General features: G+C 41.5%; 34 protein-coding genes (1 of these 34 running past the window's edge). All 34 read right to left on the minus strand.

Translation table 11 applies throughout. From position 1 onward, the window contains the following. Complete coding sequence (gene kduI, locus GJ691_RS14050; RefSeq protein ID WP_154367977.1) at nt 1-840, minus strand: 5-dehydro-4-deoxy-D-glucuronate isomerase; 840 nt, start codon at nt 838-840, stop codon at nt 1-3. Nucleotides 841-864: 24 nt separating this feature from the next. Continuing rightward, complete coding sequence (locus tag GJ691_RS14055) at nt 865-1,623, minus strand: DUF6250 domain-containing protein (RefSeq protein ID WP_154367979.1); 759 nt, start codon at nt 1,621-1,623, stop codon at nt 865-867. Nucleotides 1,624-1,829: 206 nt separating this feature from the next. After that, the gene (locus tag GJ691_RS14060) at nt 1,830-2,651 is read right to left on the minus strand and encodes a 3-keto-disaccharide hydrolase (RefSeq protein WP_154367981.1); all 822 of its coding nucleotides are present in this window, start codon (nt 2,649-2,651) and stop codon (nt 1,830-1,832) included. An 11-nt stretch (nt 2,652-2,662) separates the two neighbouring features. Beyond that, nucleotides 2,663-5,071: a glycoside hydrolase family 3 N-terminal domain-containing protein gene (locus GJ691_RS14065; RefSeq protein WP_154367983.1), complete on the minus strand. Its 2,409-nt coding sequence runs from the start codon at nt 5,069-5,071 to the stop codon at nt 2,663-2,665. Between the two features lie 81 nt (nt 5,072-5,152). Further along, nucleotides 5,153-6,796 carry a GH39 family glycosyl hydrolase gene (locus GJ691_RS14070; RefSeq protein ID WP_218944449.1) on the minus strand — a complete coding sequence of 548 codons (1,644 nt, stop codon included), beginning with the start codon at nt 6,794-6,796 and terminating at the stop codon, nt 5,153-5,155. An 11-nt stretch (nt 6,797-6,807) separates the two neighbouring features. Further along, nucleotides 6,808-8,238: a glycoside hydrolase family 30 protein gene (locus GJ691_RS14075; RefSeq protein ID WP_218944450.1), complete on the minus strand. Its 1,431-nt coding sequence runs from the start codon at nt 8,236-8,238 to the stop codon at nt 6,808-6,810. Between the two features lie 50 nt (nt 8,239-8,288). Next, nucleotides 8,289-9,881, minus strand: coding sequence for a sialate O-acetylesterase (locus GJ691_RS14080; protein ID WP_154367984.1), 1,593 nt, complete (start codon nt 9,879-9,881; stop codon nt 8,289-8,291). Between the two features lie 265 nt (nt 9,882-10,146). Then, complete coding sequence (locus GJ691_RS14085) at nt 10,147-11,295, minus strand: right-handed parallel beta-helix repeat-containing protein (RefSeq protein WP_154367987.1); 1,149 nt, start codon at nt 11,293-11,295, stop codon at nt 10,147-10,149. A gap of 13 nt (nt 11,296-11,308) precedes the next feature. Next, a complete protein-coding gene (locus GJ691_RS14090; protein WP_179955127.1) occupies nt 11,309-12,889 on the minus strand; it encodes a sulfatase family protein in 1,581 nt (526 codons plus the stop codon). Nucleotides 12,890-12,941: 52 nt separating this feature from the next. Next, the gene (locus tag GJ691_RS14095; RefSeq protein WP_154367991.1) at nt 12,942-13,742 is read right to left on the minus strand and encodes an SGNH/GDSL hydrolase family protein; all 801 of its coding nucleotides are present in this window, start codon (nt 13,740-13,742) and stop codon (nt 12,942-12,944) included. Between the two features lie 94 nt (nt 13,743-13,836). Continuing rightward, complete coding sequence (locus GJ691_RS14100) at nt 13,837-15,192, minus strand: glycoside hydrolase family protein (protein ID WP_154367992.1); 1,356 nt, start codon at nt 15,190-15,192, stop codon at nt 13,837-13,839. 80 nt (nt 15,193-15,272) lie between these two features. Further along, the gene (locus GJ691_RS14105; RefSeq protein ID WP_154367995.1) at nt 15,273-16,268 is read right to left on the minus strand and encodes a hypothetical protein; all 996 of its coding nucleotides are present in this window, start codon (nt 16,266-16,268) and stop codon (nt 15,273-15,275) included. 39 nt (nt 16,269-16,307) lie between these two features. Beyond that, the gene (locus GJ691_RS14110) at nt 16,308-17,666 is read right to left on the minus strand and encodes a right-handed parallel beta-helix repeat-containing protein (RefSeq protein WP_154367997.1); all 1,359 of its coding nucleotides are present in this window, start codon (nt 17,664-17,666) and stop codon (nt 16,308-16,310) included. A 60-nt stretch (nt 17,667-17,726) separates the two neighbouring features. Then, nucleotides 17,727-20,447, minus strand: a complete 2,721-nt coding sequence (locus GJ691_RS14115) for an alpha/beta hydrolase (protein WP_154367999.1) — start codon at nt 20,445-20,447, stop codon at nt 17,727-17,729. A gap of 73 nt (nt 20,448-20,520) precedes the next feature. Continuing rightward, a complete protein-coding gene (locus GJ691_RS14120; protein ID WP_154368001.1) occupies nt 20,521-21,993 on the minus strand; it encodes a sulfatase family protein in 1,473 nt (490 codons plus the stop codon). 94 nt (nt 21,994-22,087) lie between these two features. Continuing rightward, on the minus strand, nt 22,088-24,052 hold the full coding sequence (locus GJ691_RS14125; protein ID WP_154368003.1) for a NosD domain-containing protein: 1,965 nt from the start codon (nt 24,050-24,052) through the stop codon (nt 22,088-22,090). A gap of 72 nt (nt 24,053-24,124) precedes the next feature. Further along, nucleotides 24,125-26,260 carry a right-handed parallel beta-helix repeat-containing protein gene (locus GJ691_RS14130; protein WP_154368005.1) on the minus strand — a complete coding sequence of 712 codons (2,136 nt, stop codon included), beginning with the start codon at nt 26,258-26,260 and terminating at the stop codon, nt 24,125-24,127. 88 nt (nt 26,261-26,348) lie between these two features. Beyond that, a complete protein-coding gene (locus tag GJ691_RS14135; protein ID WP_179955128.1) occupies nt 26,349-28,184 on the minus strand; it encodes an arylsulfatase in 1,836 nt (611 codons plus the stop codon). A 164-nt stretch (nt 28,185-28,348) separates the two neighbouring features. After that, nucleotides 28,349-30,142 (minus strand): sulfatase-like hydrolase/transferase, encoded by a 1,794-nt coding sequence (locus tag GJ691_RS14140; RefSeq protein ID WP_154368009.1) that lies wholly within the window; start codon nt 30,140-30,142, stop codon nt 28,349-28,351. A 12-nt stretch (nt 30,143-30,154) separates the two neighbouring features. Next, complete coding sequence (locus tag GJ691_RS14145) at nt 30,155-31,528, minus strand: sulfatase (protein ID WP_218944451.1); 1,374 nt, start codon at nt 31,526-31,528, stop codon at nt 30,155-30,157. 315 nt (nt 31,529-31,843) lie between these two features. Beyond that, complete coding sequence (locus GJ691_RS14150; RefSeq protein WP_154368013.1) at nt 31,844-33,478, minus strand: GH39 family glycosyl hydrolase; 1,635 nt, start codon at nt 33,476-33,478, stop codon at nt 31,844-31,846. A 110-nt stretch (nt 33,479-33,588) separates the two neighbouring features. Then, nucleotides 33,589-34,995: a right-handed parallel beta-helix repeat-containing protein gene (locus GJ691_RS14155; protein WP_179955129.1), complete on the minus strand. Its 1,407-nt coding sequence runs from the start codon at nt 34,993-34,995 to the stop codon at nt 33,589-33,591. 175 nt (nt 34,996-35,170) lie between these two features. Further along, on the minus strand, nt 35,171-36,745 hold the full coding sequence (locus tag GJ691_RS14160; protein ID WP_218944452.1) for a glycoside hydrolase family 43 protein: 1,575 nt from the start codon (nt 36,743-36,745) through the stop codon (nt 35,171-35,173). A 113-nt stretch (nt 36,746-36,858) separates the two neighbouring features. Then, nucleotides 36,859-38,409 carry a glycosyl hydrolase family 28 protein gene (locus GJ691_RS14165; RefSeq protein ID WP_154368020.1) on the minus strand — a complete coding sequence of 517 codons (1,551 nt, stop codon included), beginning with the start codon at nt 38,407-38,409 and terminating at the stop codon, nt 36,859-36,861. A gap of 93 nt (nt 38,410-38,502) precedes the next feature. Further along, the gene (locus GJ691_RS14170) at nt 38,503-41,172 is read right to left on the minus strand and encodes a glycoside hydrolase family 31 protein (protein WP_154368022.1); all 2,670 of its coding nucleotides are present in this window, start codon (nt 41,170-41,172) and stop codon (nt 38,503-38,505) included. A 39-nt stretch (nt 41,173-41,211) separates the two neighbouring features. Then, nucleotides 41,212-43,179 carry an SGNH/GDSL hydrolase family protein gene (locus GJ691_RS14175; protein ID WP_154368024.1) on the minus strand — a complete coding sequence of 656 codons (1,968 nt, stop codon included), beginning with the start codon at nt 43,177-43,179 and terminating at the stop codon, nt 41,212-41,214. Between the two features lie 77 nt (nt 43,180-43,256). Continuing rightward, nucleotides 43,257-44,822, minus strand: a complete 1,566-nt coding sequence (locus tag GJ691_RS14180; protein ID WP_218944453.1) for a sulfatase-like hydrolase/transferase — start codon at nt 44,820-44,822, stop codon at nt 43,257-43,259. 211 nt (nt 44,823-45,033) lie between these two features. Beyond that, nucleotides 45,034-46,401 (minus strand): family 43 glycosylhydrolase, encoded by a 1,368-nt coding sequence (locus GJ691_RS14185; protein WP_179955130.1) that lies wholly within the window; start codon nt 46,399-46,401, stop codon nt 45,034-45,036. 12 nt (nt 46,402-46,413) lie between these two features. Next, a complete protein-coding gene (locus tag GJ691_RS14190; protein ID WP_246200190.1) occupies nt 46,414-48,963 on the minus strand; it encodes a glycoside hydrolase family 95 protein in 2,550 nt (849 codons plus the stop codon). Continuing rightward, complete coding sequence (locus GJ691_RS14195; protein ID WP_154368029.1) at nt 48,960-51,446, minus strand: heparinase II/III domain-containing protein; 2,487 nt, start codon at nt 51,444-51,446, stop codon at nt 48,960-48,962. Before GJ691_RS14195 ends, GJ691_RS14190 begins: the two co-directional genes overlap by 4 nt. Before the next feature lie 32 nt (nt 51,447-51,478). Beyond that, nucleotides 51,479-52,204 (minus strand): SGNH/GDSL hydrolase family protein, encoded by a 726-nt coding sequence (locus tag GJ691_RS14200; RefSeq protein WP_154368031.1) that lies wholly within the window; start codon nt 52,202-52,204, stop codon nt 51,479-51,481. Next, nucleotides 52,201-53,904: an FAD-dependent oxidoreductase gene (locus GJ691_RS14205; protein ID WP_218944454.1), complete on the minus strand. Its 1,704-nt coding sequence runs from the start codon at nt 53,902-53,904 to the stop codon at nt 52,201-52,203. Before GJ691_RS14205 ends, GJ691_RS14200 begins: the two co-directional genes overlap by 4 nt. A 16-nt stretch (nt 53,905-53,920) precedes the next feature. After that, nucleotides 53,921-55,873: a heparinase II/III family protein gene (locus GJ691_RS14210; protein WP_154368033.1), complete on the minus strand. Its 1,953-nt coding sequence runs from the start codon at nt 55,871-55,873 to the stop codon at nt 53,921-53,923. 345 nt (nt 55,874-56,218) lie between these two features. Continuing rightward, nucleotides 56,219-57,671, minus strand: the 3' portion of a protein-coding gene (locus tag GJ691_RS14215; protein ID WP_154368035.1) for an endo-acting ulvan lysase-like protein. Its footprint extends 1,301 nt past the window's final position; the window shows 1,453 of its 2,754 coding nt (coding positions 1,302-2,754); its start codon lies beyond the right edge, outside the window — the gene reads right to left on this strand; its stop codon occupies nt 56,219-56,221.

Genomic DNA, 57,671 nt, shown 5'->3' on the forward strand with positions numbered 1-57,671 from the left:
TTATCTTAATTCCGTTATTTTTGCGACATCCATATCCCCATAATCCAAGTTTTCACCGGCCATACCCCAAATAAAGGTATAGTTGGATGTTCCCGAACCACAGTGAATGGACCATGGTGGGGAAATGACCGCTTGGTTGTTTTGCATCCAAATATGACGTGTTTCCTGGGGTTGCCCCATAAAATGGCATACGGATTGCCCTTCAGGTACATCCATATAAAAATAAACTTCCATCCTACGGTCATGAACATGTGCCGGCATGGTGTTCCATACACTTCCTGTCTTAAGTTCCGTCATTCCCATTTGTAGTTGGCATGTTGTTACAATACCGCCTATGATCATCTGGTTCACCGTTCTATGGTTCGCCGTTTCCAGTGAACCCAATTCTAGTTTATTCGCCTCTTCCAAGCTAACTTTTTTCGTTGGATACGTTGTGTGGGCCGGTGCAGAGTTTATATAGAACATCGCAGGCTTTTTAGGGTCATCGCTTTTAAAGACAACATCTTTGGCTCCCATTCCTATATACAAGGCATCTTTGTGCCCTAATTGATAAGAAACACCATCTATGTCAACACTTCCATTATCCCCTACATTAATGATTCCCATTTCACGTCTTTCCAAGAAAAAATCAGCCTTCAATGGGTCAATGGACTCTAATCTTAAAGGAGCTTCCGGAACTGCCGAACCGGCGATATACCGATCATAATGGGTATAGGTCAATGTTATGGCTCCTTTGGCCATAAGATCATCGATTAGAAACTCATCCCTTAAGGCTTTGGTATCGTATTTTTTTACTGCTTCTGGACTAGAAGCATAGCGTGTTTGATATGTCGTGGACATAATATTTGGATTATTATATTAATACTAATTTTTCGTAATCAACTTATGTACTTTAAAATTGTCGATGGTCATATGGTTCTTTACTGTCCTAAAACCGAAATAACCAGACAAATAGGGATTTGCATCGTAAAGATCAACCATTAGAACATCGTCCCTATAATATTGAATGATATTGTTATGGGCTATTATTTTGATATGGTATACCTTATTGGGCGTTAATAAAAAGTCAGGTTTTGTATAATCATATTCGGGTAACAGAGGTCTTTCCCCATTACCTACATAACGCCTAAAACGGGTTTTCGAATTATCGTGCCCACCTACTCCCATATAATAAAGTCTTAGGCTATCGTAATGTGAAAATTTCCCACCTCGTTTTCCTGAATTCTCAAACAGGTTATCAGGATGCTCCATGTCCTTTGCCATCCAAAAACAGTTCATATCGGAAACACGGTCGTATGGCCCTCCATTACTGATTATATAGGTGTCGTATTCAATAAGAATGGAACCTTCCAATTCTTTTTTAAACCAAATGGTGCACCCCGCGGCATCGGTAATTTCCAATTTGCCATTCTTGATTTCGGTTTTACCACCTTCCATCTGCTCTACTACCCAATTGTCTATGTCGTTTGAATCAAAATCCTCTTCATGAATCAATTTGGGAATGACCTTAACGGAATCATTTAAAACGATAACCTTACCCTGTGCACAGGAAATAGTACTAAGGGTAATAGTAAATAGAAGTAAAAAAGTAAATGCTCGGGTGATTGACATATATTTTTTCATTAAGATCGATATGTTTTCGTAATCCTTACTCGTTTGAAGAACTAAGGCATACGCAAGTTGGCAAAAAGTATGGTTGGCCACTATAAATCATAGTTCCAAAATTATAAACGATGATTCATTTGAAGTGTAAGGGTTCATATGCAAGTATAAAACCTTGAACCCAGTGAAAAACCAAAATAGAAATAAAAGGTGGACATTAAAACTTCTCAATCTTTTAAAAACTTCCTCATGGGAACGATCCTTTTAAACTCTTTGATCTTGATGTTACGGTAATAAATCTCAGCCGTTTCAGATTGAAATCCTATTACCCCTTCACTTACTGAGAGATCGGTCGCCATGTTTACGATTTCACCATTTAGTTTATGGATCACATATTTATTGCCCATAACAATGATCTCGCATTCATTCCATTCATCGTTGAGTGCATAGTATTTGGCTTTGCCCGACCCATGAAGTTCATTTTTCTTTTGTTCAAATTTCTTACCTCCTTTACTGGGCAAAAGAAAGGTTTTTCCATCTCCCGAATACCAATCCAAAGTGGTCCCAGCAGCCCAAAAATCCCCTGTATGGTTTTTATTGGCAATGTGGTTATAGCGAATTTGGTATTCATTACCTTTTGGCCATATCTTATCGTCATAAACATGATAATAACATCCTGCATCATATTGCCATTGATCGAAGTTGTTCGCTATTTTTTTACCCCATTTGTACTCGAATCGAAGTATGTATTTACCGTATTTCTTTTTAGTAAAAAACAGCCCGTGTGTCCCATTTTCACCCGTATTCAAATTTAAACTATCAGGAAAATCCTTGAACACATGAACAATACCATCTTCAATGACATACACTTTTTTTGCCATTTCCGAATCACCATTCCTTAGCTTAAGATTCCACCCATCCCAGTTTTCACCATTGAATAAATACAAAAAATCATCATCCTTTGACGTTGTGTCCTGTGCTAGTGCAATGTTTGAAGAAAGACCGAAAAAGATAATTATTAAACCGGTAATCCAGAGTTGATTTTTCATTTTTTTGTTTATCAATCGATTATTTCAAATTTTCCTTTTAAATGTATATTTTCCGAAGAACTGCCCACCAAAACTTGGAAAAAACCAGGTTCAACGGTCCAGTTCATATGCTTGTCGAGTAACTCCAAATCATCGGGATGCAAAGTAAAATGGATGGTTTTAGTTTCATTGGGTAGCAGATGCACCCTTTCGAATCCGCGTAATTGACTTTCATATGTCGTAACACTACTCACCTCATCCTTTACATAAAGCTGCACTACTTCATCCCCCTCCCGCTTTCCGGTATTCTTGATTTTGAACGACACCTGGATGTCACTTTCGGAATGCTTGGTTTTTTGATCTATTGTCAGGTCACTATACTCAAAAGTGGTATAACTTAGTCCATAACCAAAGGGGTATAACGATCCCAGCACCCTGGTACGGCCAAATCCGTTGGGGCCGACCTCGGGTTGGCTTGCTTGGGAACCGGGTTTAAAAGGAAAGTTCAAGGGAATCTGGCCCACGCTCTTTGGGAAAGTGGTCGTAAGCTTCCCTCCCGGATTATAATCCCCAAACAAGGTTTCGGCAATGACCTCCCCTGCCGAGACACTGGGAAACCATGCCTCAAGAATGGCCGGTATATATTTATTCTCCCAGTTGATCGTTAACGGTTGCCCGTTTATAAGTACGAGTACTACAGGTTTACCCGTTGCATACAAGGCCTGGACCAATTGAAGTTGCCTACCGGGAAGCCCTAAACCTGTGCGTGACATACTCTCCCCCACTCTTTTATCATCTTCACCGACCACTGCGATGATAATATCGGCGTTTGGGGCTTTTTCCACTGCTGCATCGATCCCTGCCTGTTCTTCTTTTGTCAAAGGAGTCGGGATGATCTCGGTTACAGGCCAATCAGGATCTACTACCTCGCAACCTTTTTCATACACAACGTTCAATCTTCCGTCCCCATAATTTTTTATCCCCTCATACACCGTTACTGCCGGGTTATCCGAAGGACCGTATCGGCTATACATAAAATTAACCTCTTTGGCCAGCGGACCCGTTACCAAAACATTCTTGATTTTATTGCTATCCAACGGAAGTAGATTTCCCTCATTTTTTAAAAGAACGAGCGATTCCCTATTGATTTGTTTGGCAAAAGTCTCATCGTCTTGGGTATGCACCGTTGTATCGGCTGCTTTCGCATTTTCAACAAAAGGACTATCGAACAACCCCAATTCAAATTTCACCCGTAATATTTCAGAAACCCTAAGGTCAATGGTCTTCATCGATATTTTACCTTCATTGATCAACTCCCTCAAGGGTTCTACAAAGGATTCGGGGGTCCTAAAAGTAGTACGTACATTCAAGCCTGCTTCGACCACCTGCCTAACGGCTTCTTTATAATCCTCTGCCACATGGTGTTTGTCGGAAACATATTCCACTGCCTCGCTATCGGAAACAACATATCCCTTAAATCCATATTTTTCACGAAGCAACTCCGTCAAGAAATAATGACTTGCCGTAACCGGCACCCCATCATAATCGTTATAACTGCTCATAACCCCCAAGGGTGATGCTTCTTCAATCACCCTTTTAAAAGGGTACAGATACATTTGGTGCATTTCCCGTGGTGCTACGTGGGGATCGGTACGGGCGGCCCCGTCACGCGCCCCTTTGGGAACACTATAGACTGCAAAATGCTTTAATGTCGAAGCAACCCCTTCCGATTGGATACCCAAGGTCATTTGCTTGCCCATTTCCGCAATATGGAATGGGTCTTCCCCATAACATTCGAGTACCCGGCCCCAACGTGGGTCTCGGGCAACATCCAAAATAGGGGCATAAACATTGGTGTATCCCAAAGCCTTTGCTTCTCGACCTACTATCTGCCCGGCTTTATAAACCAACTCCTTGTTCCATGTACTTCCTATACCGATTGGCGCTGGGAGCGGTGTTGCTTTTTTATGACAAAGGCCATGTATGCCCTCATTGGTGAAATCCACAGGAATTCCCATACGGGTCTCCTCAACAAACCATTTCTGTACTTTGTTGATGGCATCTGCATGGGTACTGAAAGGAAAGGAATATTGCGTACGTGTTTTTTCCTGGTTCCAAATGGTATTCAAATGTTCGTCAATATTTCCTATACCGTCTTTCCATACCCTATTTTTCCATTCAGGTGTGGGCAACTCATCTTCCAATACCCTGGCATAACCATATAAAGTGGCCATCTGGCAGGTTTTTTCATCGACGTTCATTAAAGAAACCAGGTTATTTACTCTGGCCTCTAAAGACGCTTTAGGATCTTCAAAAACATCCTTAACGCCGTTTTTATTAAAATCGATCCAATCTTTATGGTATATGGGATTCTTCCCCGTTTTCATTCCTATACAGAGAAAGAAAAAAGTAAACATCGCTATAAACTTGAATGGCTTCATTATATTTCTTTTTTATCGCATCATACTATTCTCTTGCATCCCATACCATAGGGATGGGCTAAAGTGAATATCCTTGAATGTTTAATTGACCTGCTCGATCAATACCAAACTCCATGGGGTAATCTCATGTTCAATTACAAGTTCCCCTTTCGCATCGGCAAAAAGGAATTCCGTTTTCATGGAATTCGCATAATCTTTCATCACCTTGATCTGTTCCCTGGTCGGTGGCTCCGGTTTCCCCATGGCCTCCCAAAAATTATGGATGTTACCATGGTCTTTATCCATGATTTCGATTTTGAACAAAGTACCGGGGGCTAGGTCTGTAAATGACAATTCAAGCTTTTTGGAAGTACCCTCTTCCCTTTTATTGGCCCCGGAAGGAACGGCATTGACGTATTCTTCCGGATAATTATACGCCAAGGCCACGATCTTATCATCAGAAGACTTTTTACTTACAAAAACGTGATCATCCTTGTATAACTTTTGATCCCCTAGTTGATGTAACATACGATATGCATGATAGGAAGGCTTAACCAAGCCTTGAAAGTTTATCATCCCGAATCCGCCATGGAAAATACTGGCAGCCCCGCCTTTTTCCTCAAAAATATCGGTAAACGTCCATAAGGACAAGGAATTCGTCAATCCGATACATTCCAAATTACTTCTAACAATATATGCCGCAGAAGGTAGTCGATCGTGCATATGATCCCTACTACTGGGACTGGTGTTCCATTCGGTAAGGTGGATCTCGACATCCGGAAATGGACTTTTGGCAATGGTATTTTTAAGCCATTGCAGATCTTCTTTTAAAGAATATACGTAACGTGTGAGTCCTTTCCCTTTTCCCGTTTCCGGATTGAACGCATAATCGGTAGGATAAGGATGGGTACTCACAAAATCTACGGGAAGTTTCTCTTTCTTACAGTATTTTAGAAAGTCCTCTATCCATACTCCATGCCATTCCAGACTATTGACATCCTCTGTATTAAAAACAGCATCCGAAACGTCATTATTGGTTATTTCCCCATCAAAGCGTGTATCGGGCACAAAATTACTCGTAGAGGGACCACCGATTTTCAACCGTTCATCGACCGACTTAACGGCCAAGGCCGATTGCTTATACAATTCGAAATATTGCGACTTGGTACCATCCCAAAAGAACGGATAAAGGTTAGGTTCGTTCCATACTTCAAAATACCAGGTCAATACTTCCTCAATTCCATAGCGGTCTACACAATGTTGGGTGAACGCCTTGACCAAATCGTGCCATTTCCCAAAAGAATCGTCTGCCGGGGTAATATTGGCCTTCCACCAAAAAACCGTCTTGGAATTCTCGGCGGCCATACTTGTGGGAAAAAAAGCCAATTCAACAAAGGGTTTCACCTTTACATCTAACATCCTATCGAACAGATCGTCTATATACTGCCAATTGTAAACGGTTTTTCCCCTTTCTTCAATTATGGGAAACATGTCATCGTGGAAAAGTCCGTGAAAACGAACATACTCAAAGCCACAGTTTTCTTGCACCTGTTCCAATTGTTCGAGCCAACCGGCCCTTAAGCCCTCATTGGCACGACCTGCCCCAACCATCTTGCTCCAATAATGATCAAACTTTTCGCCACTGTCATTGGCATTGATAACAATAGGTTGCTGTGCTACGGCAAACAGTCCAGCGAACAGGACAAATGCCATAATCAAAATATTCTCTCTAATCTTACAATTCATTTCCAATGGATTTATTCGGTTATCAAAAGTGTGCTGATCGACTTGGGGTTGACATTCACGGCAAAACGCGCTTCGCTTATTATGATATTCAACGTCTCTTGGGTATCCTTGGGATTATTGACCAATACGGCAATACGCCCATCCTTCAATTTAAACACCGCATGGTTTTTACCTTCTGAGGATTTCAAGTAATGGTCGCCGGGTTGCACAAAATGCGATATATGTTTAAATAAATAAAACTCATCCGTATAGGTGACTTTTTTAGCAGTCCTATCCACAACCACCATAGAATTCTGTGGCCAGCCCCATGCACTTTTTCCCGTTTCATCCAAAACCATGTTCCAATACATATGGGACCCCGCTCCATTATTTAAAAAGTGTACAAGGGTGTTCCATGAACTTTCTAAGGAAGTCCAATCATTTTCATGCTCTCCACACTTATTTTCGGTTTGCATCAATTTGATGCCAGGATACTCTTTATGAATAGTTGGTATGGCCTTTGACCCACCCCATTGGAAACCAATTCCTTTTATGTATTTGCTTGCATCCTTAAATTTTAAAACGGTTCTTACATAATTAGGGTCACCAGAATTAACCGTTCCCAACCATATTTCTGCATCCAGATTATCTGCCTTGAATTGTGGTCCTAAAAATTCACTTATAAAATATCCCATATCTTCTGGTCTCCATGTACAACTTGGCCAGTTAGGTTGATATGCAATTTCATTTTGGGGTTGAATGGAAAACAGTTCTATACCTTCTTTTTTATAAGCTTGTACAAATTTTGAAAAATATAGTGCGTACGCCTTTAAATAGCGCTCTTGCATTTTAAATGCCGTAGCGTTGTTCAAGATTTGGGCTTCTGGATTCATTTTATTCCCATCTAAAGCGTTTCCAAACTCGCCACTTCTCATAGCATAATGGTCATTTACTTTCATCCATGCCGGAGGTGTCCATGGTGATGCCCAAATTTTTAGTTCTGGGTTTACTTCTAATGCAGCTTCTAAATAGGGAATTAAAATGTAGCGGTCTCTATCTATATTAAAATCGCGCATTTCAAAATCTTCCGGAACATCATTGCTAGAATAATAACTCAAGGCATAGTCAGAAGCTCCCAACGGGATTCTGCACATAGAGAAATTACACCCCTCATCGGAAAACAGATCCTTAAAGACCTGTTTTGAGGATCCTTTGGGCAAGGCCTCCAAAGCATCCCACCCCAATTCATTGAACGCTCCGCCTATACCATCGATCTCCTGTAGTAGACTATCGGTATACACCACAATGTCGGTCGCATTGGCAGCCGTTTCTTTGGATAAAAACTTTTTGGCCTTGACCCATCGTTCGGAAGCCGTAGTATATACCATTTCCACTTTTTGGGAAAATGCCGGATTAAAGGCAAAAAACATCAATAGTATGACACCATATTTTCCAATTCGCATTGTATTTCTTTTTATTTCCATTTTTTATGATCTGTTTAGCATTTGATACATTATTCCGTGGTAAAAACGGCCGCTGGAAGCCCTTCTTTATTGTATAGATTCGCTCCCTCCGGATTAGACGACCATGCATAACGGACATGGGTAGGATCTGTAATCTCAGGATGGGATACTTCAATCTTATTTTTGGAAATTATATGGGCTTCTGCAGGTTTCCAAACACCATCCACACCCTTGACCTCAAACCATTTTAAAGGCTTGTCTACAGCCACAGTAGCATTTAACAGCTGTTTCTCACCGACTATTAAACCAGAACCCACTTCCTTGAATTCTATTTGAATTTTATCCCCTATTACTTTATAAGAGTTGTAGAGTGGCCCACTTATGACAGGCACATTCATACCGTAATCATTCTTTAAGGCCCAAAGTGCCAATCGTTTACCTGCATCCATTTTATTATGCGGGTGTACATCTTTTGCCTCCCCTAAATCATACAGCACCGCCATTCCCGTCTTCGGCAATTTGAGTGTCCTCCTTAAATGATCGTTTACCATTGCCCATCCTAAATCAGAGCGTCTATCCGGCACTTTATACGCTGCTAATTGCATCCAGTAAAAAGGCATGGTGCCCTGGCCCCATGCTTCCCTCCAACTTTTGATCAATGTGGTAAAGTAAGCTTCGTACCGTTCCTCGAAAAAATGTGAATTACTCTCACCTTGATACCATAAAACACCTTTTACCTTATAAGGAATTATGGGATTGACCATGCCATTGTACAGCGTTGTAGGGTTTTGCATATTATTCAACGGATGCTTGCTATTGGGTTTGGATCCCGGCCTGCCTTTGGCTATCCATTTTTCATATTTTACTTCATACAGGGTATCCCTAAAATTATCGGCATCCACTTTTTTAATGGCGGACTTTAATTCGGACATAGTGGCCTCATAGTACGCTTTTAGATTTTCATCGGCCAGATACACCTTTTCTGAAATCCATGGTTGAATACGGGTGCCTCCCCAAGAACATTCCACCAATCCTATGGGCACGTCCAGTGCCTTTCGTAATTCTTTTGCGAAAAAATATCCTGTAGCCGTTATTTTACCTATTTGTTCGGGGTTTGCACTGATCCAATGTCCTTCAAAATTGGTTTGTGGTTTAAATAACGAGGTGGTCTGAAGAACTTCGATATGCCTAATATGATCATCATTGGCGGTAGCAACTTCATTTCTTATGTATTCCACCAAAGGTTGGTATTGAGGTTCCCTTGCATCTTTTACAAATTTGGAGAGTTCAAAATCCATATTCGATTGTCCCGTGCACAACCAAACCTCACCTGATAAAACATCGTTGATTTCAATGCGGTTATTTCCTGAAATGGTGATTTTATGGGGTCCACCGGCCCTTGGGGTCTGTAGATCCACACGCCATTTACCGTCCTTGCCGGTTACAACGGTTGCCTTGTTTCCCCAACTGCCCACCACCTCTACTTGTTCCCCTGCATCTGCCCATCCCCAAATAGGGACTTCAGTTTCCCTTTGAATGACCATATGGTCAGAAAAAATGGCATTGACCGATACGTCCGCCAATAAAAATTGGGGTGAAAAAATCAGACCAACACATAATATCCTAAAAAATAATCCAAGCATAGTTTATGGTTTTATTTGGCATAGACACCTTTACAACTTATTACCTAAGGTAGTTGCATTGCAATTTTGTAAAAATTATAATTGATGACTATAACAAATGACCCATTGATGATAACTAATGGTTCATTGAGAATCCCATTGCGAACAAAGCCCGTTTCCTACCTATACCAAGAAGTAAAAACAACAGCCTTTGCCTCTCTAAAAACGGAAATCCTGTGGCCTAGGTGTTCTTCCTGGTTAGTGACTTTTCTTATCTGCAAAGGATTTACCAAAGTATTTTTACGTCTTCTGGCCATTGATGTACGTCAGTATAAATTTCGTTCCCTTTTACAAAAGTGCTGTTCTCCATTTTCACATCGCACTTCAACAGTCCCATATCCAAAACCACATTATCAAAATGACTTTTGATCACGTACGAATCGTTAACCACCCGCCACATTGCACCCCATGTATTATCGACTACCGTACATCGATTTAGGATAACTTTTTGAGGTGCATACTTTGGATCTTCCTTATAGGTAAATTTATCGTAATAATCTTCACAGGGAAACCACAAAGCTACCCGTGCACAACCACTAATATGATACTTATGAAAGAAAATATAGCCCGCTTCCTCATGGTCGGCCTGTATTCCATTGGTTTTTGTGTCCTTAATGGTACAACGCTGTGCCAGCACATACTCACAAGAGGTATATTTACACCCCTTACCTTTTAATGGAAAAGACATATCCAGATCACTTTGCAAGATATACTTGTTGTATAAGAAATAGCAATTGTGGTACAAGCCCCCACTGGAACCATTATACTGGAAATTACATTTATCCATTATGATATGATTAGTTCGTTTTATATGAACCCCTTGGGCCGACCAATCAGTAACATCAATATTTTGAAACATTATACGTTTATGCCGATCTTCATTTCTTCCTCGAATAAGGATACCGTTGACCTTACCCTTTCTTGTACCTTTTAGGGACAGATCTTTGATGACCACATCTGTAATGGTAGGTTTCGCCTCGGCATTAAAACAAGCCTTATCCATTTTTGGACCTTGCTTTAATATCGTCTTCCCTTTTCCAGCCCCAACAATGGTCGTTTTACTTTTCAAGGTAAGGGTGCTATCCAAAACATAGGTACCCTCCCTTAAATAAACGACGCCACCGCCGGCTTCATATACGGAATCAATCGCTACTTGTATGGATTCGCCCGGTTTAACGGAAACCGAGTTATCCAACCATTGTTCCGGGTACTCAACATGATGGAAATCAGAATTCCATTTCGCCGCCATAACAGCATCAATTTCAGGCTCTAAAATTACTCTAGATACGGCAGGAACGTTTTCTGTGCATGATACAACCATCAAAATGTACAAAATACTCCCAAGTCTTATTCCTTTGATAATCCACTTCATCATTCTTTTTTCCCTTTTATAAATTCATCCAAGTAACCTGCTCCCAATTCCCCTTTACATAATCTTGTGGCGTTCCTGGGGTCGACCTTCCATTTTTTATGACCTCGGTGATCTTTTGTTTTAGTCGCGCTACAATTTCGGGATGCTCAAAATATTGGTTCTTCGTTTCCGACGGATCTTTGGCTATGTTGTAAAGTTCATATACCGCTTCACCGGGTTCTACTTCTAGAAGAACCGGTTCCAATGAACCCCCGGAACCTCTGAGCAGGTTCAATTTCCAATCCCCTTCCCTGATCGAAAAATGACCGGTAAAAGAATGATGGATAACGGGTCTGTTTTCATCATAGTCGTCGGGACCTTCGCTATTCAATAAAGGGTATAAACTATAACTGTCCTCCCCGGCATTCTCAGGGATGTCGGCTCCGATAATATCGGCTATGGTAGCCAAATAATCGCTTTGGCAAACGGGATGGTCAATTTTTTGTCCCGCAGTGAATTTTTCCGGCCACCGCATTAAAAAGGGTACATGATGGCCACCTTCATAAATATCCCGTTTGCCCCCTTTGAAATTCAATGCACTGTAATGTTGAAAGGTATCCCTTTGATACACATAATTCGTTTCCGCCCCATTATCGGAAGAGTAAATGACCAGCGTATTGTCTTCAATACCATTTTCCTTTAAGGCATCGAGTACCTGACCCACCCGATAATCAGTTTCCTCCATGAAATCGCCATAGTTACCACAATTGCTACGCCCTTGGAAATCGGGATGGGTACAATGCGGCAAATGGGGACTGGTCATAGGAAAATAAAGGAAAAAAGGCTTTCCGTTCTTGGCATCATCCGCTGATGTATTGATGTATTCCACCGCCTTATCCGCAAGGGTTTCGAGCACATATTCATCGTTGAAGGAAGGGGCTACCTCCACATATCCTCTCTGATGTTCTGCTTGGTAAGGAGGGGTCATCCGGTACGTACGGGGTGTTACATCCATTTTCTTTTTGGTATATAATACCGGTGGATCGATCACTTGGTCATTTTCCAAATAAGTAAGGATTCCATAGTTCATGGATGCCGCTATCCCGAAGAAGTAGTCGAACCCCTTTTCAATGGGCCCGTCTGTAAACGGTTTGGACCAATCCCGGTTCTTGCCAACTTTTCCTTCAAACTCCATTTGTAAATGCCATTTACCTACCATGGCCGTATTGTATCCATTTTCTTTGAGTAAGGAGGCAATGGTCATCCGGTCTTTTTCTATCAAGCAAGGGCCATCGGCTCTTAAGACCCCTTTTTTAAGACTTGTTCTCCAACTGTACCTTCCCGTCAACAACGAATATCTCGAAGGCGTACATACGGCATCACTACTATGTCCGTCAGTAAAAACAACACCCTCATTGGCGATCCTATCCATATTCGGGGTCTTGAATTTGGCATCGGGGTTGAGTGCCCCGACGTCGCCATACCCTTGGTCATCGGTATAAATAATAACGATATTGGGTTTGCTATTGGTTTTTTCGGGGTTAGAAGAACAAGAACAGATACAAAACAAAGCCCCACAGAAAACAATGGCAATTGTGATTGAACGTAATTTTAACATACGGATTGGTATTAGCATCATTATAGGAAAATATTTAATTTTTGTAAATCGATCATAAATTTTCAGCGATTATACGGGCCACTTCCTTTCCTTGCTCGGTGGATCCCAATTCATTGTAATGGACGTTCCCGGGTTCTTGGGCCCAAACTTTACGCTGTGGCAGGGTAAACGCATAAAGGTCGTTTATCTCAATTTCCGGATATTGCTCCAATACTTCCCTAGCGGCCGTATTGAATTTTATGCTATCGCCACTATATCTCCCTTTTGCATTTTCAGGGACCGGTGTTGTAGTTGCAAAAACCAATTTTGCTTCCGGATAGTTCGATTTCAGGTACTTGCAGATCTTATCAAGATTTTCTTTATATACTCCAATGGATGACACTTGTTCACCATTTTTATCCAAGTGCTTCCCTCTAAGATATTTTAGGTCATGTAGCCCCACATTGAAATGAATCAAGTCCCATTTAAAATTCCATCCTTTACGTAAGTAAGGTTGAAACATGGTTGCGTTCATTTTATCCATATTCGCTATGAATTGTTGACTTGACCCACCATTCTTGTACAAACGGAACACAGTGGCTTTTTCTTCCAAACTTTTCCTTACGGCTGGCGTATAGCCTATTGAAATTGAGTCTCCATATAATAGTACATTGGGTGTTTTCCTTACCGGATGCACATATTTAAAGGCATCTGTCTTATAGACCGTACCTATATCGCCGCATAATTCGCCCCAAACCGATTTACAGGTTTCATAATCACTTTTCTTCGTATTGATTCCTGCATATGCGGCAGGTGCCATTCCCATTCCCAAAACACCATACCCCAATAAACTTATAAACCTTTTACGCTCCATTTTCTTATGTGCTTTCTGTCATCATCAGCTTTAACGATGATCCTAACATTCCCTCGGCAATATCCAGTCCTTTTATATGGCCTAAAATCGCTCTTTATATTTGTTTTATTTTTATTTGCTTGCCCTCATTCCCGATAACCTTACCATCGGTAATGATTTCACAATTACTGGCCTTAGGACCAATTTTTATGGGCATTCCGGTTTCATTCCTTAATTGTAACCCAATGGTTTCCCCTTCGTCAAAAGGTGACATGGACTCACCATGCATAGGGTGTGTATACCCAATTAATATGGGCAGTTCTTTTTTCCTTCTTTTGCCTTGGGCAGATTTCAATACCACAAGGTTATTTGCTCCTTGAACAGTGACCAGGGCATGCACCAATCGGTCTGATTCCGCGGAATCGACAATTAATTCCACATCAACATTACTTCCTTCCACAAACAACAACGGGCCATAATTGGCATCTCCTTTGCAATTTTTCAAAACGGCGTCATCGCCCACCCAATAGGCCCTTTCGGTACCGATAGTCGTACAATTTTCAAGGCGTACCCCAGTGTTTGTCCGTAATTCGAAACCAGCCCGGGTATTTTTTGCCGTACAATTCTTAAAATGGATGTTTTTGATCGGTCCATAAGTACGGAAACCGTCCTCGCATAATGATTTCATATAGCCGGGCGTAACCACATATTTACCTTCACGGTTCTTTGTCCATGTTCGGAAGTTCACATCGTATGCAGGGCCCGATGTTTCTGCAAGAATATCGTCGGTAGAACGCACGACACCCTCTGCGTAGCAATCCTCGAAATACACATTCTCCGCATTTCGTTGCACAAAAAAACAATGTCCAAAAGAACGATTGTACAATTTGCACCTGTAGAGTTTGGTATCGCTCCCAGTGACCAAGAGACCACTGTGCTTTTTGTGGCGAATGACGGTTTCCTTCGCTTTCCCTTTACCGAATAAATCGCCATAACCGTAAGGAAATGAACCTGCAACATACAAGGTAATGTCATTTAGGGTATTCCCTTTTCCTGCCACCTGAAGTACCGTTCCCCCTGGTGAAGTTCCTTCGCCCTTACATCGTAATGTGAGTCCGTTGAAGGTATTATCGCTACCGGTTATCAAGAATTCATCACTATGGATGGGAGGTTTCAAGGCGGTACGCAATTTGGTATCCACCTCAATTTCCACCCCTTCCAAATGGAACACATTATTGTTCCCACTAAAGGTGATATACGAAAATTCGTTTCGCTCATGACGGCCCCACATTGAATCGATGGTCAAATAATCGGTTAACCGATAAACCCCGGGCGCCATTGTTATGACATTGCCGCTTTTGGATGCATATTCGGCCAACTCCCTTACGCTATTGATCTTTATATCCGTAGCATGTAAGGCTGTAGAAATACATAACAGTCCGATAATCAAAATGGTAAGCCGTTTTTTCATTTTAAAAAGTATTTGATACTAAATTTTCTTTTTTTGGGTGTGCTTCTTTTTTCCAAATTCCCTTATCATTAACAAGCCTTTTATGGCCTCAACGTCTGCGTTTCATAAAACCCATAGAAATAACTCCATCTGAATTCCTCCCCTGCTTCAACCTTTATCTCTATATGCGGTTCAGGACACAAGGTTCTGGCCGTACCCCAAAGTCTTAATCTGGATAGCGGTCGGTCCCCTGAGAGTTTTACTCCTGCACCGGTACGAAGATTTTCAATTTTAATATCAAAATCTTCAACACCATTCGTTAATCCCTCCAGATATTTGCACGCGATGGTCTCGTCTCCCTCTAAATCCCTTAAAAAAGTCAATTTATTCCCTTGTAGCTCAAAAGCATCCCCTAGCCCCCTTCCCGTGCCGGAAACATCAACTGGAAAAGTCATTTCAAAATCCTTACCAATAGGCTGATTGTCAATTACAAAGAAATTGTGGTTGAAACCTATGGTTTTAATACGCTTGCTCCCCGTGTTTTTTAAACGATGTTCGATCACCATCTTCGGTTGGCCCGGTATCAGCTGAACGATCTTGGTATACTCATAGGAATATGTTCCACTGTTTATACGCTGCACGAAGCGGACCTCATTCTTCTTTGTAATTAATTTCCATTTGCCGGGATCAACAATGGTATACTGTTTAAAAGGACTATATGCTTCATTAGTAGGTTTTTTAATTATACCTACGCCGAGCTTTACAAAATCGCTTCCCGGATCCACTTCATTATAATTGAAAGGGGAATACGCTTCCACAGGTCCCATAATCGTCGCAAAGGGAGGGGGATCATCATCATCGAACCATTGTCCGAAATACGTATGTCCCTTATATTCCAAACTGGAAATTATGCCCGACCAGTCAAATCTTGTCCCTTTATAGTACCCTATTTCGGCATCCGGCAGAAAAAGTCGGGCCGTAAGGATATCATTGGTGATTTCAGTCTGAGGGTATTTTTCCAACTGACAGTTTCCACTGAACACACCAAGGAACATAACAAAAACAATGCTAACCACCTTCTTGAAAAAACTGCCCATCTTCTTGACCTCTTTATTTCTAACCCGATATAAACCTGATTAATCTATTTCTATTATTTTAATATTCTCTCCTTGGTTACTATCGATTACTCCATTTGTAGTCACAACACAATTATTGGCTTTTTCACCAATAAGAACAGGAAGAAATGTCATATTCTTGATTTTTATGTTTTCTGCAGCTTTTGGAGGAATTGGAGATGCAATTTCCCCTGAACCTGGCATACCATAACCGAGCATGATCGGGATTGCTTTCTTACGATTATCCGTATCCGAGGTTTTAATCGATACTTCATGCCCGATTCCACAAATGGTTGCGACAGCATGGACTTTCATTTCTGATTCACCTGGCATCAAGGTTAAGTCAATCTTTGAAGGTTCGTCCCCAACAAGATAAATCAACGGGCCGTATTTCGCATCACCTTTACAGTCTTTGGTGACCGCATTATTCAAATAGTATCCACGTTCACATGCAATCGCTTCACAATTCATCAATGACACCTTTGCCAAGGCAAAGCCAACCCTCATGTTCTTTGCCACACAATTGACCACGGTCACCCTACCCGTACTATAGGTTCGAAATCCACATTCATTCAAGGACTTCATATAGTCTGGCTGAATTTTTTTCTCCCCCGTATAGCTTGTATAAATGGATGCAAAATTGTTTTCAAAAGCTGGACCCGAAGTCTCAGCAAGCATCTCATTGGTCGATCTAATCTCTCCTTCTGCGTAGCAGTCTTCAAAATAGGTATTATCACCACCTTGGATAAAAAAGGCATGACCGAATGAACGCATATAAACCTTACAGGCATATAATTTGGTATTGTACCCCGTAACCAAAAGTCCACTGTGTTTTTTATGTTTTATAATACTTTTTCGCCCTTTACCGAGGTAATCCCCATAACCATATGGGAATGACCCCTTTACATGAAGGGTGATATTTTTGAGTATATTATTTTTTCCGCCAACAACAAGAGAAGCGGCACCCAGGGCTGTACCCTCACCTATATATTTTATGGTAAGTCCCTGAAAAGTATTATCGCTTCCGGTTATTAAAAACTCACTATTGTGAAGTGGGGCATTTAGCGCTTCACGCAATGAATTATCAACCTCTAATTTTACTCCCTCAAGATTAAAGACATTATTATCCCCACTGAATGTGATAAAAGAATACAATTTACGTTCACTACGAACGCTCATGGAATCGATTGTTAAAAAATCGGTCAAGGGATAAACCCCAGGTGCCATTGTAACCTCATTCCCACTTTTGGATGCATAGGTAACCAGCTCCTGTATACTGTTGATCTTTATCTCTGTAGCATGTACGGCAACTGAAATAAACAACATTGTAATTACAAAAATATTCCGTTTTTTCCCCATTTTAAATATGCATTGACTCATTGCTCTTTTGTTTTCCTTTTACTGGTTTGAGAGACCGTATTGTTTCTTCATCATAGCCCATCAGTCCATGAGCATGTCCCAATTGCCACCAAAGTATGCTTTGTTGATTTTCTCAACATCCAAATTTTTATTTTCGGACATGGTTTTATGCATCAAATCCATATAGATGTAGAACTGTAACCAGTATCCATATTGGTATTTCTGATTTTCCGATTTCGGGTTTTTCATCAAAGCGTACCAAGAAGTATTCAATCCATACGCCTCTGCCACACGGATGGCTTTTTCTGCCTTTTTCCAGATGTCATTGGACATTGTCGTGTGTAGTTTCCTATAATCCCCATAACCCATTTTTGAGGTATTGATGATTTCACATTGGTCATCAATTCCCAGATCCTTGAGTAAAATCGTTCTTTCGAATCGTTTATCCCCATCAATATCCATTTCGATTTTATCCAAAAAACCATTGTTGTCGGTATCCTCATATTTGAATGTACCAAAAGGATGGAATTCTTTTTGCAAACGCTCCCATCTTGGGGTGTACTCATTGTAAAGACCTCCCCAGCCTTGATAGGAATAAGCCAATTGGTCAATACGCCAGCATCCCCATTCGGCACCATATAAATGTAGCCGTCCGTCGAATTTTGAAATATATAAATTCGCATTCCCACTATAATCCAAATCCCATTCGCCCCGATCACCGATGGCATCGGCCTGCTGATTATTGTCCAAACCGCCGTTATTCAGTCCGGTTTTAAAAGGATCAAGGGGGTCGTAAAATTCCACCCTTTCCCAGCGCTCACAATCGTCGTCTTCATCGTATACAAAATAGATCTCATCCCATTCGCCCCGATCATAGGTCAAATCCAATACGTTGTTATGATCCGGATATAATAATTCCGTGATCTTTCTCCAGCGCGAATCAATAAAAAACGAATCGGCCTCTACAACCCTACTGTTTTTAAATTCATGCACCTGATCCATATAATTGAACCCTTTGCCCGTAAAACGGAAGGACATGTCAAAATCAAATTCATTACCGGGAGCATTGTCATTATCCATGTCGTACGTAACTGCGACCAAGCCAGCGTTACCTGTTAAATGCAGCCCTTCCCCGGTGGGTTTATCACTGCCTCCTTTATATCTATCCAGAACACGTACGGCCATATCCGACAGGCCATCGTCATCTTGGTCGAAAAACAAGAAAGGGTTTTCCCAATTTAGACGTACATCATCCATGAAATATGTGGATGCATGTATTTTCAGGAAGGTACTTTGGCCATTATAGTCCTCCATGAAATTAGAACTTCCTTCATGCAACCAAGCCCGTAGTTTAAAGGTATTCCAATCGATATAATTAAAGACATTGTCGTTATCGGTATCCAAAACCCACATATAGTGCTGTCCGGGTCCGGACATCTTTGATACTTCCCGTTCCGAATTTTCCACTAAAACCTGCATGTCGGCTTTTCCATCCCCATCGGTATCGATCCAATCTACGGCCAGATCACCGTAATCCCCGTATTTACCGTCTTTATTTACATCAACCATAACGCAATCGCTATCCGTATCACCTTCAATATCCCCAACTTTTAAATCGTCGTCGTCATCAATCCACTGAACCGGTGTGTTATGAATGGTGATAGTACGGAGGATATCGGGATCACCATCTTGATCCAAATCGATATACGTTGGCTGATAACCTATGGGTGCCGGAGGTAGACGAAAGGGAACCAAGGGCGTATCATTATTCCAATAAGCGTTCTTCGACATTGAACCTTCTTTTTGATCATTGCGGTTTTGGGGTTGCAATGGAACATTCGTTTCCTTTAAATGGGAAAGGATAAACGTAGCAGCATGATCGTTAATTTCCTCCATGGAGGGTGAGATGTCCTGTCCTTTAAAAACATGCCCGGCATTTTTAACCGTCAATAACTGTACATCCGCATTTTTTTCGGCTGCCACATCTTTCATATAAATCGAGTTGATTATCGGAAGCGTTGTATCCTGATCACCATGAAGCAATAAAATAGGCGGACTACTTTCTTTTAAAAGTTCGGTTGGACTAAGCAATCGCGCCAATTCCGGTTGCTCATGTAACGGTGCCCCTAAAAGTCGAACAAAAAGCTTCCCGTCCTCAAAAATGGATCCGGGTCGAATGTCGGGATTCACACATGAGGTAAACGGAAAATACGAGGCCACACATTTAAATTTGGGAGAAACGCCCTTTAATAGTGGATCGCCTTGGAAATCAACATCGTTCCCTAAAGCGGTCACCAAGCTAAGATGCCCCCCTGCAGAGCCACCCCAAATGCCATACCGTTCCATATCCAATTTATATTTTTCAGCATTTTTCAAGAGAAACCGAGCGGCATCCTTAGCATCGACGACGGCATCATAAGCCGTTGAAGAGCCACGGGCTAAGCGGTATTCTATAGTGAAGCATATCACCCCATTATCAAGAAGGGATCGTAAAGTTCCCAAAAATGGCTTTTTCAATATATTGTATTTACTGCCACCTGCCCAACCACCCCCATGGACATGAAGCATCCAGGGATTTCTTTCCTGGATTTTGTCTGGATCTGGGTAGAAAACGGTCATGTTCAATTCCATGCCATCCACCGTTTTGTAGACCACGACCTCTTTATGGCCAAAGGTGTCAAGAATCCCTTGCTCCTTGGCAGTTTGGCTATAGACCATTGATTGACTGCCTATTAAAAACACACCTAATAGAAATATGCTATGTACTAACAGGGTTATTGTAGATTGAATGCGATTTTTCATAATAATGCTCTAAGATTACCGAATAGAATTGCTGTTTAGCCTTTACCTTTCTTCTTTACAATGGTTACGAAACCTATTCCGTTTGGTTCCACAACCTATAGGGATCATCATTTTCCTGCATTTGCTCAAGCAGCAAAGCTTCCATTTCCGCCAATTTATCGGCGTATTTGGGATTTTCAGCCAAATCGGTTTGCATTTCCCCAGTTTTGTGGTGTTCGGGTAAAAATTCATTTGGGTTTTCGGCTAAATTAAACAGTTGGGTTTCCCTAACCGCCCCATCCATGACATCATACTTTATGAGTTTCCAATCCCCTTTTTTCACCGCACGCATGCCCGGTTTGGTGCCACCAGCGTAAACCCCGTACATCACATCCCTTACCGCTTCTTTTTCGCCTTTTAAGACAGGTACAAAACTTTTACCTTCCACTGTTTTTGGAGCTTCAATTCCTGCCAAATCGCATAAAGTAGGTAAAATATCCAAAAGGTATATATTCCCTTTCGCCCTTTTTCCCGCTTCTATTCCCGGGCCTTTTATTATGAAAGGTACGCGCCAAGTATGCTCATAAAGGTTTTGCTTCCCTTGAAAACCATGCCTGCCGATGGCAATACCATGGTCGGAGGTATAAATGATATAGGTATTGTCAAGCTCGCCCATGGCCTCCAATTTCTTCAGGACTTTCCCTAATTGATTATCGATATTTTCGGAACAGGCATATTCCCTACCCAATTCGTTTCTTATGGTACGTTCATCCCTGTTTTTCCAGACCCCACTAACCCGTTCTTCATCCCGAAGATCGGGATGTCCATGAAAAAATGGTTGTTTTTCGAGGTGATTGGGTTGTAACTGCGGTTGCTTATCATTAGCTGGAGGTAGACTGTTTGGGTCTTTATGGTTTACCGCCCCATATTTGGCTAGCAATTCCGGTGTGCCGTTTCTCGTATCATGGGGATGTGAAAAGCCAAAATAAATAAAGAAAGGATCTTTTTCTTTGATGGAATCCCTATCCTGAAGATAATCGAGTACTTGTTCGGCATGCCATGCACTGCCACTTTCCGCTGTACCGCCACGCTTGGTGGCATCATGTACCACCGTAAACTGTTTGTTCGCCCCCGGATAGGAATTTCCCTTTTTACAGGTGCGCATGGTCTTATATCCGGCCCTATTGAATACGGCTCCGATGGTCTGATCATCCAATTCATGTGGATCGGTCTGTTTTTGAAATTCCGCACTTGGAGGCAAATGCCAAAGCGTACGCCCCGTCATGATCATATGGCGTGAAGGGGTACAAACGGCCCCATTCATGGACCCCATATGTCTTGCTTGATCAAAGACCATCCCCTCTTCCGACAGTTTACTGATATTGGGAGTCTCTAAAATGGAATTGGGGTCATAGGTCTGTAAATCGAATGGCGACTGATCATCTACGAGCACAAAAAGAAAATTCGGCCGTTTAGGTTCTTCAATGACCTTTTCCTTGTTTTTACAACTACTGAAAGCCAGCAAGATTATTAGCAAAATGATAAATAAGCCTTGGTTCTTTTTCAATTTAAGTGGATTTTGGTGTTAGTAATTTGAACAACTTCAATTGGTCTTTTAGCCTTTACGTGTACTATCTTCTCAAGTACACGTTGAAGATCATTTACATATTTATTCCCCAAACCTTTATTTTGTTTTCTCCAACTTTAAGGTTTTCTAGCGGTCCGACCATTGGGGTATTCGATTTTCTGATATCCCCAAAATAGTCATTGTCAATGGTAACCGGTGAACCATCCGGATTTTCGAACGGGGTTTCCGTTTGAAAAGCAGCTCCCAACAATGCCGTATTGACCATTTGGGTCTTCACTTTTCCAAAACTCCCATCAACCTTGATATTTAGGTAGTACCCATCGTCTTCTTGGGATAGGCTTATTTCGGGATCAAGTGTCCGGTTCTCAACAAAATTGGTTTCAATAACCGAAGGCAGCGCTTTATTCAAATACAGGTTAGCATCAATGAAAACCGGGAATTTCTGTTTTGTATACGCATTCATACCACCGGGGGATTTCCATTCGTAGGTTGCCGGTGGAAAATCATTGTAGGCATTCAGCCCATAAAATTGTTCGTTCGCCAATGCTTCGTTATTTGCGGCAAAAATATTATTGTAAAAACGGTCATCACCCTGTATGATCGTCATCATCCCCAACACTTGGGTGGAATGTGGGAAATGGTAATGTGTAAATCGATTACTGGCCGCCCGCATTTGTACATTTCCTGCTATTAGATTATTTACGAATGCGCTTCCCTGCGATGCATTGAGTATCCCTCTTTCGGACAATAATATGTTGTTGTCGACAATCATTGGTCCGTGGTTTACCTCCAAGAACAAATCTTGATCTTCATTGTTGAACAAAAGATTGCCGGTTACCCTTGCCCCTTGCGCCTGCCAATCGAGCCAAATTCCCCTATGGTTATCGTGTATGCAATTATTTGCAATAAGGACATCGATGGCCGCATGCAGTTTGATGCCCCCTATTTCCCAACCGGTAAACTGTTTCTTTACATTAATGTTATAAATGTGATTATTGCTTATTTCACTGAACACATTTCCCAAATGGCCTATAATACCACCTTGCTCACAGTCCCTGATAGTGTTGTTCCGAACGATATGGGAACCAATATTCTCCTTGGACCAACCCAGTTGCAATGCTTTGAACACTACTTCCCTTTCCCTTTGGGTACCATGCTTTTTACGGTCACGAGACCATAAGTTATGGCCTGAAGCCCGCTCTTTACCCAATACGATACCAGAACATTTGGAATCGGAAATCAAATTGTCTTCAATGATCCAACCTTTGCTCCAATTTGGACCGATCAAACCTATCTGTTCCGCAGTGGGCGGTGCCCATTGCGTTGCGGCATGGCACATTTTAAAACCGCGGACCGTAATGTAATTTATTCCTGTTTTCTTGGGCCAAAACACGGTAGGCCGCACATTTATTTCAACCAATTCCTTATTCGGATTCATTCCGTTGAAATTAGCATATATGGTCGTCGTCTTTTGATTGCTTTCACAATACCATTTGTATTTGGAACCTTCTACATCGACTGCCCTTTCCAATGGATTTTCAATAAACACTTTCGCCAAACTGTCAATCTCATATAAGGCCTTGCCATTTACATACACCTCTCCCAAGTGGTGGTCCCGACCATAGGTTTTCGTTATCCAGTCACCATAAAGGATTTCCTGATACGGATTAAAGTCCCCAAAAAGCGCATTGTCCAAAACGGCTTTCCATACCGTTCCCTTGTGCTTTTTCCACGTATCGATCACTTCGGAACCCTTGATCCAAACCTCTTCATTTTCGGCGGCGCGATATATTACCCTGTTTCTATCGTTCATTCCGCCATAAGCCGGATCCACCCATTCCCTATACACCCCTTCGTGTACGGTAATGATGTCTCCAGGTTGCGCTATTTTTGCCGCTTTGGATATGGTTTTAAAGGGTGCTTCGATACTTCCATCATTAAAATCATTGCCTTTTTTTGAAACGTGGTATTCCTTTGCCTGTACTATAAAAGAGAACACAAGAAATAATACTTTGATAATTGATGATAATGTTTTCATTAATTTATATTTAATTCTAAATAAATAGGCAACAAATTGTTCCTTAGCTGTTAAAGTGAACTGTATATAAAATCACCTTGGTCCTGCTTGGCCCAACGGAATTGGCTTAAAGCCTATTTTCAATGCCGGACTATCATCAGGCAGGGTAAAATCCCCATTGGAAGGGTCTTTAAATCCCGGATCTGCGATAATCGAATGTTGATCATTTCCAAGTGCTTTCCACTCCTCCCAACCCATAACAGCTTCGTTAGGTTCGTAAACTCGGCTTGGAAAACGATTCTGTGCCCCCAATACCTTACCAGCGGTCGACCAAACCAAGTTGCTATCGGCAACGAAGGCATTTTTCTGCTCTACCTTATAATCATACCCCCCTGCATAAATTGGCGTGCCATCACTAAGCAAAATGTTGTTTTTTAATATATAAGCAGTATGTGGTTGGATTTTTGCCATCATAATCACACTAGTATCGGCAAAAGCAAAAATGTTATTTCTAATAAGGTTGTCTTTCCCATAATGCTGATTAAAACAGGCATGGCGACAACGATACGCAAGATTGTTTTCAATCAATATATTTGTGGTTCCTTCATCGCAATATATCGCCCAGCCTCCATATTTTCCAGCCCAGATATCATGGAATTCGTTAAATCGAATGATTGTCCCTGTTTGATTTCCCAAGGTATAAATACCCCCTAAATCACTAAGAACGGACCCATCGCCATTCGTCAATTTACCGATATGATGAATCTTATTGTATTCAAAAATATTGCCCGTGGCAAGTGCCGGACCGTACCCCCATGTCCATCCCGTGGATATTCCCGAATAATAGAAATTGTAGATTTCATTATGATGGATATGGTTATCCGGACTTTGTCCAATCCAAATACCCACTGCACAATGAAAATAACGGCCACCGTCATAAATTCGGCAATCCGCTATTTCATTAGTATGGGTTGCATCAGTCGGTTTTTCCAGTACGGGAGGTAACTCAGTACCAATTTCCTCTGCTGCGACCTTTCCTTTCGGTCGTATTTTAGGGCCAATCAAAAATCCGCCAGCACCCAAATCATGAATGTTACATCGCACAACCCGGTTATTTGAGCATCCTAGGGACATTTCAAGTCCGTAATTACCAATAGCGGTAATTTCACATCCCTCAAAAAGGCAATTTTTGGCACCCGTCAAGAATAACGCACCCTCCATTCCAATGTCGGCCTGACCATATCCGGATTCTTCAGCATCCCTGGGTAACACCCAAGTGGTATGGCTAAATGTCAAACCCTTGAACTGAACATGTTCAACCAACTGATCCGCAGCAGCATCACCTTGCAACCGAAGGACATTTATCAGCGATGGAATGGTGGCAACAATATCGGTCTCTCCTTCCAACGGAAAATAATAAAGTTTTTGTTCACGTCTATCAAGATACCACTCCCCTGGATTATCGAGCATAATACGGCCTCCCTCTAGATAGTAATCATCATCCGCTTCAATTGCCCTGCCTCCCTTTTTTGTTGAGATGATCTTTTTGTTTTGTCGATCAATCCTGTCAATAGGCATATGATACTCCAACCATTTATTGAATACGACGGCAACTCCGTCATCAACATCCTCCAAATAATGTTCATCCGACTGATCGTATGAAAAATCATAGGTACTGCTTCGTTTCACATCCTTAGTGTCCTCTCCCTGGGTAGTGGGTACTTTCAAATAACCACTATTAGGTGTTCTTGCCTGAACGGCACGATGGTCATTTACCCATAACTGTTCAAACGGGACATACTTTTTGATCTTGGATAAATCCGAAACCAGCACTGTACGACCGTTAAGTTCGGCTTTAGCCCACTCACTAACCTTTAAACCTCCACTGATTATTGGCTTTTCATTTTCATAAGCGCTGTAAGTAATTGGAAATTCTTCGGTTCCTGAATCTTCAGGGGTCAGAACGAAAGGTTCAGAAAGCTGGTATGTACCTCCTTGAAGGTACACCGTAACTGGTTTTTCCAAAGTACTTCCCCTCTTGATTTCCCTTATCGCATTACGCGCTTTTTCCAAAGTAGCGAATGCGCTTTCAACACTTGTTCCATTTTGGGTATCATTCCCCACTGGGGACACATAAAAAGCTATTTCATTTGCAGATATAGTCTTATCGGCACAAGATTGAAAAACAACAAGTAATACACTTAAACAAAAAATAAGTTGGCGCTTCATTAATTAAGGTTTTGAATACTTGTTTTTACTTTTGATCTTTTGCTATCCTTTGTGACTTCCTTGAAGGATCCATTTAATTAAGGTCTTCTTACTGTTTTTCCACATTCACATAATACGCACCGATATTAACTCCGTCATCCAAGGTAAACTCTGTTATAAGTTTTGTTTCCCCTTTTTTTAAATCAACAGTGAATTCGACGTACTCAGCACTGGGGTCCACTTCTTTGGCGGACTCGTAATCCTGTATAACCAGTTTTGCTTCCCGGACCGTCAAGGATTTACTCTTCTTGCTTTCCGTTACGCTTGTTCCGGGTTTTGCAGGGCGTACAGGGGCTTCTGCATTCATTGGAAGATGTATTTCCTCTGGCCAACGACGTAGCTTAAATGTATAGGTTCCGCTTTCTTCCACTCTCACCAACCAGTAGCCGTTATCGACATAACCCGTTCTGATATGCCTTTGATGCCATGGGCTCACCTTATCGGTATGCCAATCGTGACAATATAAATTTACCGGGTTTTCTGCCTCGTGCCCGATAATAATATAAGGTTGATCTTTATAACTCGGTGAAATTTCCTCCCACCAAGCATCATAGGCCTTTTTAAACCCTGCCATTTTTTCGGGATGTTGTTCTGCGATATCCACCCGTTGCTCCGGATCGGTTTTCAGATCATACAGTTCGGTTCCATTGATTACCCGCCAATTCTTTTGCATTAAGGCAGTTCTTCGCCATGGTTCCGGATTTTCTATACGCTGTGAATTGGTAATCACAATCCTGTCCTCAAATTCTTCAGTGTTGCCATTGATCAAAGGGACCAAACTTTTTCCATCGAACTTTAAATCTTCTTTTACATTTAAACCACAAAGTTCAACCAAGGTCGGAAACACATCGTAGTGGGCAGTTAACTCATTGATGTCTTTCCCTGTTGTGATTCCCCCATTTTTCCAATGAATGAACAACGGTACACGGTGTCCTCCTTCGTACATACTGGCTTTTATGCCACGCATTCCCGAATTGTATCCTTTGGCAATAAAGCCATCCAACCGATCACCTCCTTTTTCGATTTTCGCCCCTGCAGCCGTACCATTGTCGGTGGTGAAGATGATTATGGTATTATCCATCAATTTTATGGACTCCAAATAATCCACCAGCTTTCCGATATTCTCATCGACATTGGCGATCAACCCATAAAAGGCCGCATTTGGAATATTTTCGTTGTCTTTATAAGGATCCGAATATTTATCGGCAACAAAATAAGGGGAATGTGCCGCATTGGTAGACAAATAACAAAAGAAAGGCTTGTTCTTGTTTTCTGCTATATAGTTTTTGGCATTTTCGAACCACACATCTGTACAAAACCCTTCGTATTGCTCCAGTTTGCCATTGTGCATATAGGTATCATCAAAATAGTCATTGTCCCAATAATCCATGGTTTGTTCCTCTCCGCCCCCACCGTGGACCAATACTTCGTCAAAACCTTTGTCTTGGGGTCGGAATGGGTAATTATCCCCTAAATGCCATTTTCCAAAAATCCCGGTACTGTACCCATTTTCCTTAAAAACCTGTGCCATGGTGGTTTCCCGCTCTAAAATTAGGGAACGCCCATTCACGGTATGCCAAACCCCTGCCCTATTCGAATGATGCCCCGTAAGAATCGCGGCTCTTGTCGGTGCACATGTAGGACTTACATGATAATCGGTAAAGCGGGCACTTTGTGCATGCAGACCATCGATATTCGGTGTTTTTATATATGGATTCCCCAGACTGGCGATATCCCCATACCCTTGGTCATCGACCATAATAAGAATCACATTGGGTTTTTCCTTTTGCTCTTTAACAGTGCTACATGACACAAAAAACAGGACGCAAAATGGCACTATAAGGGCATATACAATGCCTGTTTTCCGATGTAAGTACTTCTTCATTTTTATAATTAAATTGGTTTTCATTCCGTTATTACTTAATGTGTTTTAAAAGTAAAGTCTTTTTGGCCATTCCTGTATAACACATTGCCCTTTCCTTATAAATTATGCACATAACCCACAGTACAAAGGAAATGCATGACCTTGAAAAGTTAAAGGAAAGGGGGTTATTCAAGATGTACATAGTTATAATACACAGCTCCCTCTAACTTTCCGGCTGCATTGTAAAACCAAGTTTGAACAAATGCTGGGCCTTTTGGTAGCTCCTTAACCGTAAACCGAACACCATCGGCATTAGGTGCTACGTTCTTTGTTTTATCGACATAGACCTTATCACCATTCCATATTTTAATACGTGCACTTGCAATTTCCAAGGCTTTACCCGACCCAGATGAAGTCAATGTCGTTTCAGCTTCGATTTCTTTGGGCCAACGTCGAAGATCGAAAGTATAGGTACCTGGTTTATCAAATTCCACAGCGATAAATCCACTTCCTGTAGCTCCTTTTTTAACGTCGTCCTGATGCCAAATTACGGTACCATGAAAGTCATGGGCATGAAGGACCGTTATTGGCTCTTCGGGGTGGCCGATCCCAATGCGTGTATATTCATTGGATCGTTCATCAACAAGTTGCCACCATTTTTCATATGCTCCTTTTAAATCCGAAATAATGTCCTTGTTTTCTGGATTATGGATTACGTCCTTCAGCTGTTTTTCATCGACCAATACATCATAAAGCTCCCAGTCAGCATCCGCACTATTTCTAATTAAGCGCCATTTATGGGTTATTGCATCACCTTTCCAAATATCCTTTTTTACGGAAAGTTTTTTATACTTTTCCGGAAATTCCGTCCACATGTCATTAATGGTAACCGTCCTATTCTTGTAATCTTCCGGATCGTTCGAGGGATCATCATCCAAAAAAGGCTTGAAACTTCGTCCTCGGATTTTCAGCTTTTCGGGCCGATCAGGGACGTCGTTGAAACCTAGGACATCCATAAAGGTTGGAAGCCAGTCTATATGCGCTGTAAGTGGTATTATTTCCCTTCCTTTACCATCACCTCCAAGCCCTCCATCGGCCCACCGAATAAAGCAGGGCACCCTTGTACCCCCGTCATAATTGGAACCCTTACCGCCACGAAGGTAGGTGCCCCCACCATTATCCGTAGTAAAAACAAGTAGGGTATTATCCGCAATTCCACGATCGTCCAGGAATTGGAGTAACCGCCCGAAGTTCTTGTCAATATTTTCGATCGTTCCCGTTTTGGCACTTACCCCGTCACGCGCATCCGGTGGCATTACGTGGGGTGCGTGTGCCGTACCCAATGGAATATAGGCAAAAAAGGGTTTTTCCCGCTTGATGTATTCATCCATGAAATCCATGGCACGATTCATAAAAAAATTTGTCGTAAAGGCCCCTTTGATCCCATCATCCTCATCGGTCATTTCCACCAGAGTATCATTCACCCATATATGAGCGGCATTATTGGTGTTTCCCCAATAATCGGGCTGTTGCCCGGTACCTCCTCCCTTAATCCAAGCTACATATTCAAAACCCCTGTCTTTAGGTCGAAAAGGGTAATTATCCCCTAAATGCCATTTAAAGAACAATCCGGTAGCATAGCCATTGGCTTTAAAAATATCGGCCATGGTTATTTCATCGGCACGCATCATGTTTCGGCCATTGATAGTATGCCATACCCCCACCACATCACTGGGTCGCCCTGTTAAAAGTGCAGCCCGCGTTGGGGAACAACTTGGGGAAACATGAAAATCGGTCAATCGGACCGATTCTTTCGCAAAAGTGTCGATATTCGGAGTTTGAGGTCCATTGGGATTGTAATATGAAAACGCTTTATGACTTATATCGTCGGGCATTACAAAAATCACATTCGGTCGTTCCTGGGAAAATACCCAGCCTACCATGAATGAGAATACTATACCTATTCCAAATTTTTTCATTTCATTTTCTTTTTATGGTTTCCTATCATAGGCCCTGTCCAACTTCGCCTCCAATTGGTCGTTAAGTTTGCTGACCAACTCTGGGTTCTCAGCGGCGATATTCTGGATTTCGGATGGGTCCTCTCGATGATCATAGAGTTCAACTTCCCCACTACTATGTTGTATAAAACGATAGTTATCCGTTCTTAGGGTCGTTGCTTCTGAAGTATAAGCCACTGCCGAATGTCCTTTCGATTGTGGATTTTGAATGTTCGATACAAGTGAACTGCCATGTATATCGTCGGGTTTAGGGAGTTCGGTCAAATCGCACAACGTCGGGAAAATATCCAAAGATTCCACGATTGCATCACTTTGTTTTCCGGGATTTCCCATTTGGGGATCATAAACGATAAGCGGTGAACGAAGCGATTCTTCGAACAGACTGTGTTTGCCCCAAATAGCATGTTCGCCCAAATGCCATCCATGATCCCCCCATAAAACGACTACGGTATTTTTATCGGCACCGGTTTCTTTTAATTTTTTTAGAATATCCCCAACATGTTTGTCCGCATAACTTACACATGCGGCATAGTACTTCTTCAGTTCCAAAGCAAACTCCTTATCTTCCCTTGGATCTTTACCCCAACGATCATAAGCCATAAATTCGTTGGAACCATGCCAAGTTGTTTTCCCTTTGGGTTTTTCAGGGTGCAACGGTAAAGGAATGGTAACTCCATCATAGCGCTCCAGGTACTTTTTTGGAACCCCAAACGGCAAATGGGGTTTAATAAGGCCGATGGCCAAAAAGAAGGGTTCCCTTCCTGACGCCAATTCTTCGAGTTGTTTTAGTCCTTCCTCGGCAATAAGGCCATCTGGATAACTTGTGTCCTTATCGTCCACCGTCTCCAAGACATCCCGTTGACCGGACTTCCTTACTTTTCCATACGATAGACCATGCATTGCACCCCGGGGTGTTTCCCATGCACCAACCGGCATTAAATGCCTATCCCAAGCGTTGGGCATTTCAGGTAGGGTATCATTGTCCCAGTCGACTCCCCCACGCCCTCCTGGATGATGGGATACCTTGCCTACCGATACCGTGGTATACCCATTTTTACGAAACCATTCGGGCATACTGGGCATGACTTGATATGGGTTCTTGGCCATATCCATTGCACGGGAAAATAAGGCCTGGTTGGAATGCTGCCTATATTGCACCCCATATTGCCCTGTAAGCATGGTATAACGGGAAGGCCCACAACTAGGTGCACTTACATAATGACGGGAAAAAGGACGTCCTATGGATGCCAAATGATCTATATTGGGGGACTTCACATAAGAAGCACCAAAGGAATTCAATTCAGGGCGTAGATCATCGATACAGATAAGCAGTACATTCTTTCTCACCCTTTCCCCTATTTGTGTTTTATCACCTTTCCCACCGTTGCAGGCTGTGAGAATAAACATAAATACAAAGGACAGATTCTGAACCCTGATGCTTATCATTTTAATTGTTTGGCTTTATAAAAACTTCTTAGCCCTAAAATTAAACGTCATCCTTAAATTAAAATATAAACTATGGTTCAAGTTCGATAACTATAAAGTCATGTAAAGGAAGTCCTATAACAAAAAGAACCTTGATGACTTAATAACCATCAAGGTTCAAAAAAAAATCATCGGTCTGTTCGACCTGATGCGATTACAGGTTGTGGTGCCGTCAACTTAATTGACCTGTTCAATCAAAACCAAACTCCAAGGAGAAAGCACCCTATCTATTTTCAACAATCCTTTTTCATCGGCAGTAAGTATTTCGGTCTTTAAATTTTCAGCGTATTGCTTCATCACTTTGATCTGTTCACGTGTCGGGGGTTCAGGTTTTCCCATTTTTTCCCAGTAATCGTAAATGTTACCGTGATCTTTATCCAAGGTTTCCAACTTAAATTGGGTACCTGGTTTTAAATCGGTCAGTTGCATGGTTAACCGGCGTGTTGAACCTTTCTCGAATTTATCTATCTTTTTAATACTTGAAGGTACTGCATTGTATTGGTCTTCCGGATAATTATAGGCCAAAGCCACGACTTTACCATCACCTGATTTACGGCTCACGAATACATAATCGTTCTTAAACAACTTTTCATCACCTAACTGGTGCAGCATTCGGTAAGCATGATACGATGGCTTTACCAATCCTTGGTAGTTGATCATACCAAAACCACCGTGAAAGATGCTTTCTCCGCCTCCTTTTTCCTCAAAAATATCAGTAAACGTCCAAAAGGCCAAAGAGTTTGCCAATCCAATACAGTCTAAATTCACTTTGGCAATATATGCTGCAGGTGGTAAAAAATCGTGCATGGCATCGCGACTGTTCGGACTCGTATTCCATTCGGTTAAATGAATTTCGGCATTTGGATAGGCACTATTTTCAATCACTTTGTTTAGCCATTCCATATCATCCTTTGTAGAATTCACGTAGCGTGAAAAGTCCTTTCCTTTTCCTGTGGTAGGATTGAAAGGATAATCGGTTGGATACGGATGTGTCGATACAAAATCCACCGGCAATTTCTCTTTTTCACAATACTTCAAAAAGTCTTCTATCCAAGAGCCTTTCCATTGCAAATCGTTGATATTATCCGCTGTAAACGTGATCAAATCCCCATCCCTACTTTCCACTTCACCATCGTACCTTCCATCTGCCACGAAGTTACTGCTGGAAGGACCTCCTACCTTTAAACGCTTATCTACAACGCGTACGGCCAATACCGATTGTTTGTACAGTTCAAAATATTGCGACTTGGTGCCATCGAAAAATCCATAATGCAGATTCGGTTCGTTCCAAACCTCAAAATACCATGTAAGCACCTCATCAATACCGTATCGGTCTACACAGTGTTGTGTAAAGGCCTTTACCAAATTGTGCCATTCATCGAATTTGGATTCGTCCGGGGTAATATTCGCTTTCCACCAAAACTGGGTCTTGCTGTTTTCGGCAGCCAATGGTTTTGGAAAAAATGCCAGTTCCACAAATGGCCGTACATTTAAATCGAGCATTCTATCGAATAGATCATCGATGTATTGCCAATTGTAGGTGTATGTGCCGTTTTTTTCAAAAACCGGGAACATATCGTCATGGAAGATGCCATGAAAACGCACATATTCAAACCCACAGTTTTGTTGGACTTTTTCCAATTGCTCCAACCATCCGGCGCGTAACCCTTCGTTGGCACGCCCGGCCCCAACACTTTTGCTCCAGAAGTGCTCGAACTGTTCCCCTTTTTCTTTTGAACTCACTGAAATGCCCTGTGATACACCCACTTTTACCTGTGTCAACAGTAGTGCAAGTACTAATACTCTTTTCATATTTCGTATTTATAATTTAAAATGCTTGTCCTAGTTTCAACTTTAAAACCTCTAAGTAATTTCGGTTTAAATAGAATAAACTATATTCCTTTTTTACTTAAAATTTTCGCTTAACGTTTGGTACGATTACTTTCATTTACCACATTTTCCGATTTGGTAGCTTCACGTACTTTTCCAATACTTTTTACTTTTAAATGCTCCGTACCTTTAAACTTGATCAATTCTGCTGAAGTTTGATTATCCAATGTAATATAGGTAGCATGCATTTTCGCATTTTCATTGAAATTGCCATAGCCTTCCCATACCGACAACTTGATTGCCATAGTATCCGGGATATATTCCTTAGCCTTTGTTTTTATCACCACATGATGTCCGGTGCCATTTATTTTTGCCAATAAATCATTGGCCATTCCATTTCTACTATCCAGAATGGTCATTTCTACGCGAGCATTTTTAGCATTGGTATAAGGAATACAAAACGCTTCGCCATATTTAGCATCTGCACTACAATTAATCAAAGTATCTTCATTCCCCACGTTATAGCCTGTTGCCACACAATCGCGCACCACACAATCGATAACCTTATCTCCCGAGGTACTCAATCCTGTACAAATCCCCCTTCGCATTTGGGTAACCGTACAGCCTTTAACGGTGGTATTTAGCGTTTTATGTCCATTATATTCTGGGTACATACGTATGCCGTCCTCGCTAAGGGAGATGATTTCCCCTGGCAAAATTTTACCATCTTCGGCAACTATGGTACCTTCTATATAATTGCCCTTACCTGCATAAAATTTCTTGTCGAACCCATACCCAGATGTTTCGGCAAGCATAGCATCGGTAGTTCGAAGGAGTCCATCGACCTGACAGTTTTCAATCAACGTATTTTCCGCGCCTTGTAAAAATATGGCATGCCCCATGGCTCTCATATGGACCTTACAACCTAGCAGTTTTACATTTTTTGCTGGATATCCTATGCGAATACCATTCATCTTCCGCACATCGTTGCCCCCTAGTCCGTATAAATACCCATACCCCCAAGGACTTGAACCTGTTGTTCGCACCTCAACATCCTTTAAGGTCACATTTTCCCCAACAAGGTTGAAAATTTTGTTTTTGCTCTGTCTACCAGGGGTATCCCCATAGGTTTCAATGTATAAGCCTTCCAAGGTTACGTTTTTCCCAGATATTTCGATGGCACAATACATGCTATTACCGTCATCACTTTTAATTAAATCCGGACGACTGAACAGTTTGGTATCTACCATAAACCTAGCCCCTCTCATATCGAAATAGGAATCATTCCCGGTAATTTCGATAAACCTGATTTTTTCGGCCGAATCGATTTGATAGTTCCCTTCCTTCAACTTTACGTTTACGTTATCTTGATCCAAATATTTTTTAAATTCGGATAGCGTATTTACCCCAATAATTGTTTTCTTATTGTCTGTCGATTGTGCTCGACATGAAAAAAACAACAACAAAACAGAAAACACAATAAGCATTTGTTTAATCATTAATATATATTTTTTAGAATTGTTTGAATTGAATATCCTTAACAATTTCGATTGAAATAACATTTTTCACCTCAACCTTTTTGCCTTCAGTTTTACCTGAGTTGCAGGCACGAATGCCGGCTTTACCAGTAGGTTACATTAGATTATAGACAGACTTAATTCAAAAATTAATTATCTATTCAACTCTAAACCAATCAAAATTGGTAAAGCCCTTACTTTGTTGTATGTTCGGATTCACACAGAATAAACCAACTTTTGCACCAATCCAAACACCTTCTTTAGTATTGAATTCATCACCAATTACCCTAAAGTTTTTATTATCCAGGCTGTATTCATATTGACCAATAGTGTTTCCAACAATCTTTACTCTTAAATAAACAACTTCATTATCTATAGCTATACTCGCGATTACTTCCGCAATTCCATCACACTTATTATTGTCACTTTTTGACATTTCCAATTTAAAACCATTTTCATTTTTAATAACATAAAGTGATGTCCAACTTCTACCCATAACAACTAAACCGCCCTTATCACCAACTAAATCACCTTTGAAAGAAACTTTTGTTGTTGCCATAAAATCAGGTCCTGGAAATTTTTGCAGTAATAAATTAGGTGCATAATACAAATTACCTTCCTTAGTAATATTCTGAACGGCATTAAGCCTGATATTCCCATTATCAGAAATTGAATACCACTCATTCTTTGGATTAGCTTGCCATTGCCACTGTAATCCAAACTTTTTTGTATTGAACTCATCAGTAGTTTGAGGTGTTTTTACGGGATATTTTTTACCAACATTCGGCATCTTGTATTCTATTTGTGGCTCACCAATACCGTCTTTATTTATATCTTTACCCATTAGCGGCCAACCATCAACCCATTCTACTTTATTCAGGTGTACAATTCTTCCATTAGGTTTTAATTCCTGAAAATGGGCAAACCATGACTCTCCCGAATCTAAATCAACAAGGCCTCCTTGATGTGGCCCATTGATTTCAGTATTTCCCTTGTGCAAAACCGTCTTTCTTTCATAGGGTCCATAAATATTTTTTGACCGAAGAGCGGTCTGCCAACCTTCTCCAACTCCTCCTGCAGGAGCCAAAATGTAGTAATAGCCATCTTTTTTAAAGAACTTTGGCCCTTCAATAATTGGGTCATTCTCTTTATCCCTATATATTAAAACCCCATTATCTAAAAGTTTTTTGCCATCCTTACTCATTTTATGCAGAATTAAATCATTACCGCATAGTTTACCACGCACCAAATAAGCGTTTCCATCATCGTCCCAAAGAGGACATGGATCTTCCCACATTTCAGAATCAACAACATGTGTTAACTCCCAATCATTTCGTGGATCATCTGTTGTAGCCATAAACAATCCATCGTAAGGAGTACAAAAATAGACATAGAACTTATTGTTATGATAACGGATAGAAGGGGCCCAAGCCCCTTGACCATGAGCCGTTTTATCATATTTTTCTAGAGGTAAACTCTGATAAACATGGTTCACTATCTCCCAGTTCACCATATCTTTTGAATGCAAAATAGGAATACCAGGCATGCAATTAAAACTTGATGCTACCATATAAAAATCGTCTCCAACTTTTACCATGTCAGGATCAGAATAATCTGCATAAATAATGGGATTTTTAAAATTACCATTTCCTAAATCCGGAGTCCATTGCTGGCCCGAAGCAGAATTAATTAGCACCAGTTGAAATATAATTATTTGTGCTAGCTTTTTCATTTTCATTATTTTTTTTAGTTAAATGCTTATCTATTTAATTCCGATTAAACCCATACTATCAGATTCGATCAAATCGACTATTCGGTCCATATCCTTTGTTTTATACTTATCAATTATTTAAATTGGACATTCTTAACAAACTCATTTGAGTTCACCTGTTTTGCTTGTACTTTTTTACCATCAAGCACTACATTGTCAAATACTATATTTTCAACCAAGTGTTCCTCATCAAACCCTACCAACTCCATACTTGCATGATCCTTAATGATATAGGGCTTCCAATCCGGACCATCTTGAAACCCCGTAAGTGTAGTATCAATAGGTGCTGAAGTTGCTACAATATTTTTAAAAAAGACGTTTTTAATATGGCCGCGCTCTTCTGTTTCTGTCCATCTGGTTTTTCCTATCCAACAAGAAATCAATCTACGTGCTTCTTCGATTCTTATATTATCAAACGTGACATCACTTATAACGGCATCATCACAATGATAGACTCTTAATGCAGTTTCTCGCCCTACATCGTGAATAACATCACAATCTTCAAAAAGTACATTAGTGATGTTTTCGTGTACTTCGGCACCAATACTTAAAGAATGGGCCAACTCATTCCAAACCACACATTTTCGAGTATGAACATTTTTCACTTCGCCATAACCTCCAAAAGATTTAATCACGACCGCGTCGTCAAAGGTTCTCATAAAACAGTTTTCCACCAAAACATCCCTGCTACTTGTAATATCAACCCCGTCTGCATTTCCTCTCCAACCTATAATTTTTATATTATCAACATGTACTTTGTCACAACTTTGGATAGGGATAGTCCAATGACTTGGGTCAAAAATGGTAACGCCTTCAATGGTCACATTTTTAGCTTTTTGGGCTAAAATCGTATATCGTCTTATTTTTTTTGGAATACCACTTTGGTCAATAATTCCACGTCCACGTATGCTTACGTTTTTTCCTTCCAGAATAAAGGTTGGTTGTTTTCTTAAACGACCTCTTACTTCAATTTCTTCTTCATTATCCAGTGTACCACAGCGTAAATACGCACCACCAGCAAGATAAATAGTTTGACCATCGCTAATGGTTATGTTGGTTACATCATGGATACCTGGACCAAAATAGATGACATTGGTATCTTCGGGACTAGGGATATTTTCTTCAAAAGGATTGGCTAAAATATGTAATGATTCATGCCATTCCCCATTCACCTCAATTGTTACATGCCCTGGTTTGTTTATTTGAAAGGTGATTTTATTTCCTTCGAAATTTGGTTTAATGCCATAGGATGTCGGTAAAATTTTAACCGACTCCACTCTTTCAGGACAATCAATGGAAACGGTAACACTTTCATTCATGTCAAAAGATGCTACAGATACAAATCCATAATCACCTGCCGGTTTTAAGCGGGGAATAGGTTTAGAAGGTGGAATTTTAGTTTTGTATACAGGTACATACTGTTCTTCCACTTTTACAGTAAATGCCTTTGATAATTCAATACCTTCAGGGGCCGGATAAATATTAACCTTGGCTGTCTCTTGTTTGCAAGATGAGATTAGCAGTACCACCAAAATCATCATGAGACCTGGCAATGACACTTTCTTATGAACGGCATTTTGATCCTTAAATCCTGGGTATTGATTTTGTGTTATTCTTTCTGACATAGCTATTTGGTTTTCTTATTGGTTTTTAGTTTCCAGTACTTAAATGATTGCTTCAAAATCGCGTAGTGGATATTGTCTTGGAACTTCGTTTTCTTATAGGTTTATGCTCATGTCCGTACCGTTGTAAAGGACGCTTTCTGTTTTGCCCCCAATGACTTCGATAACCAAATCCGTAGGGTTATCCTTGAAATGGATAAAATCATCCTTACCATTCGCGATTTCAAGTGTTTTATCGGCTTCGGAATAATGTAGCTTAAGTTCTGAATATTCCCCTTTTTCGTAGTCATAGGATTCGCTATCATCAAAATAAAGGGTGTATTCAGCATCTTTACCGGGATATATTTTCAATCGTAGGGGTTCATCGGTTTCTTCTGTGGCATATTGTACTTTGGGGCCAAACGGAATGATACTTCCTGCCTTTACATACAGGGGTGTTTCATCCAATGCTGCTTTTACGGTGTGGTTTTTGCCACCCTCTATTTTCTCATTGGTCCAGAAATCATACCATTCGCCTTGTGGGAAATACATTTCCTTTTCACGTTTTTGGTATTCGGTCACAATACCGACCATAATGGATTCCCCAAAAAACAATTGGTCCTTGATCCCCCAGGTGTTCTTGTCATTGGGATATTGATAGGCCAACGGACTCATCAACAGCGCACCTTCGTTAGTCACCTGCCTAGCTTCAGAATAGATATAAGGCATCAATTGATATCTTAAATCGATGAACTTCCGGGCCGTATTTTCAAACTCCTGGCCATACCTCCAAATTTCAGTTTCGGACACGTAACCGTGGATACGGAAAATAGGGCTGAAGGTTCCGAACTGGAACCAACGGGTCAATAATTCTATGAATTCCGGATTCGTATATTGGCTATCAAAGCTAGGGTTAATAGACTTTGAATCCCTGAAGAAACCTCCGATATCGTGGGTCCAATACGGTACCCCCGCCATGGTAAAATTAAGTCCGGCCGGAATCTGTTCTGAAAGTTGCTCCCAAGAAGCCTCCACATCACCAGACCATGAAGTGGCTCCATAGCGTTGTTGTCCGGAATAGGCAGAACGGGTCAGGTTAAAAACACGTTCGTTGGGAAATTCCGCCCTTCTTCCCTCGTACATCGCTTTGGTCACCAATAGTGAATAGGGGTTTTGAACTTTTGCATAAGGTCCGACAGCGGTATTGACTTTTGTATCCCGAACCCCTTCTGGTTCTGTTCCATCCAACCAAATAGCGCTTACCCCTTTGTGAAACATAGAATCACTTAACATACGGTAAAACCGTTCGCTAACCCCTTCATCATAAATATCCACATAGTTGCTACTTTTGATTTTTTTTAGGTCGTACTTCGCTTCCAAACGCTCGTTCTTTACCTCCGGCCACACAGAAACCATTAACTTCAAGTTCAACGCTTTTAACTCATCAACCATGGCATCCGGGTCTGGATATTTAGCTTTATCCCACTCAGGACCTTTGGTTTTCTTTGGCCAATAAAACCAGTCTTGTACGATATTATCAAAAGGAATTTTCCTATTCCGCATCTCATGGGCATTCGCCAATAATTCTTCTTGGTTATGGTATCGTTCACGACATTGCCAAAAACCATAAGCACTTTTGGGAAACATAGGTGCTTTTCCGGTTAAGTTTTGGTATTGTGAAATGACTTCTGCTGGGTTATCTCCCCGCACCAAATAATAATCTATGGCATTCCCTACCGTACTACTAAAAACGGTTTTGTTGTAATCGGGCTCGTTATAGAATAATTTTCCAGGTATTTTAGCCCCTGTATTCTGGAACACCACTTTATATTCCTTTCCTGCTTCCAAATATTTTTTGCCCGAATATCTTCGCGGCATCCATATGGTGGAGTAGTTGATAATATCATCCCCATCTATGGTCACCCTGATTTCCCCTCGCATACGACCATTGTTATCGCTTAGGGCCATAAAGGTATATTCACCTGTCTTAGTGGGCGTAAAAGTTGTTTCCCGGATGTTTTTCGCGGCCTCTTCCTTTGAAATATGAGAAGCTACATCTTCCTTTTCGCCATTTACGACAATTTCCTTAGTGTTGTTTTTGGTCTGAACATTGCCCAATGAAGCGAACTGGATCTCATTTTGAGGAGTATTGAAATCCGTTAGACTGTAATTATGCCAGTAGATACCATATCCTTTTGTGGAAACCAAGAATGGAATCGCGATCTCTTGATTGTATTGTTGTAATCGCATGGGGACGTTTCTCCAATTCATGATACCACTTTGATATTGGCCTAAGCCATATAAGGCTTCATCATCGGCTACAAAGGCTTGGGACACGGTATGCCCATCTTCATTATTCGGTTCAATGAAGGTCAATTCATTGGTCTCTGACAGAAGGTTCGTATCCTCCTTGGATGTATACTCGATCTTACCATCGCTATGGACCAAAACTTTTAATGCTTCTGTACTAATGGTTATGTAATCTTCGCTTTCGTCCAAATCCCAAGCAACATTTTGGGGCTCCAAGATGGTAACATAATCCGGAAGGGTTGATTCCTGCGTACCTTGTATCTCTTTTCTAACATGAATAATAGCTTTATCAACTATCTCGATATTGATTATCAGGCTATCTTGATGAATCGTTACGGCATGCTCTGATCTATCAACCTTATACTTGTATTTTGATTGACAACCAACTACCAATAGTACTAGTACAACAATACTTAGGGTCGAAGCATATCTTACCATAGTTAATTTATTTTTTAGTTTTAAAATGCTTTTTTTCATTGAGGGTCTGTTTATTTTTTTGAGTATGCTATCCTGCTCCTATGGTTTATTTACATATATATACCGTATGCGACATGCATGTCCATTACTTTGCTCATCTTTTTCATCGGTTATTTTCAACTCCAATCGGTGCTTTTTCCCCGTTAACCCACTGGCTAATGTGTAATACCATGGCAGGTGAAACGATGTACTCCATGGGGTAAATAGATTCAATCTTTGCCACTTCCCCCTATCAATCCGGTATTCAATAATTCCGGCATCTGGCCCGGCCGCAACTGCAATTCCGACGGCATTACCTTCAAAAGTCAATTGTAACGTGCTTCCTGGCGATTCACTGATCAACATACGCACATTCACATAATTGGGTCGAACGCTTTTGCCGTCATTAGGATTCCAATTGGAATCGATCTTCCATCCCTTTTTTAGTTTGATATCGGAAACATCGATGAAAACACCATTCGCGTATGCAAAAACATCCAAAGGGTTAGGTAATGCATGCGCTTTTATCTTATCATCATTGTCTATATGTCCCGCAAATGCCTTATCAAGAAACTGAAGCATTGATCGGGCATAAACCCCTTGACCAAAAGGTGATGGATGAAGGTTTTCAAAGTCCTTTTCCCAGGTAAACTCGCCATGATCGATCCTTTCGGTGACTTCTTTTGCCAAGTTGATGGTCGGAATATCATAATGTTCTGCCACCCGATTATGGTTTTTTATCACCTCAGGCACTTTCCCGGCGCGGTAGGTCTTCATTTTATCCGGATCTACAAAATGCATCATCACGATATCCATCATCGGGTTGGATTTGAGTAGATGTCTGACAATACCTTCCATTCCCCTTATTTGCTCTGTTTCGGTTCGTTTATTGGTGGCATCGTTTACAGCCGCCTCTTCAAATAACAAATCGATTTTCCCTTTTGACAACACATCCCTTTCCAATCTAAATGCAGCTGGTGTGGTTCCCATAGAAGGGATTCCGGCCGCAATGAACTCAAATTCGGTTTCAGGGAATCTGGTTTTCAAATACGCATAAATACTATCACGCCAACCGCCATTATGTGTAATCGACCCACCAAGAAAAGCAACGCGACCTTTTTTATTACGCTCAAACTGAATCCTGCTATTTTGAAGGCCACTTCCCATCCGATGGTATTTTGAAGCATCCAACAATTTATTTTCAGTACTATGCCTCATGATAAAATCAACCACCATTTTCGGATCATCAATATCATAATGGTGCCCATTGGATTTTTGGATACCGGAACTACAAGGTGATACCGTTGCAGTCCCCCCTACATGGATGTAATTTTGAACGAGTAATAATGAATTCTCATCTGGGGGTACAACCCCATCTTTTAAACTAACGGTATGTAGAATCGGCACACCTGCTTTAGCCAGTGCATCCAAATTATCGATTGGGTTGTTTTTATAGGCTTTGGCTTCTGCATCTGAATCGAATCCGTATTCGGTCTTTAACACTTGCCATTCCTTTTTACTTCCTTTGCTAGCTCCAAAACCTCCGGGCCAACTTTTAAAATCACATACTACCGCATCTCCATAAATACAAGCAACCTTTTCAGCGTTTTGTTTCGCCCAGTTGTAGATGAACAATCCTCCCCGACTATGCCCATGTAAAGCGACCTTGTCCTGCAACCCATAAGTCGTTGTTAGGTAATCGTAAAAACCATTCCAAACCTCTACCGCTTTAGGGCTACCAAATTGGTTATTGGTATTTACATAAGCGATATGAAAACCTTTTGTCAAGAGGACACTGTCTATTTCGGCATGATAATCGGGAAAACGGGCCCGCCATAACCATGGATTTCCGGGTAAAGGTTTTTCCGGACGCGTAAGATGTGCTTCCTTACCACTAAACATGAAATTTATACGTTCAAATCCTTTCCATGTGCTTACAGCCACTTCGTCAACGGTGGATTGCCCATAGCCCATTGATAAAGTGGAAATTATTGTAAAAAGAAATACAAATAAACCTCTATTCTTCATCTATTTTTTTACCATTACCTGAATTACATAATATTAGAATCACCCTATTCTACTGTTTAATTAGTACTGAAATATCATTACTCAATCGCCTTTTTATACAATTCCTCCGTTTTTTTTCTCAGTTTCTTCAATATTTCGAGATGCCCTGGGTCATTCACTAAATTATTCTGTTCCGAAGGGTCAGTATCCATATCATACAACTCTTCAATCTTTGGATGGTGTTCGTAGTAAACAATATATTTCCATCGATGGGTACGAAGGCCCCGGCTACGGTATGATTTGTTCGATGCTATTAGATTCTGATTGATTTCATCCACGTTACCATTATACCGTTTAGAGAACATTTCCGCTAAAAACAAGTCTTCCATAAAAACGGCATCACGCCATTTGGACATATCCTGTGTCTTGTTCAAAACACCGCTAATATCATTCCCCTGCATACTTGCCGGTGTTTCCAGACCTGCCATTGAGACTATCGTAGGTGCCATATCAACTGAAGAAATAAGCGCATCTTCACGCCGTTGACGTTTTGATGCCGGTATACGCCCATCATACACAATAAGTGGTGCCTTAACCGACTCATCGTAAAGCAAACATTTATCGAATAAACCGTGTGAACCTTGAAAACGTCCATTGTCGCTGGTATAGATTATGATCGTATTTTCCAATAACCCCTTCTCTTTTAATTTTTTTACCAAAAAACCCACCTGTTCATCAACGCTGTACCCTTGGGTCGCGAAACGGCGCACTAGTTTCTGATGCATTTCTGGGGTAGACGATCTTTGGCGGTGCAAGTAGACTCCTCTGGCATTTTCTTTTACCACTTCAGGTAATTCAGGGTTATCGCCTTCTACCCAGTTATTTGGGACCGACATATCGGTATTTCTGAACCGTTCAAAATGCGGAATATACATATCCTTGTCCCTATCATGCTTCACGGCATAAAAACTCACTGACAGGCAAAATGGTTGATCTGAAGGCTGTGTATCAATAAAACGCATCATGGCCTCTCCAGTCCTTAAAGTCCTTCCCGAATTTTCGCGTCCTCCCCTATATATTTCTTGTAGCCCAAGATCGTTTTCGGGCCAAATCACTAACCCTTTATCATCACGGGTTTCACTTCCTGCAAAGAAATCGAAGACCCCTCCCATATGATCCTTATAGAAATGTTCTTTCGGTGTACTCGGCCGCATAGCTTCTTCAGTAACCGTAAATCCTACTTTTCCAATAAAACCCGTACGATATCCTGCGTTTTTAAGAATGGCCGGGTAACTTTTTGCAAAATCCGCTTGGGACAAGGTATAATCGTCAGGAGCAACAAAACCAACCCTATGATTTGAATTATAGCGGCCTGTCATCATCGTTACACGACTGGGCATGCAAATGGCCACCGCATAAAAAGCCTTATCAAAAGTAACCCCTTGTGCTGCCAACTTGTCGATATTGGGTGTATTGAACTCGGGTTTGCCATAGCATCCCATATTATCCCAACGTTGGTCGTCGGTCATCAAGAAAATAATATTGGGCGGTGCTGTATTCTTTTCTAGACCTGCTTTCCCAAGAACTGAATTAGATTTACATCCTGCTGCTATCGAAACAAGCATGAACAAAGAAATTACAGAAATTATCTTGGTACTATTCATAACTTATAATCTTAGTATTACGTTTTCAAATATCAATTTTCAGGAAACCCCTTAAATAAAGGCGGTATGTTTAATAGCTCCTTCTTATTTGGACTCCAAATTTCCATATCCAAGGGTAATAAGCTACCAAATTGCTTAACATCCAAGGCACCTCCTACTTACTTCACGCACCGAATCCCATGGTTTTAACTTAATGCGGTGCTCCCTCAATTCAATCTTCAAAAACCTGTTCCAATTTTATATAATCGATTGCCAAATCCCCTTGTGAGGGCTTCCAATTTCTTTTGAATATTCGTAACAGGTTATCCCCCGCCTTTAACTCAACAATCCCAAAATCAATTTCACGGAAGACATCGGATTCTGGAAAAACAAATTCTCGATACTGATGGCTATTGATCAATATATCGTGGTTCGATTCACCATCGGGAGAAGCATATCGTACAATAAATCGATATTTTGCTGGTTTTGCCACCTGTGCGAGTATGGAAACATGATCGTAGGGGTTATCAAAATTGGTAACATATCCTTTACCACTGTACCCTTCTATCCATGTATCCACAATCACATTGTACAATTCCCCTCCTGCGGCAAAGCCATTCTCAGCTTCCAGAAGGAGGGTGGTTTTGGTACGTTTTGCATTCCCCAAGCCTTTTTTTGAAGGAACGATCGGAATGATATCCCCGTTTTTGTCATATTCAAGATAATCTGCCATCACCGACCGGGTTTCACTTAAACCACCGGAAAGCCATGCACTGTGATAGAACATGATATCCTTCCCCTTATAGGTGACCGTACCTCCGTGGTTGGTACCACTCTGCCCTTCAAAATCGTCGATAAACACGTCTTTAAATTCATAGGGGCCCAACGGTTTATCGGCTACGGCATAAAACATTTTTTCGGGCCATCTGCGGGGCGTTAAGCCGGGATAAGTCAAATAATACTTCCCTTGGTACTTATGTACCCACGGGCCTTCGAAAACATGGGTCAATTGGGAGGTCAAATCTATATAGGTCTCTGGTTTAATGGACATTAGGTCCTCGTTCAATTCTGCAGCGAAACATTTACGGTCGTGTCCCCAAAACAGGTATGGGGTACCATCATCATCTATAAAAAGTGCAGGGTCTTGACCAAATTCCACCCCCTTAACATATCCGAGATCGGTAAATGGCCCTTCGGGAAAATCACTTCGGGCAATACCCGTTCTAAAGAGTCCGATCCCCGCTTCTTTCATACAATAAATAAGGTAGTATTTTCCCCGGTAATAGGCGGCATCCATGGCCCAAGCATGACTCTCTGCCCACTCCACATTCTCCAAATGCAAAATACGCCCGTGGTCTGTCCAGTTTACCAAATCGGTAGTGGAAAATGCATGGTACCCGGTCATTCCATAATGGTTATTGGAACCGGGTTCATCATGGGAGGTATATACCCAAAGGCGATCGTCATTCGGCCAAACATGGGGAGAGGGGTCGGCCGTAAACACATGTGTAAAAATCGGATTTTGCGCATGCGTTGTGATCATGAATAACCCCATGATCAAATAGCTGATGATTTCCCTTTTCCTAATTAGTGATTCCATAATCATATCCTTTTATTTTTTTACCAAAACTATGGTTTGTCCCGCTTGGGTCGCCACATCATACAGGTAGGTATCCTTTACATCAAACCCCTTTAAATGGGCTTCTTCCGAAATGATCGGCGCTTTGATCTTTGGAACTTGATAAAATGGGTTTTCATTGTTTCCTTCGGCACTTTCCAATTTCTTTCCATCGTCGAAATCAAGTTCAGTGTAGGAACGAACCCTACAAATGCCTCCTAAATTCGATTTTATCACCGCTTTAACTACTTCTCCGTCTTTCCATTCCAAGGATTCCATCTCGAATCCCCCACGTGCGCGTAATCCGGTAACCTTCCCATCTTGCCATACATCGGGTAAGGCAGGGATCAAATGAATGGCCCCATCATGACTTTGCAGCAACATTTCCGTTAAACCGGAAGTAAATCCAAAATTACCATCAATTTGGAACGGAGGGTGTGCATCCAGCATGTTGGCATAGGTACCTCCTCCTTTTGAGCCAGGCCTGCCCACCAATTTAATCTGGTCGGTCATCATTTTATAGGCATGGTTGCCATCCAACAAACGCGCCCATTGGTTGATCTTCCAGTTCATACTCCAACCCGTTGAAGGGTCGCCGCGGTAAATCAATACGTTTCTTGTGGCTTCCGCCAATTCCGGTGTTCGGAAAGGCGAAAATTGATTGGAGGGGTGCATGGCATATAAATGGGAAATATGACGGTGTTTGTCATCCGGACTGTCCCAGTCATTGATCCATTCCTGAATTTGGGCATGCCGACCAATTTGGGTAGGGGCCAATTGAGGAAGGGTGGCTTCGATTTTTCGTATGAGCTCTGCATCGGTGTCCAATACTTTTGCCGCTGCTAACGTTTTCGTCAACATATCAAGAATCAATTGATTGTCCATCGTGGTCGCATAGGCAATGTTCACCATGTTGGGCATATGGGCCGGCCGATTTTCAGGAGATGTCGATGGCGTAAAAACCAACCACCCATGATCCGGTTCCGGAGTTAAAAAGCTTAGGCAAAACTCAGCAGATCCCTTTAAGGCCGGATATACCTCTTGTAAATAACCCAGATCGCCATTATACAGGTACTTTTCCCACAAATGCTGGCTCAGCCACAACCCACCACTTGGCCACATGCCCCAAGTGGCACCGTCTACCGGACCGCAAATACGCCATAAATCGGTATTGTGATGACATACCCAACCTTCTGCCCCGTACATGACTTTTGCGGTTTCCTGACCGGCTACTGATAGTTCCTTAACCATTTCAATCAATGGCTCATGCATCTCGGTTAAATTAGTTGCCTCCGCTGGCCAATAATTCATTTCGGTATTTATATTTACGGTGTAGGCACTTTTCCAAGGTGGGAAAAGTTCGTTTGCCCAAAGCCCTTGCAGGTTGGCTGCCTGCCCACCAGGCCGGGAAGAACAGATTAACAGGTAACGGCCATATTGAAAATAAAGGGCGGCCAAAGCGGGGTCGTTGGCCTGGCTAAACCGTTGAATGCGCACATCGGTTGGATGGTCGATTTCATCGGTTTTGCTCAAATCGAGACTGACCCGGTTAAAATAGCTTTGAAAATAAGCCGAATGTCCCGCCTTTAACCGTTGGTAGTCTTTTCGTTCGGCATTGGCCATAAAGGCTACAGCGCGCTTATGCGCATTGCCACTGACATCCCGATAGTTGACAAAATTGGTCGCTATGGAAAGGTACATGATAACACTGTTCGCCCCTTCAACGCTTAAACTGTTTTCCGAAGCCTTCAAAGTCCCCCCCTCGGGGACGATTTGCAATCTGGATTCGAACCTCACCTTGCCTTCAATGGGGTGCGCATCCTCGGGGGTCCGTTTACTTTTCCGATCGGAGCCCTTCCCGGTCATCACCAAAACATCATCATTTTCGGTACCTACCTCAACCACTGCGGGTTCAGGGCGATCCATCGTAGCGTTGAAACTGATTTTACCTTTTTCATTGGCCGTTAATTTCATGACAATTACATCATCGGGAAAAGAAGTGAAAATTTCACGTCGATATTCTACACCATCAACTGTGTATTTTGTGGTATTGATGGCATTTTCAATATCCAACTCACGGTAATAGTTTGAGTAATTCCCATGATTTGCAAAATCCAACCGTAAATTCCCAACGGTTTCATAGGGCATCCCATGCGATGTTTTCGAGATGATCTTGGCATTGGCCAAGTCATGAGCCTCTTTGTAATTACCATCAAACAGCAGTTGGCGTATTTCGGTCAAAATCCCCTTGGCTTCCGGATTGTCATTACGATGGGGGCCTCCTGCCCAAAGTGTACTTTCATTCAATTGAATATTTTCATTTACAGGGTTACCGAAAACCATGGCACCCAAACGGCCGTTGCCCAAGGGTAAAGCCTCATTCCAATTGGCAGCGGGAGCGTCGTACCAGAGTTTTAAATCGGGGGCCTGATTGGATGTGGTTTGCGCATTGCCCACACGTGAAACCAATACACATAGGCATAGCGAAAGCAAGGTAAAACCGAATGGGTAAATTGTTTTGTTCATCATATCCACTACTTTCATTTAGTTGTTTCGGTTCGTACAATTTTATCATTTACAACCTCATCCAAGTTTACAGTAACATCCCCCTCCTTTAAATTACCGAGGGTTATGTGATGTTCTCTGCCATCTTTTAGATAAACCACCAATTCGTTGGAGTTTTTGGCTTCTATCTTGGAAATGGCACTTTCCCCTTTATAAGGTTCCAATACATGTAAAAACTCGGTTTCCTTTGCATTCACGCGCACGCCATAAGTCCTTCTATCCGGGTTATTTCTCATTGTCCGTTGTTTTCCCCCGATAGGATAATCGGCAATCAGCGCACTCGCTTTTTTGGGCCATAGCGTGAATACATCCAACTTGTTCCCTTCTTCATCAAATTCAACTACCGCACCTTTATTCAGGTTATACCATTGGGCATTGGCAAAGTATTTATAAGGCGAATCTTTCTTATGGCTCAAGGTATCCAATAACCTTCCTTTCTTTTTTGCCCCTTTAATGGTTTGAAACCCAACAGGGTGAACCAACCAATCGTAGTTATGCTTTTTGTTCGAAGTGATGTAATCCGCTATAACTACATAATCATCCGTGACAATTGATAGTCGTCTTTGCAGAATGGGCTCAAAATCCCCATCATAATCGGTATCGTCCCAAGGCGGAAATTTTTCAGCATTCCACGTAGGGATCTTTCGCCATCGCGCCTTTGTTTCCACTACGGTAGCCTGCATCATTTCTCCTTTATAAAACAACGTTTGCTTTGAAGGCACGGCTTCTTGCTGCAACCCATCCACGATGACCATGTTATGGGTGGCCGATGTCTGTACACATTCTTTATAGCCAGGGTTACCGTATCCAAACCAGACCATTTCAGCACCAAAATATTTATGCCCATTGCGGTCGAGCCCAATCATATTGGTTCTATCGAAATGCCCATGCCATCCACCATGGGTGCCGTATTTAAAATACGCTTGAATTTGTTCTTCCGGGGTATTGTTTTTTGCATGAGATCTTAAGGCGACCAATCCCACATTCGGGGCAAATGCCGAAGCTGTTCTTGGATCCCCGACTTCAGGTAACTCTGGAACCCCATACATCAAAGACACCCATGAATCCCTTTTGGTTTTGCTTAAAACCCAAGCTAAATCGTTTAACTTGTAGGCCCTATAGGCCAATTCATAAAACGGATCAGGGGTTTTTAAATTGGAATCATTGGTGGCGACCACATTGGCATTTTCATCCATAAACGGAATGTATGGCGTAACCATATCCTCCAATCCGATCGTATTCTTGGTTACAGGTCCCCAGTTATCGAACTTCATACCTGTAAAACCTTCCTTAACGTTTTCAAAATCCTTACTTTTGAATTTTACGGGAAAACGTCTATGGTATAAATCCCATCCATAATTTAGGAATGCCTGGGCTACCAAACTATAACGTTGCACCACCAAATAGCAATAATTTGCAGTTCCTTCAAACCACCAACCATCATCCATAACCCCTTTTCCTATTTGGTCTGCCATTCCTCCATCGGCCTCGGTCAAATATTCCACCTCGGCTACATCTTGCAAAAACAATGCGGATAGGATCGCACCTGCATTGGCACTTGCTTGGTGATTCATAATGCCTAAAGGATCCATATGCTTTCGGTTCAATTCCAAATAATACCGAAAGGTTGCTTCTATATTTTCCCTGTCCTCAGCCGAGAATTCCGGTTCATTGAAGAGTATATCACAGGCTGCCGCCAAGTGCAAAAAGAAATTACCTTCATGAACTTGTACCCCATAGGTAGCAGCACCTATTGAAAGGTAGCCTTCATCCTTATCGCAAACCTCCTTGATAAATCGTATTGCTTTTTCTTTATAGCTCTCCTTTCCTGTTAATTTCCATGCCAGACACAATCGAAATACTTCTTCACTATCATTGGGCCTGTAATTAAAACTAGACCAGACTTTTACAGGTCTGGGTTTGGTGACAATTTTTCTTTCAGGGACTTTATAAACATCCAGTTCCTTAAGCATGGCATCTAAATTGGCTTTTGCCCAAGGGTAGTTTTTCACTTTCTCCTTAGTTTCGTTGATAATATCATTGGTAACCAATAAAAAAGGATGCTCTTTTGCCCTAACCGAGATAAATTCAAACGTTTCAACACGGTTTCCCAATTCATTTTCAATGGTGATAAAACAGGATTCTTTTCCGCCTTTTGGCATTCTATCGCTAATGATAACCTGAAGTTTCCCGGAATAACTTTCCTGTGGCTTAATGGTAATAATGCTATCCGATAGCATATATTGACATGCCAAGGTTCTTGGGTGATTTATTTTTAAATGAAAAATTTCCGCTACTTGATTCTCGTTTTTTATTTCGAAACCATAGTGAATGGTATCATTGGCCTTGGCCGATTTAGATTGGATGGTATACGTAACCTGTGCTTCAGGGGACTCTTTTGCAATACCCCAAAAGGTGGTCAACCCAATAAAAATCAGTAGATATTTTTTTATTTCAATCATTTAAGTTCTATTCCGTTCTGTTATTACCATCATTACTTTTGAAAATGCTGTTGTATTAATGCGGAAAGCACGGCAGGATAATTTTGGCCTGTAACGGTATCTTTGTTTTTAGTTCCGGCCCCATGGGTAATCGAATCACCAAAACAGACCATTTTTTGGCCCTTTTCCAATAGGGCGTTCATTTTCAAATAATCAAAAACCGTTTCAGCTATAAATCGATAACCAAGTGCCGTAGGATGAACCCCATCCTTAGCCCCACTATTTTGCTCATTCCTAAAAAACAGATCCCTGTTGTGTTCGGGCAGCCCCATATCACTGAAGATCTGGAAAAAATCAATGCACCCCAAACCGTCTTTTCGGGCCAGTTTCTTGATAATTTGCCTAGTGGAATCCATTTTTACATTCGGTATTTCCCGATAAGCGTTTCTGTCGTGTCTTTGAAATAAATACACCGAATCAACGGGAGGGGGGGTCATTAAAACCACCTCTGCCCCCTTAACTTTTATTCTTTGAATGATTTCCTCCAAATTGTGCGCATAGTTTCTATAGTAAATCATTTTTTTGGAATTCAACATATCGTTGGTTCCTACCATTACAATAACCAGATCGGGATTATGTCGTAGCACATCGGCATCCAATCGTTCCAATAGATTTTTGGTATTGTTACCACCTATACCCGCATTGAATACCTGCGCATTAGTGGTTTTAGGTCCAAGCATGGTTAGTATCAAAAGCAAGCAATTTAGGCCTTGTTTCATTTTTCGGTATTTTCCGGTGCCTTATATTCCAAAATCTGACCATCTTCCCTAAGTTGCTTGTCCAAGGCCTCAAAAGGAACATCGTACAGGCTAATCTCCGCATCAAGCGCCATTGCCGCTAGAGTCCCTGCACTTTGTCCCAATATCATGAATACGGGCTCCATTCTAATGGAACCAAAGGCAATATGTGAACTGGAAACCGCTGCCGGGACCAAGAGGTTCTTACACTCTTCCTTTTTGGGCATAATGATGCCCAGGTGAATCTGATACGGCCCTGGTGGCTCTACCCCCAAATCACCTTCGTTCTGTACAAATCCCTCTTTGGTGATGTAACGTTGTGTATTGTGGGAGTCCATGGTATATGATCCCATCCCAATAGGCTTATCGACCTTGTTCTTTCCCAATATCTCATTCTCCGTCATGACGAATTCCCCTAGCATCCGCCTAGCTTCACGTACATAAATTTGATAAGGCCAGTGGCCGTTATCAACGAACTCATCTTTGGCAAGTCCCCACTTTTTAAAATCCTCACGCAGTTCTTTAGGCACGCTTTCATCATTACCCCAAAACCAAAGGAGACCTTTATGGTAATTGATATGCTCTTCCAGGATTTCTTTTCTCTTATCATAAGATGCTTCCGGGTATTCATAGTTCATCCCAATATTATCAGAACTAAACGGCCCCACGTTGTTGACGTCCCGCTTTTTATTGGGTATTTTCCCACCACCGAACATGGAATGTCTTCCTCCCCTGAAAACACGTCTTAATAACTCATATTCGGCAGGGTCGTAGTTTTCGGGTTTCTCGAAAGGGACTACATTACCTTCTGCATTGGTCGTACATAATCTATAGTTATATGCCTGAACCCGATGATCACCTTCTCCATTTTCACCAGGATCTTCCGTTGATATGCGGGGAAGCACCCCACTGGTAGAGTCTCCAGGAATAACATAAGGACTAATATTCAATTGCTGAAAATTGTGACTGTGGTGATACTCTCCTTTCTGAACCCCGTTCCATTCTTCGCCATAAACACTATTCGCTTCCCTACCCACGTGATAGCTTACCCCGGCCGCAGCCATTAAGTCGCCTTCGTAAGTGGCATCTACAAATATTTTTGCCTTATAGGTGGTACCATCCAACATGGTAATCGAAGTGATTTTCCCATTTGATGTCTTAACCCCGTTTTCCCTATCCAACCATTTATCGCGTATTACTTTAATATTGTGCTCTTTAACGAAATTTTCAAATATCTGTTCCGCAACATGGGGTTCAAAAGTCCACATGGTTTTATATTCATCATCAATGGCGGTGGTACCTTGGCCTACATTACCATATTCATCTTTCGGCTGCCATCTCCATGCCTCCTCATTTTGATAATGTTTGTATACTTCTTCATAGAATTCTTTTGAAATACCGCCAATAACGCTTTTATTCCCTAGATCGGTGAATCCCAATCCACTAGCCGACAATCCTCCGATATGCTTATCAGGGCAGACAATCAATACCGATTTGTCCATTCGCACCAATTGAACGGCCGTCGAGATAGCGGCGGAAGTCCCCCCGTAAATAACAACGTCGGCATCAATAGTATCTTGTTTTTTTGTTGATGTACATGCTGTAAGCATTGCGCACAATATCAAGATGAAAATGTGTTTTGGTTTACATTGTAATTTTGATTGGTTTATTCTTTTTTTCATATTTATTAGCTTGGTTTTAATGATATGGCGTAAACCTAACAGTTATACTCCCTGAACGTAAAGGAGCAACATAATCTATTCCAATGCGATATGCAGTCTTACCACTTCTCAAATGTTTTACAGGGACTATTTCCGGTAAGACCCCCACAACTCCACCTTCAGCCATTATTTCAACCTTTACCTGCTGATTTTCAGTAGTAATAAGTATCGTATGGTCATCAAGAACTTCATAAGCATCCGAAACCATAACAGCCGTGCCGAAGGTCATGGGTTCCGATGCTTTGAAACTGTCCGTGATAGTGATGGTTCCTTTTCCCTTTTTGTTGTTGACCAAGGTTCGTTCCAATTTCTGCAACCCCTCTACTACATAGGCCGGTTTAATGTCCATGACCACTATATCACGATCTATACTGAATTCCGTTTCAGTGATTTTTCCGGAAAATTCATTGCCGTTGGATTGTAGTTTTCCGTTTACCCTTGGTACCGGATGCCCCCAAGAACTACGGGCCTTATTATCTGGCGAAAAGGCACCTGCGGTATACGATGGCGCCCCGATATCCCCCGATATTAAATCGTTATCGTAGACCAGAACATACGTACCTACATCGCTATGATTGTGATTTTCCGCATTATGTCCGGCCTTAACGGCAATAGAAAAGGGTTCTTGTTGTTTCCCCCTCGAAATCACCATACCAAAATCATCGAAATAGGAATGATCGGGTAATTCCGTTTTTCCTTCAATAGGATTTTCCTCAGGGGTAAAAGCTTTCGGATGTGCCCAAGCAACCAACTGTTCCGCAGCTTCTTCCATTCTAAACTCGGATGGCTTTATGGCCCCATAGTACATGGCGGAAAGCACATTGGCAAAATTGCTCCCTTTTTTTGATATCGTTGATACTCCGTCTGAAAAGGGGGCACACCTTTCGTTCTGTATTTCGAACTTTTCTGGAAAATTCCCAACGTTCTTTAGTTTTTCCGGATTATCGGCTGCAAATAAATTGATCTTACCCCCGGTATAATCATATAAAATCTGAGCCAAATACAGGTAATGTCCAAAACCGTATCCCCAATAACCCAATCCTTCGGAGCAATACCCATCCTCCCCGAAGCCACTGAGATAATATTTCATGCTATTCAAGGCACTACCCACGGCAGCTAGTCGTTCTTCTTCCTTATCGGAAGTTGCGATTGTAGTGAATATGGTGCCACTGGTACAAACGGAATTCCAGTTACTGGTACTTTTGATCCACTTATTGTTTTCATCCAAAATGGAGCAACTTTTTAGGTAAGTATCCACGATACGCCACTGAAGCTGCCCTGCAATTTCCTTCCTCAACGTATCACTGAGTTTATCCCTTAATAATACCTCGGCCATTGCCAGTACCATTCCGAATTTTCTGGCCCCTAGATCAATGGAGACACGCCTACCTTCAAGCACACCGTTGTCTTTATCGTCATGGTTCGGGTGCAGCCATGACTTCATTTCCATGATCGCTTGGATATATACCTTGATCTGCGGTAAAAAACGGCCTTTGTTTTCCAAACACTCCCCCAAAATAAAATGTTCGAGCCTATCCATGGTACGGTAATACCTTGGTTTGTAGATGCCTCGGTTTCCTTCAAGATTGGCCCTTCTATAAATTTCATCGGTAATGGGCACTTCAGGTTGTTTCCCCAACTTTTCAAGAGCAGATTTCAAATACGCTTGGCCCGATGAACTGTTCGCAATTTTTTCCCAATACTCCCTGTTGGAAATAGCCGGTGCAGGTTGAAAGGCTTCTATGGGCATTACGGCTTTTAGCATCTCCATTTGCTTGACCGAAGGATAAATTTTATCGCCATCGACATATTTGAGATATTCCCCAATATCCAAGGTATCACCCTTTTGGTTTTCGTATCCAAAAGCGATGGCAAAACACAGCAAAAACCCGAAACTGATTAAAGACTTTATTATTTTTCGAATATTCATTCTTGAAGCTTTCATTTAATACTGAAGCAATATATTTATTCCAAAGGGTATAGGTTTTAAATCATAGCCCATGGATTATAAATTATAACCACTATCGTCATTAATGGCCAAAACCTGAACAATTTATAGGATGATTGTACCAATACAAAAGGTCCATTGGCCAAAAATGCCCTAGCCTCACCATCAGAATTGGGCAGTGATAAAAAAACCCCACTTTAATAAGCGGGGCTTTAGTTAGTATGACTTAGGTTCCAAAATTTCGGTATTATGCTCACAACAAATTAAAAGGGCATGTGTCAACCATAAAATGGGACCATGACATTCTCACCGATGGTACTGATGCTATTATTCTATAGATCGATAAGGCCCCACACCAAACTGCTGTTCTTCCTTATCACTTTTAAGCGTAACCGGGACTTCGTTGTGCAGATACAATTTCCCATTTTTGCGCTCAAAAACAACATTCCCTTTTTCTGCGGCCTTAACCGAGAATCCATTGGTTTCCATCTTAGTCCCGTTGCCCATGAAAAGGATGAAATCCCCATTTTTTTCATTTCCGACCAATGCATATACTGCATCTGTAACAGTGCCTTTATATTTTGCCGTTCGGTTCTTCGTTGATGAGAAAACCAAATCTTCCCTTCCTGATTTATGCTTTATGTGCAATCCCACGAAATCACTACTGCCATTTTCATCATCAAAAGACTTGATACTAACAATACTTTTCCCTTCACTGGCCGTAAACGGCTCGTATACCGATACAAAAGGATGCTCCCAAGCTTCCCCATGCTGCCTTGCCGCCAAGGTCAAATAAGGTGCCTTATCCACTTCGTAAGGCAAGCCATGATCACCTTTAAAAGCTTTGTTCGGTGGCGATTTTATGGAGAATACCTCCCGCCCCTCAGTGCCTTTCATCCATAGGTTCATATAGACATCGTCTTCCCCATCGGGCATATCGATCTTCCATTCGGCCTGATAGTCGTTCTGGGTACGCACCGATTTTTTATCCCACATATAATCAAAGGCATATAAATGTCCGCCTGCAAAGCCCATTTCCTCACTGGGCGTGAGTATTAGCGGATTTCCATTCGTATCGCTTATTTGCATACTTTGACCTAGATTATGATAGAAATAATCGTGGAATTTATCGCCTTTCCGTTGTTTTTTAGAACGGAAAATATCGACATAATACCCCATAGCCTCCCCGGTTTTTACGATACTCACCAATCGGGTTTGATCGCTTTGGGTCTCGGGTTCCAAAAAGTAAACATCGGAATACGTAATATCTTTATAAAAGCCCTCTTTTTGCTCCGATTTTGGATATTGTCCCAATAAATCGAAGGCATGGTAGCTCAACATCTCGGTATAAGAGGAAACCCCATCGACCATAACCGTATTATGTGCCGGAAACTGGGAGTAATACTCTAGATATATGGGTTGAAGATAGCCCGCTCCCTTACCCGGATCGGCACCTTGTACAAAACCTTTGCCGTACAGTTCCATATTAATACCGTTGGCATGCATATGGTTACCTAGCGATGCGTTCAATGAAACCATCATTCCGTCTTTTCCTGTCCCCATTCGTTGTACAAACCAACTCACATTTGGGGCATAAAAGGTTTGGGTGATATAATCCTGTATATCTCCCTTTTTATATTTGGGATTCAACTCCAAGGGTTTGCTCGCAAAAAACGAAGAAATATCTGCCTTTGCCTTTCTATCTTTCCGCGGTCCGTTCAAATTTTGGGTAAACAACCGATACATTCCGGTAAATTCTTCTTCCAGTTCCTTATCATTG

Origin of the sequence: Maribacter luteus (genome assembly GCF_009674825.1) — a bacterium.
Classification (GTDB): domain Bacteria; phylum Bacteroidota; class Bacteroidia; order Flavobacteriales; family Flavobacteriaceae; genus Maribacter_A; species Maribacter_A luteus.

Coding starts and splice junctions, on each gene's coding strand:
- kduI (WP_154367977.1), bottom strand. CDS start 840: ATGTCCACGACATATCAAACACGCTATGCTTCTAGTCCAGAAGCAGTA.
- GJ691_RS14055 (WP_154367979.1), bottom strand. CDS start 1,623: ATGAAAAAATATATGTCAATCACCCGAGCATTTACTTTTTTACTTCTA.
- GJ691_RS14060 (WP_154367981.1), bottom strand. CDS start 2,651: ATGAAAAATCAACTCTGGATTACCGGTTTAATAATTATCTTTTTCGGT.
- GJ691_RS14065 (WP_154367983.1), bottom strand. CDS start 5,071: ATGAAGCCATTCAAGTTTATAGCGATGTTTACTTTTTTCTTTCTCTGT.
- GJ691_RS14070 (WP_218944449.1), bottom strand. CDS start 6,796: ATGAATTGTAAGATTAGAGAGAATATTTTGATTATGGCATTTGTCCTG.
- GJ691_RS14075 (WP_218944450.1), bottom strand. CDS start 8,238: ATGCGAATTGGAAAATATGGTGTCATACTATTGATGTTTTTTGCCTTT.
- GJ691_RS14080 (WP_154367984.1), bottom strand. CDS start 9,881: ATGCTTGGATTATTTTTTAGGATATTATGTGTTGGTCTGATTTTTTCA.
- GJ691_RS14085 (WP_154367987.1), bottom strand. CDS start 11,295: ATGATGAAGTGGATTATCAAAGGAATAAGACTTGGGAGTATTTTGTAC.
- GJ691_RS14090 (WP_179955127.1), bottom strand. CDS start 12,889: ATGTTAAAATTACGTTCAATCACAATTGCCATTGTTTTCTGTGGGGCT.
- GJ691_RS14095 (WP_154367991.1), bottom strand. CDS start 13,742: ATGGAGCGTAAAAGGTTTATAAGTTTATTGGGGTATGGTGTTTTGGGA.
- GJ691_RS14100 (WP_154367992.1), bottom strand. CDS start 15,192: ATGAAAAAACGGCTTACCATTTTGATTATCGGACTGTTATGTATTTCT.
- GJ691_RS14105 (WP_154367995.1), bottom strand. CDS start 16,268: ATGGGCAGTTTTTTCAAGAAGGTGGTTAGCATTGTTTTTGTTATGTTC.
- GJ691_RS14110 (WP_154367997.1), bottom strand. CDS start 17,666: ATGAGTCAATGCATATTTAAAATGGGGAAAAAACGGAATATTTTTGTA.
- GJ691_RS14115 (WP_154367999.1), bottom strand. CDS start 20,447: ATGAAAAATCGCATTCAATCTACAATAACCCTGTTAGTACATAGCATA.
- GJ691_RS14125 (WP_154368003.1), bottom strand. CDS start 24,052: ATGAAAACATTATCATCAATTATCAAAGTATTATTTCTTGTGTTCTCT.
- GJ691_RS14130 (WP_154368005.1), bottom strand. CDS start 26,260: ATGAAGCGCCAACTTATTTTTTGTTTAAGTGTATTACTTGTTGTTTTT.
- GJ691_RS14135 (WP_179955128.1), bottom strand. CDS start 28,184: ATGAAGAAGTACTTACATCGGAAAACAGGCATTGTATATGCCCTTATA.
- GJ691_RS14140 (WP_154368009.1), bottom strand. CDS start 30,142: ATGAAAAAATTTGGAATAGGTATAGTATTCTCATTCATGGTAGGCTGG.
- GJ691_RS14150 (WP_154368013.1), bottom strand. CDS start 33,478: ATGAAAAGAGTATTAGTACTTGCACTACTGTTGACACAGGTAAAAGTG.
- GJ691_RS14155 (WP_179955129.1), bottom strand. CDS start 34,995: ATGATTAAACAAATGCTTATTGTGTTTTCTGTTTTGTTGTTGTTTTTT.
- GJ691_RS14160 (WP_218944452.1), bottom strand. CDS start 36,745: ATGAAAAAGCTAGCACAAATAATTATATTTCAACTGGTGCTAATTAAT.
- GJ691_RS14165 (WP_154368020.1), bottom strand. CDS start 38,409: ATGTCAGAAAGAATAACACAAAATCAATACCCAGGATTTAAGGATCAA.
- GJ691_RS14170 (WP_154368022.1), bottom strand. CDS start 41,172: ATGAAAAAAAGCATTTTAAAACTAAAAAATAAATTAACTATGGTAAGA.
- GJ691_RS14175 (WP_154368024.1), bottom strand. CDS start 43,179: ATGAAGAATAGAGGTTTATTTGTATTTCTTTTTACAATAATTTCCACT.
- GJ691_RS14180 (WP_218944453.1), bottom strand. CDS start 44,822: ATGAATAGTACCAAGATAATTTCTGTAATTTCTTTGTTCATGCTTGTT.
- GJ691_RS14185 (WP_179955130.1), bottom strand. CDS start 46,401: ATGGAATCACTAATTAGGAAAAGGGAAATCATCAGCTATTTGATCATG.
- GJ691_RS14190 (WP_246200190.1), bottom strand. CDS start 48,963: ATGAAAGTAGTGGATATGATGAACAAAACAATTTACCCATTCGGTTTT.
- GJ691_RS14195 (WP_154368029.1), bottom strand. CDS start 51,446: ATGATTGAAATAAAAAAATATCTACTGATTTTTATTGGGTTGACCACC.
- GJ691_RS14200 (WP_154368031.1), bottom strand. CDS start 52,204: ATGAAACAAGGCCTAAATTGCTTGCTTTTGATACTAACCATGCTTGGA.
- GJ691_RS14205 (WP_218944454.1), bottom strand. CDS start 53,904: ATGAAAAAAAGAATAAACCAATCAAAATTACAATGTAAACCAAAACAC.
- GJ691_RS14210 (WP_154368033.1), bottom strand. CDS start 55,873: ATGAATATTCGAAAAATAATAAAGTCTTTAATCAGTTTCGGGTTTTTG.